The sequence below is a fragment of the Roseateles sp. DB2 genome (assembly GCF_051857535.1).
Taxonomy (GTDB): domain Bacteria; phylum Pseudomonadota; class Gammaproteobacteria; order Burkholderiales; family Burkholderiaceae_C; genus Roseateles_B.
In genome coordinates this window covers 506,978-563,867 of sequence record NZ_JBPZGY010000002.1, presented here as the reverse complement: position 1 = coordinate 563,867, position 56,890 = coordinate 506,978, and the positions used below count along the sequence as shown (strand labels likewise).

General features: G+C 67.7%; 47 protein-coding genes (2 of these 47 cut by a window edge). 30 read left to right on the top strand and 17 right to left on the bottom strand.

Annotated elements, in window-relative coordinates; translation table 11 throughout:
- From gspL to ACS5PK_RS04945, 9 genes are all read left to right on the top strand, one after another.
- Nucleotides 1-412, top strand: partial view of a type II secretion system protein GspL gene (gene gspL, locus ACS5PK_RS04985; protein ID WP_439439148.1) — the 3' portion only. It extends 857 nt beyond the left edge of the window; only the last 412 of its 1,269 coding nucleotides appear in the window; the start codon falls outside the window, past its left edge; the stop codon is at nt 410-412.
- A 22-nt stretch (nt 413-434) separates the two neighbouring features.
- A complete protein-coding gene (gene gspM / locus ACS5PK_RS04980) occupies nt 435-947 on the top strand; it encodes a type II secretion system protein GspM (protein WP_439439147.1) in 513 nt (170 codons plus the stop codon).
- Nucleotides 944-1,774 carry a type II secretion system protein N gene (gene gspN / locus ACS5PK_RS04975; protein WP_439439146.1) on the top strand — a complete coding sequence of 277 codons (831 nt, stop codon included), beginning with the start codon at nt 944-946 and terminating at the stop codon, nt 1,772-1,774. Before gspM ends, gspN begins: the two co-directional genes overlap by 4 nt.
- Nucleotides 1,775-1,776: 2 nt before the next feature.
- A complete protein-coding gene (gene gspD / locus ACS5PK_RS04970) occupies nt 1,777-4,002 on the top strand; it encodes a type II secretion system secretin GspD (RefSeq protein WP_439439145.1) in 2,226 nt (741 codons plus the stop codon).
- A gap of 4 nt (nt 4,003-4,006) precedes the next feature.
- Entirely contained in the window at nt 4,007-5,443 is a 1,437-nt protein-coding gene (gspE, locus tag ACS5PK_RS04965; protein ID WP_439439144.1) for a type II secretion system ATPase GspE, read from the top strand.
- A gap of 6 nt (nt 5,444-5,449) precedes the next feature.
- Entirely contained in the window at nt 5,450-6,664 is a 1,215-nt protein-coding gene (gene gspF, locus ACS5PK_RS04960; protein ID WP_439439143.1) for a type II secretion system inner membrane protein GspF, read from the top strand.
- A gap of 136 nt (nt 6,665-6,800) precedes the next feature.
- A complete protein-coding gene (locus ACS5PK_RS04955) occupies nt 6,801-7,790 on the top strand; it encodes an AAA family ATPase (RefSeq protein WP_439439142.1) in 990 nt (329 codons plus the stop codon).
- 40 nt (nt 7,791-7,830) lie between these two features.
- Nucleotides 7,831-8,727, top strand: a complete 897-nt coding sequence (locus ACS5PK_RS04950) for a 5'-nucleotidase (RefSeq protein WP_439439141.1) — start codon at nt 7,831-7,833, stop codon at nt 8,725-8,727.
- 101 nt (nt 8,728-8,828) lie between these two features.
- Nucleotides 8,829-12,200: a S41 family peptidase gene (locus ACS5PK_RS04945; protein ID WP_439439140.1), complete on the top strand. Its 3,372-nt coding sequence runs from the start codon at nt 8,829-8,831 to the stop codon at nt 12,198-12,200.
- 264 nt (nt 12,201-12,464) lie between these two features.
- Here ACS5PK_RS04945 and tyrS read toward each other — a convergent pair whose 3' ends face one another.
- Entirely contained in the window at nt 12,465-13,712 is a 1,248-nt protein-coding gene (gene tyrS, locus ACS5PK_RS04940) for a tyrosine--tRNA ligase (protein WP_439439139.1), read from the bottom strand.
- A gap of 237 nt (nt 13,713-13,949) precedes the next feature.
- Between tyrS and ACS5PK_RS04935 the strand changes: the two genes are divergently transcribed.
- Nucleotides 13,950-15,332 (top strand): peptidoglycan DD-metalloendopeptidase family protein, encoded by a 1,383-nt coding sequence (locus ACS5PK_RS04935; RefSeq protein ID WP_439439138.1) that lies wholly within the window; start codon nt 13,950-13,952, stop codon nt 15,330-15,332.
- Between the two features lie 25 nt (nt 15,333-15,357).
- Nucleotides 15,358-16,497 carry an anhydro-N-acetylmuramic acid kinase gene (locus tag ACS5PK_RS04930; RefSeq protein ID WP_439439137.1) on the top strand — a complete coding sequence of 380 codons (1,140 nt, stop codon included), beginning with the start codon at nt 15,358-15,360 and terminating at the stop codon, nt 16,495-16,497.
- 141 nt (nt 16,498-16,638) lie between these two features.
- Here ACS5PK_RS04930 and erpA read toward each other — a convergent pair whose 3' ends face one another.
- From erpA to rplM, 3 genes are all read right to left on the bottom strand, one after another.
- A complete protein-coding gene (erpA, locus tag ACS5PK_RS04925) occupies nt 16,639-17,013 on the bottom strand; it encodes an iron-sulfur cluster insertion protein ErpA (protein WP_439439136.1) in 375 nt (124 codons plus the stop codon).
- 252 nt (nt 17,014-17,265) lie between these two features.
- Complete coding sequence (rpsI, locus tag ACS5PK_RS04920; protein ID WP_439439135.1) at nt 17,266-17,658, bottom strand: 30S ribosomal protein S9; 393 nt, start codon at nt 17,656-17,658, stop codon at nt 17,266-17,268.
- A 9-nt stretch (nt 17,659-17,667) separates the two neighbouring features.
- Nucleotides 17,668-18,096, bottom strand: a complete 429-nt coding sequence (gene rplM, locus ACS5PK_RS04915; RefSeq protein WP_183103683.1) for a 50S ribosomal protein L13 — start codon at nt 18,094-18,096, stop codon at nt 17,668-17,670.
- Nucleotides 18,097-18,442: 346 nt separating this feature from the next.
- Between rplM and ACS5PK_RS04910 the strand changes: the two genes are divergently transcribed.
- The 3 genes from ACS5PK_RS04910 to ACS5PK_RS04900 all read left to right on the top strand — a co-directional run bounded on the left by ACS5PK_RS04910 (nt 18,443) and on the right by ACS5PK_RS04900 (nt 21,274).
- Nucleotides 18,443-19,180 (top strand): GNAT family N-acetyltransferase, encoded by a 738-nt coding sequence (locus ACS5PK_RS04910; RefSeq protein ID WP_439439134.1) that lies wholly within the window; start codon nt 18,443-18,445, stop codon nt 19,178-19,180.
- Between the two features lie 116 nt (nt 19,181-19,296).
- Nucleotides 19,297-20,121, top strand: a complete 825-nt coding sequence (locus ACS5PK_RS04905; protein WP_439439133.1) for a DUF2726 domain-containing protein — start codon at nt 19,297-19,299, stop codon at nt 20,119-20,121.
- A 52-nt stretch (nt 20,122-20,173) separates the two neighbouring features.
- A complete protein-coding gene (locus tag ACS5PK_RS04900) occupies nt 20,174-21,274 on the top strand; it encodes a serine/threonine protein kinase (protein ID WP_439439132.1) in 1,101 nt (366 codons plus the stop codon).
- A gap of 40 nt (nt 21,275-21,314) precedes the next feature.
- On the opposite strand, the gene htpG is transcribed toward ACS5PK_RS04900, so the two are convergent.
- Nucleotides 21,315-23,195: a molecular chaperone HtpG gene (htpG, locus tag ACS5PK_RS04895; protein ID WP_439439131.1), complete on the bottom strand. Its 1,881-nt coding sequence runs from the start codon at nt 23,193-23,195 to the stop codon at nt 21,315-21,317.
- Between the two features lie 144 nt (nt 23,196-23,339).
- On the opposite strand from htpG, the gene ACS5PK_RS04890 reads away from it, so the two are divergent.
- Nucleotides 23,340-23,945, top strand: a complete 606-nt coding sequence (locus ACS5PK_RS04890; protein ID WP_439439130.1) for a trimeric intracellular cation channel family protein — start codon at nt 23,340-23,342, stop codon at nt 23,943-23,945.
- A gap of 189 nt (nt 23,946-24,134) precedes the next feature.
- Here the strand turns inward: ACS5PK_RS04890 and ACS5PK_RS04885 are convergent, their stop codons facing one another.
- From ACS5PK_RS04885 to tldD, 3 genes are all read right to left on the bottom strand, one after another.
- The gene (locus ACS5PK_RS04885; RefSeq protein ID WP_439439129.1) at nt 24,135-24,446 is read right to left on the bottom strand and encodes a hypothetical protein; all 312 of its coding nucleotides are present in this window, start codon (nt 24,444-24,446) and stop codon (nt 24,135-24,137) included.
- A 40-nt stretch (nt 24,447-24,486) separates the two neighbouring features.
- Nucleotides 24,487-25,626 carry a 3-deoxy-7-phosphoheptulonate synthase gene (locus ACS5PK_RS04880; protein WP_439439128.1) on the bottom strand — a complete coding sequence of 380 codons (1,140 nt, stop codon included), beginning with the start codon at nt 25,624-25,626 and terminating at the stop codon, nt 24,487-24,489.
- 327 nt (nt 25,627-25,953) lie between these two features.
- Nucleotides 25,954-27,417, bottom strand: a complete 1,464-nt coding sequence (tldD, locus tag ACS5PK_RS04875) for a metalloprotease TldD (RefSeq protein ID WP_439439127.1) — start codon at nt 27,415-27,417, stop codon at nt 25,954-25,956.
- Nucleotides 27,418-27,635: 218 nt separating this feature from the next.
- On the opposite strand from tldD, the gene ACS5PK_RS04870 reads away from it, so the two are divergent.
- Nucleotides 27,636-27,995, top strand: a complete 360-nt coding sequence (locus ACS5PK_RS04870) for a hypothetical protein (protein WP_439439126.1) — start codon at nt 27,636-27,638, stop codon at nt 27,993-27,995.
- Nucleotides 27,996-28,231: 236 nt separating this feature from the next.
- Here the strand turns inward: ACS5PK_RS04870 and rsmI are convergent, their stop codons facing one another.
- Nucleotides 28,232-29,146, bottom strand: a complete 915-nt coding sequence (rsmI, locus tag ACS5PK_RS04865) for a 16S rRNA (cytidine(1402)-2'-O)-methyltransferase (RefSeq protein WP_439439125.1) — start codon at nt 29,144-29,146, stop codon at nt 28,232-28,234.
- On the opposite strand from rsmI, the gene ACS5PK_RS04860 reads away from it, so the two are divergent.
- The 3 genes from ACS5PK_RS04860 to ACS5PK_RS04850 are packed head-to-tail and all read left to right on the top strand — an operon-like array spanning nt 29,139 to nt 30,887.
- Nucleotides 29,139-29,555 (top strand): YraN family protein, encoded by a 417-nt coding sequence (locus ACS5PK_RS04860; RefSeq protein ID WP_439439124.1) that lies wholly within the window; start codon nt 29,139-29,141, stop codon nt 29,553-29,555. The genes rsmI and ACS5PK_RS04860 overlap by 8 nt on opposite strands.
- Before the next feature lie 39 nt (nt 29,556-29,594).
- On the top strand, nt 29,595-30,179 hold the full coding sequence (locus tag ACS5PK_RS04855) for an SIS domain-containing protein (RefSeq protein ID WP_439439123.1): 585 nt from the start codon (nt 29,595-29,597) through the stop codon (nt 30,177-30,179).
- 57 nt (nt 30,180-30,236) lie between these two features.
- Nucleotides 30,237-30,887, top strand: coding sequence for a BON domain-containing protein (locus ACS5PK_RS04850; protein ID WP_439439122.1), 651 nt, complete (start codon nt 30,237-30,239; stop codon nt 30,885-30,887).
- A 20-nt stretch (nt 30,888-30,907) separates the two neighbouring features.
- Here ACS5PK_RS04850 and ACS5PK_RS04845 read toward each other — a convergent pair whose 3' ends face one another.
- The 3 genes from ACS5PK_RS04845 to ACS5PK_RS04835 all read right to left on the bottom strand — a co-directional run bounded on the left by ACS5PK_RS04845 (nt 30,908) and on the right by ACS5PK_RS04835 (nt 34,187).
- The gene (locus ACS5PK_RS04845; protein ID WP_439439121.1) at nt 30,908-31,816 is read right to left on the bottom strand and encodes an NAD(P)-dependent oxidoreductase; all 909 of its coding nucleotides are present in this window, start codon (nt 31,814-31,816) and stop codon (nt 30,908-30,910) included.
- 12 nt (nt 31,817-31,828) lie between these two features.
- Nucleotides 31,829-32,965: a PilT/PilU family type 4a pilus ATPase gene (locus tag ACS5PK_RS04840; RefSeq protein ID WP_439439120.1), complete on the bottom strand. Its 1,137-nt coding sequence runs from the start codon at nt 32,963-32,965 to the stop codon at nt 31,829-31,831.
- A 178-nt stretch (nt 32,966-33,143) separates the two neighbouring features.
- Complete coding sequence (locus tag ACS5PK_RS04835) at nt 33,144-34,187, bottom strand: type IV pilus twitching motility protein PilT (protein ID WP_439439119.1); 1,044 nt, start codon at nt 34,185-34,187, stop codon at nt 33,144-33,146.
- A 26-nt stretch (nt 34,188-34,213) separates the two neighbouring features.
- Here ACS5PK_RS04835 and ACS5PK_RS04830 point away from each other — a divergent pair, with 26 nt between their 5' ends.
- The 5 genes from ACS5PK_RS04830 (at nt 34,214) to ACS5PK_RS04810 (ending at nt 39,163) form a co-directional block, all read left to right on the top strand.
- On the top strand, nt 34,214-34,912 hold the full coding sequence (locus ACS5PK_RS04830; protein WP_439439118.1) for a YggS family pyridoxal phosphate-dependent enzyme: 699 nt from the start codon (nt 34,214-34,216) through the stop codon (nt 34,910-34,912).
- Nucleotides 34,913-34,920: 8 nt separating this feature from the next.
- The gene (locus ACS5PK_RS04825) at nt 34,921-35,643 is read left to right on the top strand and encodes a c-type cytochrome (protein WP_439439117.1); all 723 of its coding nucleotides are present in this window, start codon (nt 34,921-34,923) and stop codon (nt 35,641-35,643) included.
- Nucleotides 35,640-36,935, top strand: a complete 1,296-nt coding sequence (locus ACS5PK_RS04820; RefSeq protein WP_439439116.1) for a c-type cytochrome — start codon at nt 35,640-35,642, stop codon at nt 36,933-36,935. The genes ACS5PK_RS04825 and ACS5PK_RS04820 overlap by 4 nt, the downstream gene beginning before the upstream one ends.
- 305 nt (nt 36,936-37,240) lie before the next feature.
- The gene (locus ACS5PK_RS04815) at nt 37,241-38,785 is read left to right on the top strand and encodes a methyl-accepting chemotaxis protein (protein ID WP_439439115.1); all 1,545 of its coding nucleotides are present in this window, start codon (nt 37,241-37,243) and stop codon (nt 38,783-38,785) included.
- A gap of 42 nt (nt 38,786-38,827) precedes the next feature.
- A complete protein-coding gene (locus ACS5PK_RS04810) occupies nt 38,828-39,163 on the top strand; it encodes a TonB family protein (protein WP_439439114.1) in 336 nt (111 codons plus the stop codon).
- A 160-nt stretch (nt 39,164-39,323) separates the two neighbouring features.
- Here ACS5PK_RS04810 and ACS5PK_RS04805 read toward each other — a convergent pair whose 3' ends face one another.
- Entirely contained in the window at nt 39,324-41,153 is a 1,830-nt protein-coding gene (locus ACS5PK_RS04805) for a M4 family metallopeptidase (protein ID WP_439439113.1), read from the bottom strand.
- Between the two features lie 479 nt (nt 41,154-41,632).
- Between ACS5PK_RS04805 and ACS5PK_RS04800 the strand changes: the two genes are divergently transcribed.
- The 3 genes from ACS5PK_RS04800 to ACS5PK_RS04790 are packed head-to-tail and all read left to right on the top strand — an operon-like array spanning nt 41,633 to nt 46,261.
- Nucleotides 41,633-44,488, top strand: coding sequence for an ATP-binding protein (locus ACS5PK_RS04800; protein ID WP_439439112.1), 2,856 nt, complete (start codon nt 41,633-41,635; stop codon nt 44,486-44,488).
- 43 nt (nt 44,489-44,531) lie between these two features.
- Nucleotides 44,532-45,494: a ribosome biogenesis GTPase YlqF gene (gene ylqF, locus ACS5PK_RS04795; RefSeq protein ID WP_439439111.1), complete on the top strand. Its 963-nt coding sequence runs from the start codon at nt 44,532-44,534 to the stop codon at nt 45,492-45,494.
- A complete protein-coding gene (locus ACS5PK_RS04790; protein ID WP_439439110.1) occupies nt 45,491-46,261 on the top strand; it encodes a substrate-binding periplasmic protein in 771 nt (256 codons plus the stop codon). Before ylqF ends, ACS5PK_RS04790 begins: the two co-directional genes overlap by 4 nt.
- Before the next feature lie 108 nt (nt 46,262-46,369).
- Here ACS5PK_RS04790 and ACS5PK_RS04785 read toward each other — a convergent pair whose 3' ends face one another.
- Entirely contained in the window at nt 46,370-49,705 is a 3,336-nt protein-coding gene (locus ACS5PK_RS04785; protein ID WP_439439109.1) for a TonB-dependent receptor domain-containing protein, read from the bottom strand.
- Nucleotides 49,706-50,267: 562 nt separating this feature from the next.
- Here ACS5PK_RS04785 and ACS5PK_RS04780 point away from each other — a divergent pair.
- Nucleotides 50,268-51,104, top strand: coding sequence for a zinc-dependent peptidase (locus ACS5PK_RS04780; protein ID WP_439439108.1), 837 nt, complete (start codon nt 50,268-50,270; stop codon nt 51,102-51,104).
- A gap of 19 nt (nt 51,105-51,123) precedes the next feature.
- On the opposite strand, the gene ACS5PK_RS04775 is transcribed toward ACS5PK_RS04780, so the two are convergent.
- On the bottom strand, nt 51,124-51,723 hold the full coding sequence (locus ACS5PK_RS04775; protein ID WP_439439107.1) for a protein phosphatase CheZ: 600 nt from the start codon (nt 51,721-51,723) through the stop codon (nt 51,124-51,126).
- A 189-nt stretch (nt 51,724-51,912) separates the two neighbouring features.
- Here ACS5PK_RS04775 and ACS5PK_RS04770 point away from each other — a divergent pair, with 189 nt between their 5' ends.
- On the top strand, nt 51,913-53,625 hold the full coding sequence (locus tag ACS5PK_RS04770) for a putative bifunctional diguanylate cyclase/phosphodiesterase (protein ID WP_439439106.1): 1,713 nt from the start codon (nt 51,913-51,915) through the stop codon (nt 53,623-53,625).
- Nucleotides 53,626-53,679: 54 nt separating this feature from the next.
- Here ACS5PK_RS04770 and ACS5PK_RS04765 read toward each other — a convergent pair whose 3' ends face one another.
- Nucleotides 53,680-54,357, bottom strand: a complete 678-nt coding sequence (locus ACS5PK_RS04765; protein WP_439439105.1) for a CBS domain-containing protein — start codon at nt 54,355-54,357, stop codon at nt 53,680-53,682.
- A 77-nt stretch (nt 54,358-54,434) separates the two neighbouring features.
- Entirely contained in the window at nt 54,435-54,905 is a 471-nt protein-coding gene (locus ACS5PK_RS04760; RefSeq protein ID WP_439439104.1) for an Lrp/AsnC family transcriptional regulator, read from the bottom strand.
- A 130-nt stretch (nt 54,906-55,035) separates the two neighbouring features.
- Here ACS5PK_RS04760 and ACS5PK_RS04755 point away from each other — a divergent pair, with 130 nt between their 5' ends.
- Nucleotides 55,036-56,890 carry the 5' portion of an indolepyruvate ferredoxin oxidoreductase family protein gene (locus ACS5PK_RS04755; RefSeq protein ID WP_439439103.1) on the top strand. Its footprint extends 1,745 nt past the window's final position, so 1,855 of the gene's 3,600 nt are visible here — the first part of the coding sequence; its start codon is at nt 55,036-55,038; its stop codon lies beyond the right edge, outside the window.

Below are 56,890 nucleotides of genomic sequence, written 5' to 3'. Positions count from 1 at the left end.
CCAGGTGCTTGCCCTCAATGTGCAGGCCTGGCAGCAAAAGAGCCGGCTCCGTGAGGCCCAGGCAGTAATGAGCAGCCTGCTGATGAACAGCTTCCCGGCGACCCGCGTGGTCCATGACGCGCCCCAGCAGATGCGTCAAGCCGCCGATGCCCTGCGAGCGCGCGCCGGACTGATCGGCGAACGGGACTTCGAGGCCCTGCTGAGCGCCGCAGCCACCGCCTGGCCAGCGGACATGCCGCCGGCCGAGGCCCTGAAATTCGAGGATGGCCGGCTGGCCTTCCCCGCCACCAGCTGGAACCCGGCCCAGATCGACGCCTTCAAGCGCCAGTTGGCCAGCGAGGGCTGGGCCCTGGACAAGCAGAATGGCCAGTTGCAGATCAGCCGCCAGCGCAGCCAGGCTTCGGGCGGCTGAACCCTTGGCACGGAACAGACCCATGGACGCCCCGACCCGACGCCCCCTTCCTCCCCAACTCCAGCTCCTGCAGCAACGCTGGCAGGCCCTGCAGCCCCGTGAACGCTCGGCGCTGCTGCTGGCCGGCATCGCCCTGGCTGCCCTGCTGCTGTGGCTGATGGCCTTGCAGCCTGCCTTGCGAACCCTGCGCGAGACGCCCCCACGCCTGGCCCAGGCCGAAGAGCAGCTGCAGCAGATGCGCCGCCTGGCCCAGGAGAGCCAGGCCTTGAAGGACCTGCCGCCCGTGCCTCCCGCGCAGGCCGAGCAAGCGCTCAAGGCCTCCACCGAACGCCTGGGCGGTAGCGCACAGCTGCAGGTCAGCGGCGATCGTGCCACCCTGCAGTTGCGCAACATCAGCCCCGAACAGCTGCAGAACTGGCTGGCCGAAGCCCGGAGCGCCGCACGCGCCCGCACCGTGGAGGCGCAGATGCAGCGCAGCCCCAGCGGCTACAACGGTGTGATCGTGCTGGCCCTGGACGGCGGAGCCGCCCCATGACCAGACGCGCTCTGCGCAAGCTCCCCGGCACAGAGGCGCGGCGCCCGCGGCGCTGGGCGCTGGGCGGCTTGCTGCTGGGCTGTCTGGCAGGCCTGGTCTCCTGTGCGCCGGCCCGCTGGCTGGCCCAGGGCCTGGCCCAATCCAGCGGCGAGCACCTGCTGCTGGCCGACGCGCAGGGCAGCGTATGGAAAGGCTCCGGCGTGCTGGTGCTTCAGGGCGGGCCCGGCAGCCGCGATGCCGCCAGCCTGCCCGGCCGACTGGCCTGGTCCATCGGTTTCGATGGTTGGCAGCCTGTGCTGCGCCTGCGCCAGGACTGCTGCATCAACGACACCCTCTCCCTGCGCCTGCAGCCCGGTTGGGGCCGTCTGCGCGTGGACCTTCCCGCTCAGGACCAGTGGCTGGCCCGCGTGCCGGCCGCCTGGCTCGGTGGCCTGGGCACGCCCTGGAACACGCTGCAGCTGTCCGGCTCGCTGCGGCTCAGTGCACGGCAGTTGAGCCTGGAGTACCAACGAGGCCACTGGCAGCAGCAGGGCCAGCTGGATTTCGAACTGGTCAACATCGGCTCACGAGTCTCCACGCTGGCGCCCCTGGGCAGCTACAAGCTCAGCCTGCAAGGCGACGCTGGGCAGCCAGGGCAGACCCGCATCGCGCTGCAGACCCTGGACGGCGCCCTGCTGCTGCAGGGCCAGGGCCGTGCCGGTGGGGGCCAACGCCTGCAGTTCCAGGGCGAGGCCACTGCCGCCCCCGGCCGCGAAACGGCCCTCAACAATCTCCTGAACATCATCGGGCGGCGCCAAGGCGCGCGCTCCGTCATCACGATCGGATGAGCATGAACACGCGTCCCCGCCTCAGCGTCCTGACCCTGGCCCTGGCTGCCCTCGCCTCGCACTCCACGCTGGCCCTGGCGCAGCCTCCGGCCCCGACGCAGCCCGCCGCGGGCGGCCACAAGGCCAAGAAGCCCGGTGCCGCCGTCAAGGCCCAGACCCCCGTCACCCTCAACTTCGTCAATGCCGACATCGAGGCCGTGACCCGCGCCATCGGCGTGATGATGGACAAGCAGTTCGTCATCGACCCCCGCGTCAAGGGCACCATCACGCTCTACAGCGAGCAGCCGCTGTCGGTCCATGAGGCCTATCTGAACTACCTCGCCGGCCTGCGCGGGCTGGGCTTCACGGTGGTGGAAAGCGGCGGCCTGCTGAAGGTGCTGCCAGAGGCCGATGCCAAGCTGCAGAGCAGTGCGGTGATCGTGGACAGCGGCGCGCCACGTGGCGACCAGATCCTGACCCAGGTCTACCGCCTCAACTACGAGCAGGCCAACAACCTCGTGCCGGTGCTGCGTCCCCTGATCAGCCCCAACAACACGGTGCAGGCCAACCCCGGCAACAACACCCTGGTGGTGACGGACTACGCCGACAACCTGCAGCGCATCGCCAAGATCATCGCGGCCATGGACACGCCGGCCTCGACAGACCTGGAGATCATCCCCCTGAAGCACAGCGTGGCCTCGGACATGGCCGCCCTGGTGGCCCGTCTGGCCGATGGCGGTGGGGCCATGGCCGTGCCCAACCAGCCGGCCCTCTCCAGCGGCGGCAGTGCCAGCGTGGTGGCAGACCCGCGCAGCAACTCACTGATCGTGCGAGCCCCGAATGCCGCCAAGCTGGCCGCTGTGCGCAGCATCGTCGCCAAGCTGGACGTGCCGGGCAGCGATAGCACGGGCAACATCCGCGTGGTCTACCTGAAGAACGCCGATGCCACCAAGCTGGCCACCGTGCTGCGCGCCGCCTTCGGCGCGGGCGGCAGCGCCTCTGGCGCCAGCAGCAGCGGCACCGCGCCAGGCGGTACCGGCCTGGGCGGTTTCGGCAATACCAGCAGCAGTGGCAACAGCCCGGCGCAATCCGGCAGCAGCCTGGGCGGCAACAGCAGCAGCAACTCGGGCATGTCGCCTGCATCCACCCAGCCCGTCTCGGCCTCACCCAGCCCCTCCACCGGCGGCTTCGTGCAGGCAGACCCGGCCACCAACGCGCTGATCATCACCGCGCCGGACCCACTCTACCGCCAGATCCGCAATGTCATCGACCAGCTCGATGGCCGTCGGGCCCAGGTCTATGTCGAGACCCTGATCGTCAAGGTCGACGCGTCCAAGACCGGTGCTTTCGGCGTGCAATGGCAGAACCTCTTCGGCAACAAGGGCGACAGCACCCTGCCGGGCCTGGGCACCAACTTCGGCACAGGTGCCGGCAACATCATCCAGGGCTCGGCCGCGCTCTACGGCGGTTCGGCGACGCTCGCTGGCGCCGTCAAGGACGCGCCGGCCGGCCTGAACTTCGGCTTGCTGAAGAAGATCGGTGACAAGTACACCCTGGGCGCCATCGCCAACTTCCTGGAGACCGAGGCCGGCGCCAATGTGCTGTCCACGCCCAATCTGGTTGCGCTGGACAACGAAGAGGCCAAGATCGTCGTCGGCCGCAACGTGCCCTTCGTGACCGGCTCCTTCACCAACACCGGCAGCAGCTCCGGCACGGTCAACCCCTTCCAGACCTTCGACCGCAAGGACGTGGGCATCACGCTGCGCATCCGCAGCCAGATCGGCGAAGGCGGCACGGTGCGCATGACGGTCTACCAGGAGAACTCCTCCATCGACCCGACCACCAAGGCCGACACCAGCGGCCCGGCCACCGAGAAGAGTTCCATCGAGACCACCGTGTCGGTGGACAACGGCGAGATCATCGTGCTGGGCGGCCTGCTGAAGGACGAGTTCGCCGACAGCGAGGGCCGCGTGCCCGGCCTGGGCAGCATCCCCATCATCGGCAACCTGTTCAAGAACACCGGCCGCAGCCGCGTGAAGACCAATCTCATGGTGTTCCTGCGCCCCGTGATCATGCGTGACCAGAAGTCGGCCGACGAGCTGACCCTGGACCGCTACGAATTCATCCGCGGCCTGCAGCAGTCCGGCCAGCCCCAGTCCAAGTTCGCCCTGCCCGACACCGGCGCGCCGGTGCTGCCCGGCGCCGACGAGAAGAAGTCCGGCCGGCCCCTGGGCCCCAGCAAGAACTGACGCCATGGCCAGCCGTCACCCCCTGCCCTATGCCTTCGCCCGCAGCCACACGGTGCTGCTGGAAGACGACGGCCAGCACCTGACCCTCTGGGCTGCGCCCGAGGTGAGTCTCGCCACCCTGTCCGAGGTGCAGCGCCTCTACCAGGTGGACCGCCTGGAGTCCCAGCCCCAGGCCCTGCTGGCCGAGCGCATCAGCAATGCCTATGCGGGCGCGGAAAGCAGTGCGGCCACGGTGGTCGGCGAGGTCGAGAGTGCCGTGGACCTCTCGCGCATGATGCAGGACCTGCCCGCCGTGGAAGACCTGCTGGAGGCGGCCAACGACGCCCCCATCATCCGCATGCTCAACGCCCTGCTGACCCAGGCCGCCAAGGATGGCGCCAGCGACATCCACATCGAGCCCTACGAGCGCGCCAGCTCCGTGCGCTTCCGCGTGGATGGCACGCTGCGTGAGGTGGTGCAGCCCAACCGGGCCCTGCATGCGGCGCTGATCTCGCGCCTGAAGATCATGGCCGAGCTGGACATCGCCGAGAAACGCCTGCCACAGGATGGTCGCATCTCGCTGCGCATCGGCGGCCGTGCGGTGGACGTGCGGGTCTCGACCCTGCCCTCTGCCCATGGCGAACGCGCGGTGTTGCGCCTGCTGGACAAGTCCGAGTCCAAGTTCAGCCTCGAAGGCCTGGGCATGGACGGCGCCCTGCTGACCGAGTTCAAGCGGCTGCTGCAGCAGCCGCACGGCATCGTGCTGGTCACCGGCCCCACGGGCTCGGGCAAGACGACCACGCTGTACGCCGGCCTGCAGACCCTGGACACCAGCACCACCAATGTGCTGACCGTCGAGGACCCGGTGGAATACGAGCTGGCTGGCGTGGGGCAGACCCAGGTCAATGCCAAGATCGACCTCAGCTTCGCCAAGGCCCTGCGGGCCATCCTGCGTCAGGATCCGGACGTCATCATGATCGGCGAAATCCGTGACTTCGAGACCGCACAGATCGCCATCCAGGCCTCGCTGACCGGTCACCTGGTGCTGGCCACCTTGCACACCAATGACGCGCCCAGCGCCGTCACCCGCTTGATCGACATGGGCGTGGAGCCCTTCCTGCTGAGCTCCTCGCTGCTGGGCGTGCTGGCGCAGCGCCTGGTGCGCAAGCTCTGCCCCCATTGCAAGCGGCCGGATCCGGCAGGCGAGGAGGGTGCCGTCCGCTACCGAGCCGTGGGCTGCCCGGAATGCGGCCACAGCGGCTACAAGGGCCGCACGGGCGTCTACGAACTGATGACGGCCACCGACCAGGTCCAGCACCTGATCCACAACCGCGCCGCCGAGAGCGAGTTGCTAGCCGCCGCGCAGGCCGCGGGCCTGCGCACCATGCGCGAGGATGGCGAGCGCCTGGTGGCGCTGGGCATCACCTCGCAAGAGGAAGTGCTGCGCGTCACGCGCGAGTGAGGCCGCATGCCCGCCTACAAGTACGAAGCCCTGGCCGAGGACGGCCGCAGCAGCAAGGGTCTGATCGAGGCCGACAACCCGCGCGCCGCGCGCGCCGCGCTGCGTGCGCAAAAGCTGGTGCCGGTGGCCGTGGAGGCCGTAGCCCAGCAGAGTGCCGAGGCCAAGCCCTCGCTGTTCGCGCGCCGCGTCTTCAACCAGACCTCGCTGACCGTCTGGACGCGGCAACTGGCTGGCCTGGTGGCCGCAGGCCTGCCCATCGAGCGCGCCCTGACCTCCCTGGCCGACGAGTGCGAGGATGAGCGCCAGCGCGAGCTGGTGGCCCAGTTGCGCGCAGAGGTCAACGGCGGCGCCGCCTTCGCCCGAGCCCTGGCCACCGCCCCTCGCGAGTTCGATCCGGTCTATCGTGCCGTCGTCGCGGCGGGCGAGCAGAGCGGCGCCCTGGGCCGTGTGCTCGAGAAGCTGGCCGACGACCTCGAAGACCGTCAGGCCCTGCGCGCCAAGGTCGTGGGCGCCATGGCCTACCCGCTGGTGGTCTGCGTGATCGCCGTGCTGATCGTCACCTTCCTGCTGACCAATGTGGTGCCCAAGGTGGCGGCCGTCTTCGTCAGCAGCAAGCAGGCACTCCCGCCGCTGACGGTCTTCGTGCTGGCCATCTCCGACCTCGTGCGCCACTGGGGCTGGCTGGTGGCTCTGCTGCTGGTCGGCGGCCTGCTGGCCCTGCGCCAGGCCCTGCAGCAAAGCGCATTCCGGATCCGCTTCGATGCCAGCCTGCTGCGCCTGCCCCTGCTGGGTCGACTGGCCCGGGGCTACAACGCCGCCCGCTTCGCCGGCACCCTGGCCATGCTGGCCGGCAGCGGCGTGCCCATCCTGAAGGCCCTGCAGGCCGCGGCCGAGACCCTGTCCAACGCCGCCATGCGGGAGGACGCCATGGATGCACTGGTACTGGTCCGCGAGGGCGCCCCCCTGGGCCCGGCCCTGGCCGGCAAGAAGCGTTTCCCCGGCCTGCTGGCCATGTTCGCCCGCCTGGGCGAGCAGACCGGTCAGTTGCCTGACATGCTGCAGCGCGCCGCCACCCAGCTCAGCGCCGAGGTGCAGCGCCGTGCCATGGCCATGGCCACGCTGCTGGAGCCGCTGCTCATCGTGGCCATGGGTGGCGTGGTGATGCTGATCGTGCTGGCCGTGCTGCAACCCATCATCCAGATGAACGCCATGGTGCATTGACGCCCCGCCTGGCGAACGCAGGCGCGGCGGGGCCGTGAGGTTTTGAACACAGCGCGGCAAATCCGGGCTTTCTCCAGTGCACGGGCCCGGCAGCTTTTTGCTTGAATGAACTCAGCAAGACCGCATGGAGTTCATCATGAGCAGCCACGCCATCACCTGCATGCCTGCGCGCATCCCCATCGCGCAGATGCGCAGCGTCTACCAGGTCCAGGACGTCGAGCGCAAGCTCGCCAAGCTGCCGCCGCAGGAGCACGAGCCCCTGCGCAGCACCTATCAGCGCATGCTGGAAAAGGGCCCGGACCGCTTCCAGGTCAAGCCCTCCGGCCTGCTGAGCCTGGACAAGCTCTACGACGAGCTGCCCAATTTCCACGAGGTGCTGGACGACATCCGCCGCCAGATCGCCCTGTGCGCCGACAGTGGCGACGCACTGGAGATCACCCCCTTGCTGCTGCTGGGCCCGCCGGGCGTCGGCAAGACGCACTTCGCCCGCCAGCTGGCGCAGCTGCTGAACACGGGCATGGGCTTTGTCTCCATGAGTTCGCTGACGGCAGGCTGGGTCCTCTCGGGCGCCTCCAGCCAATGGAAAGGCGCTCGTCCCGGCAAGGTCTTCGAGGCCCTGGTGGACGGTGACTACGCCAACCCGGTGATGGTGATCGACGAGATCGACAAGGCCGGCGGCGAGGCCACCTACGATCCCCTGGGCTCGCTCTACAGCCTGCTGGAGCATGACACCGCCGGCAGCTTCGTCGACGAGTTCGCCGAGGTGGCCGTGGATGCCAGCCAGGTGATCTGGGTGGCTACGGCCAATGAGGCACGCAGCATTCCGGAGCCCATCCTCAACCGCGTGAACGTCTACGAGGTCCAGGCCCCGGACTTCGAAGCCGCGCGGCGCATCGCTCGGCGGCTCTACGAAGGCATACGCAGCCAGCACGATTGGGGCAAGCGCTTCGACGAGGCGCCCAGCGAGCCGGTGCTGGAGCGCATGGCCGAGGTCGCCCCGCGCGAGATGCGCCGAGCCTGGATGACGGCCTTCGGCAATGCCAAGCTGGCCGGGCGCGGCACGGTGCTCTGCGAGGACCTGCCGGCGAGTTCTGCAAAACGGCAGCCCATCGGCTTCATGCATTGAGGCGTCGCAGGGCGGGCCCGGGCTGGCTATCATCGCCGCCATGCCCGCCACCCTGGACGACAAGCTCGTCATCGCCATCTCCTCGCGCGCCCTCTTCGACTTCGAGGAGGAAAACGAAGTCTTCGAGGCCGGTGACGACCGCGCCTACATGGCGCTGCAGCAGCAGCGCCTGGACCTCCCGGCCACGCCCGGGGTGGCCTACTCCCTGGTGCGCAAGCTGCTGGGCTTCAACACGGCCGAGCTGCAGCGCGTCGAGGTGGTCGTGCTCTCGCGCAACGACCCCATCTCCGGCATGCGCGTATTCCGCTCGGCACACCATCTGGGCCTGCCCATCCTGCGCGGCGTCTTCACCCGCGGGCAGTCGCCCTGGCGCTATCTGCGGCCCCTGAACGCCCAGCTCTTTCTCTCAACCAACGAGGAGGACGTGCGCCAGGCCCTTGCAGCCGGCGTGGCCGCGGCCCGCGTGTTCCCGCAGTCCGCCCGCGCCTCGGTAGACCACCCGCAGGAACTGCGCATCGCCTTCGACGGCGACGCTGTGCTCTTCTCCGACGAAGCCGAGCTGATCTACCAGCACCAGGGCCTGGATGCCTTCCAGGCGCACGAGCAGCAGCACGTCATGCGCCCACTGCCCGACGGCCCCTTCAAGCCCGTACTGCGCGCCCTGCACGAGCTGCAGCGCCATCCGCAGACCGGGATGCGAATCCGTACCGCCCTGGTAACGGCCCGCAGCGCCCCTGCCCATGAGCGCGCCATCCGCACCCTCATGGACTGGGAGATCGAGGTCGACGAGGCCATGTTCCTCGGCGGCCTGCCCAAGGGCGCTTTCCTGCGGGAGTTCGAGCCGGACTTCTTCTTCGACGACCAGGTCGGCCATGTGCACAGCGCCGTGCCCCATGTCCCCTCCGGGCATGTCAGCGCCGGTGTGACGAACTGCTGAAGCGCCGAGCTGCGACACAATCCTGCGCGCTGCGGGCGTCGCCGAGTTGGAAGCTGCGCCCCGGCATCCTGGCCGCACCCTGGCCCCACCGAGGAGACCCAATGACAACAACATCCCGCTTCCGCCCCGCGCCCCTGTCCCTGGCATGCACACTGCTGGCACTCGGCCTTGCAGGCGGCGCCCAGGCCGGCCAGAACGGCTTCTACCGCCAGCCCACCCTGCAGGGCAGCATCGTCTATTTCGTCGGCGAGGGGGACCTCTGGCGCGTATCCGCACAAGGCGGCGAGGCCCAGCGCATCACCTCCCATCACGGCCAGGAGACCCAGCCCGCCGTCTCGCCTGACGGCCAGTGGCTGGCCTTCACCGCCCAGTACGACAGCGGCACCGAGATCTACCTGATGCCCTCCAGCGGCGGCGTGCCCAAGCGCCTGACCTGGGAAGGCGGCGGCATGCGCGTCTGGGGCTTCAGCGCCAGCGGCGAAGTGATCTACACAGGACTGGACAGCCGCCCGGGCACCCAGCTCTTCGCCGTCGATCCCAAGACCCTGCAGCGCCGCACCCTGCCCGTGGGCCAGGCCGGCGACGGCGCCCTGAGCGCCGACGGCAAGACCCTCTACTTCACCCGCGGCGGCCTGCGCGGCGACAACGCCCGCCAGTACCGCGGAGGCGGCCTCGCGCGGCTGTGGGCCCTGGATCTGTCCAGCGAGGCCGAGGCCCGCCCCTTCATCGCCGAGGGCAGCAACGACCGCCGCCCCATGCCCTATCGCGTCGGCAGCGAAGAGCGCGTGGCCTTCCTCTCGGACCGCGACGGGACCTACAACCTCTGGTCCGTCAACACCCGCGGCGGAGACCTGCGCCAGCACACCCAGCACAAAGGCTGGGACATCCGCCATGCCTCCATCGACGGCAGCCGCGTGGTCTACGCGCTAGGCGCGGACCTCTACCTGGCTGACCTCGCCCAGGGCGGCGCACCGCGCAAGCTGGACATCAGCCTGGGCGGCGATTTCGACCAGCAGCGCACCCGCTGGATCAAGCGCCCGCAGGACTTCCTGACCGAGACCGCCTTCGCACCCAATGGCGAGCGCGTGCTGCTGGCCTCGCGCGGCCACCTGGCCACCCAGGGCGTGGGCCCGCTGCGCCGCGCCGAGCTGGCCACGCCGGCCGATGGCGCCTGCAAGAAGGGCGAGTTCGGCAGCGACAGCAAGACCGTCTTCGCCATCTGCGACTTCAGCGACGAGCAGGAGATCTGGCGCTTCCCCGCCAATGGCCTGGGCAAGCCGCAGCAGATCACCCATGACGCCAGCACCCAGCGCTCGGCCCTGGCGCCCTCGCCGGACGGCCGCTACCTCGCGCACACCGACAAGGAAGGCCGGATCTACCTCACCGACCTCAAGGCCCAGCCCCAGCCCAGCACCCAGCTGATCGGCCAGGACAAGCTCGAGGGCAACCCCAGCGACCTCACCTGGAGCAGCGACAGCAAGGCCCTGGCCTTCGTGATGCCCCTGCGCAATCCGGACCGTGCGCAGCTGATGCTCTACACCCTGGCTGACGGCAAGACCCACCGCCTCACCAGCGACCGCTACGACAGCAGCTCGCCCGCCTTCAGCCCGGACGGCAAATGGCTCTACTTCGCCTCGGACCGCAACTTCCAGGCCACCGGCAACGGCAGCCCCTGGGGCGACCGCAATATGGGCCCCTTCTTCGACAAGCGCACCAAGCTCTACGCCCTGGCCCTGCAGCCGGGGTTGCGCTCGCCCTTCGCCCCCAAGGACGAGCTGGAGGCCGAGGCCAAGCCTGACGCCAAGCCGGAGACAAAACCTGACCCCAAGGTCGATGCAAAGACGGATGCAAAGGCCGACACCAAGACCGAGGCCAAGCCCGATGCCAAGGCCGACAGCAAGGCCAAGCCCGCCATCGTCACCGAAGGCCTGGCCCAGCGCCTGCACGAGCTGCCCGTGCCGGCCGGCAACTACCGCGCGCTGCGCACCGACGGCAAACGCCTGTGGTTCCTGGACCAGGACCTGGAGCGCAAGACCAGCCTCAAGAGCATCGCCATCGACAACCAGGGCGCGCCCGCCGAAGTGCTGTCTGGCGATGTTCGCGGCTACGAGCTCAGCGCCGACGGCAAGAAGCTGATGCTGGTGCGCGGCACCGGGCCGGCCGCACCCGAAGTGCTGATCGTCGATGCCGCCCCCAAGCTGCCGCCCGAGACGGGGAAGTTCCAGGTGCGCTGGAGCGACTGGCAGATCGCCACCCAGCCCCGCGCCGAGTGGAAGCAGATGTTCAGCGACGCCTGGCGCATGCACCGCGACCACTTCTACGACAAGGCCATGCACGGCGTGGACTGGAAGGCCGTGCGCGCCAAGTACGAGCCCCTGCTGGAGCGCCTGACCGACCGCTACGAGCTGGCCGAGTTGATGGCGCAGATGGTGAGCGAGGTCAGCGCCCTGCACAGCCAGGTCAACCCGGGCGAGACCCGCCAGGGCCCCGAGGAGCCCGGACTGGCCGGTCTGGGCGCACGCCTGGCCAAGGTGGCCGAGGGCTGGCGCATCGAGCACCTCTACGCCGCCGATCCCGAGCTGCCGGGCGAAGCCGGCCCCCTGGCCGCGCCGGGCGTGGGCCTGAAGGCCGGCGACGTGATCACCGCCATCAACGGCCGCAAGGCCGCCGAGGCGCCGCATGTCTTCGAGCTGCTGCGCGGCCAGGCCGGCAAGCAGGTGCTGCTGGACGTGAAGACCGCCGAAGGCAAGGCCATCCAAAAAATCGTCGTTCCCGTGGCTGCACGACGCGACAACGAGCTGCGCTACAACGACTGGCGCGTGAGCCGCGCCAAGGCCGTTGAGAAGGCCGGTGAGGGCCGCATCGGCTATGTGCACCTGCGCGCCATGGGGCCCAATGACATCGCCGACTTCGCCCGCGAGTTCTACGCGGCCAGCGACCGCGAGGGCCTGATCATCGACGTCCGCTACAACAACGGCGGCAACATCGACAGCTGGGTCCTCGAGAAGCTGCTGCGCCGCGCCTGGGCCTTCTGGCAGCGCCGTTCGCCGGAGGGCGCCAAGCCCTACCCGAACATGCAGCACGTCTTCCGCGGCCACGCCGTGGTGTTGATGAACGAGGACACCTACTCAGACGGCGAGACCTTCTCCGAGGGCTTCAAGCGTCTGGGCATCGGTCCCGTGATCGGCAAGACCAGCTCGGGCGCGGGCGTCTGGCTCTCGGACCGCAACCGCCTGCTGGACAACGGCATCATGCGCGCCGCCGAGACCGGCCAGATGGACATCAACGGCCAGTTCCTCATCGAAGGCAAGGGCGTGACGCCCGACATCGAGGTGGACAACCCGCCGCGCGCGACGGCCAAGGGCCAGGACGCGCAGCTGGAGCGCGCCATCGCCGAGCTGAAGAAGCGCATGACGGAGCAGCCGGTGGTGCAACCCAAGCCGGGCCCCTACCCGCGCCCCGTGAAGCCTTGACCACCCCGTACCGGCCTCGCCGGCCTTGCAGGCCGCGCCAGGCCTGAGGCCTGTCCCCTCGTCAGGCACAAACGGGTCCGTTTGTGCCCCGTCTCGCCCCCCCTCAATGGGGCGAGGCCGCAGGCCAGGCAAAGCCGGATCCCCGGCCTCCGCGCGATGGGCGGCAGTCTGCAAGGGCTGTGCGGAAGCCACCTCGGTGACGAGGGGACCGCACAACAAAACGGGAGGCTCGATGGCCTCCCGTTTCTCATGGTGCGGTCGATCTCAGGCGATGGTGACCTTGGCGAACTTGCGCTTGCCCACCTGCACGACCACGGTGCCGGCCTCGAGCTTCAGGCCCTTGTCGCTGATGACGGTGCCGTCGATGCGCACGCCGTTCTGCTCGATCATGCGCATGCCTTCGCTGTTGGAGGCCACGAGACCGGCGGACTTCAGCACCGCGGCGATTCCCAGCGGCGCGCCGCTGAGGCTCACCTCGGGGATGTCATCGGGAATGCCCCCCTTGGCGCGGTTGTTGAAGTCGGCCTCGGCGGCCTCGGCGGCGGCGGCGTCGTGGAAGCGCGCCGTGATCTCCTTGGCCAGCATGACCTTGGCGTCCTTCGGATTGCGCCCGCCCTCGATCTCCTTCTTCAGCGCGGCGATTTCGTCCAGGCTCTTGAAGGACAGCAGGTTGAACCACTTCCACATCAGCTCGTCACTGATGGACAGAATCTTGGCGAACATGGAGTTCGCTGGTTCCGTGATGCCCACGTAGTTGTTCTTGGACTTGGACATCTTGTCCACACCGTCCAGGCCCTCCAGCAGGGGCATGGTCAGGATGCACTGCGGCTCCTGGCCGTACTCGGCCTGCAGGTGCCGGCCCATCAGCAGGTTGAACTTCTGGTCGGTGCCGCCCAGCTCAAGGTCGGACTTCAGCGCGACGGAGTCATAGCCCTGCATCAGCGGGTAGAGGAACTCGTGCACCGAGATGGGCGTCTGGCTGGCAAAGCGCTTGGCGAAGTCGTCGCGCTCCATCATGCGGGCCACGGTGTACTTGGCGGCCAGCTGGATCATGCCGCTGGCACCCAGGGGCTCGCTCCATTCGCTGTTGTAGCGGATCTCGGTGCGGGCCGGGTCCAGCACCAGGCTGGCCTGCTTGTAGTAGGTCTCGGCATTGGCCTGGATCTGCTCCTTGGTCAGCGGCGGGCGGGTGCTGTTGCGGCCGGAGGGGTCGCCGATCATGGAGGTGAAGTCGCCGATCAGGAAGATCACCTGATGACCCAGGTCCTGCAGCTGGCGCATCTTGTTGAGCACCACGGTGTGGCCGATGTGGATGTCCGGCGCCGTCGGGTCCAGACCCAGCTTGATGCGCAGCGGCGTGCCGGTAGCCTCCGAGCGGGCGAGCTTCTGCACCCAGTCGGACTGCGGCAGCAGCTCCTCGCAGCCGCGCAGGCTGACGCGCAAGGCCTCCTGCACGCGGTCAGTGACGGGGTAGGCCGGCTTGGCGGGGGTGTCGGTTCGCGATTCGGACATGAAAGGCTCTCGTGAGGGCGATGCGCAGCGGGAATCGGGCTGGAAGCGGGTTTCCCAGACCTTGAATTAGGGGGGCTCTGGGTATACTCGGCGCCAGTTTTGGCCATAGCGGCCATCTTTGGACGGCCGCAAAAGTGCTGGATTCTAGTGGACGGTCCCCCGCGGACCGCGTCGCTTCCAGGCTACCGGCGCCGGCGCGGTCCAGAACAAGATCAAAGAAGACCGGAATCCGCAAGCGTGACTGACTGGACCAAGGAACTGAACAAGGTGTTGGGGCGTGCCGAAGCCTTCGCGGCTCGGCATCCTCGTGCCTTGACGGGCAGCCTGGTAGGCCTGCTCAGTGGCTTTGCCGTCACGGCCTTCGGCGTGGCCCCCTTGGCACCCGATGCCCAGGACCTGCCCCAGACCACCATCGCCGAGGCCGTTCAGACGCACGACCTCGCCGCGCAGCTGGCGGACCTGGCCGAGCACGAGGTGGCCCTGAGCCGCAACGACCTCACCCGCGCCAGCGACACCGCAGACAGCCTGCTCAAGCGCATGGGCGCCTTCGACCCCGAGTTCGCCGCCTTCCTGCGCAGCGACGCCACCGCCCGCCGCGTGCTGCAGGGCCGGGCCGGCAAGCTGGTGCAGGTCCATGCCCTGCCCTCGGGCCGCGTCGAGTCCCTGATCGCCCGCTTCCCGGCCGAGAAGCCCGAACAGCAGGCCACGCACTTCACACGCCTGCGCATCGAGCGCAGCAGCGCGGGCATCAAGAGCGTGCTGGAGACCGCGCCGCTGCAGTCCCAGGTGCGCCTGGCCAGCGGCACCATCCGCAGCTCCCTGTGGGCCGCCACAGATGACGCCCGCATCCCCGACGCCATCGCGTCCCAGATCGCCGAGATGTTCTCGGGCGACATCGACTTCCACCGTGAGCTGCGCAAGGGCGACCGCTTCTCGGTGGTCTACGAAGGCCTGACTGCCGACGGCGAGCCCATCACCTGGGACGGCGGCGCCGGCAAGGTGCTGGCGGGCGAGTTCGTCAACAACGGCCGCAGCTACAGCGCCGTCTGGTTCCGTGACAGCGTCACCGGCAAAGGCAGCTTCTACACCATGGACGGGCAGAGCAAGCGCCGCGCCTTCCTGGCCAGCCCCCTGCCCTTCTCGCGCGTGACCTCGGGTTTCTCGATGCGCATGCACCCCATCCTGCAGACCTGGCGCGCCCACCTGGGCGTGGACTACGGCGCCCCCACGGGCACGGCCGTCCAGGCGGTGGGCGATGGCGTGGTGGATTCCGCCGGCTGGCAAAACGGTTTCGGCAACGTGATTCATGTGCGCCATGCCAATGACCGCGTGACCGTCTACGCCCACCTGAGCCGCATCGACGTCAAGAAGGGTCAGCGCGTGGAGCAGGGCCAGAAGATCGGCGCCGTGGGCGCCACCGGCTGGGCCACCGGCCCGCACCTGCACTTCGAGTTTCGCGTGAAGGGCCAGCACCAGGATCCGCGCGCCATCGCTCGCGCTTCCGAGTCCCTGCCCCTGCCCGGCTACGCAAAGAGCCAGTTCCAGCAGACGGCCTTGGCCGCCCGCACCCAGATCGACGTGGCTCGCTCCCTGGGCCAGGGCGTCAGCGACGCCGACTGACCGCCCGTCACCCCAAGGCCGCGCCGTGAGCGCCCCGCTGCCGTCCCAGCACTGCCCTTCTCAGCACTTCATCGGGCTGATGTCCGGCACCTCGCTGGACGGCGTGGACGCCGTGCTGGCCGCCTTCAGCCCGGCAGGCACGATGCAGGTCCTGGACCACGCCTTCGCGCCCTTCGAGCCGGCACTGAGGGACGAACTGCTGGCCCTGAACACCCCCGGCGGTAACGAACTGCACCGCACAGCCCTGGCTGCCAATGGGGTCGCGCGCGCCTATGCCGGCTTGGTCGAGATCCTGAGGACCCGGCATCCCGGGCTGTCCGTGCGCGCCATCGGAGCCCATGGCCAGACTGTGCGTCACCGGCCCGGCGAATTCGACGGCTGCGGCTACACGGTTCAGCTGCTCAATGCCTCGCTGCTGGCAGAGCTCTGCGGCATCGGCGTGGTGGCAGACTTGCGCAGCCGGGACGTGGCCGCCGGCGGCCACGGCGCTCCGCTGGTGCCCGCTTTTCACCAGGCGGTGTTTACCGGCCGCTGCGAGGCCGTGCTCAATATCGGCGGCATCGGCAACGTCAGCCTGCTGAGCCCCGCGCCCGACGCCACGCCTCGAGGCTTCGACTGCGGCCCAGGCAACTGCCTGATGGATTTCTGGGTCCAGCAGCACCTCGGCCTGCCCTATGACGCCGACGGCGCCTGGGCCGCGCAGGGTCAGGTCTTGCCTGCGCTTGTGGCCGCAATGCTGTCCGAACCCTTCTTCCAACTGCCACCGCCGCGCAGCACCGGACGGGACCTCTTCAATCCGTCCTGGCTTCAGGCACGGCTGGACACCCTGCCAGCCCGGCCAGCGCCCGAGGACGTCCAGGCCAGCCTGCTGGAATTGACTGCCCTCTCCATCGCCCAGGCGCTGCTGGCCCACGGCGGCCCGGGCGGCCGGCTGGCCGTCTGCGGGGGCGGCGCCCTCAACGGACGGCTCATGCAACGCCTCGCGCAGACCCTGCCCGGCTGGACTCTGCAGCCCAGCGATGCCCTGGGCCTGCCAGCCATGCAGGTCGAGGCCGCGGCCTTCGCCTGGTTGGCCCAGCGACATTGCGAGGGTCTGGCGGGCAATCTGCCCGCGGTCACCGGCGCCCGCGGGCCGCGCATCCTGGGCGCCTGGCATCCCGCCTGAGGCGCTGCAGCGCAGAGCGCTGAACCGGCCAGGCGAAGCAGCACAGGACTGAAACGCAAAAACGCCGCAGCGGCTGGGCCGTGCGGCGTCTTGGGGTGCGTCAGCGAGGACCGTCAAACGGCCTTGCCGCCGGCAGGCAGCTCAGACCGAGAAGCTGGAACCGCAGCCACAGGTGGTCGTGGCATTGGGATTCTTGATCACGAACTGGGCGCCTTGCAGGTCTTCCTTGTAGTCGATCTCGGCGCCCATGAGGTACTGCAGGCTCATGGCGTCGATCAGCAGGGTGACACCGTTCTTCATCATCTGGGTGTCATCCTCGTTGGCCACCTCGTCGAAGGTGAAGCCATACTGGAAGCCCGAGCAGCCACCGCCCTGCACGAACACGCGCAGCTTCAACTCCGGATTGCCTTCCTCGGCGACGAGGTCACGCACCTTCTCGGCGGCGCTGTCGGTGAAGATGATGGGCGCCGGGATGTCGCTGGGGCCGGCGGTGGTGGATTCGAGAACTGCGCTCATCGCTTGTGTCCTGCTTGAGAGGGGTCAGATGCCGGGATTATCCCCCAGCGTGGGACTCAGGTATTCACCAAGGGACCGCATGACCCGTCCTCACGAAGGGCTTTGAGTCCTGGATGACACAGCGCGGCCGCGGTCGTGAAATCCGCACGCGGCCGCAGCAATAAGAAAAGGCCGCAAAAGCGGCCTTTCGATGCGACTGGAACGCCCACAAGAAGCGGCCAGGCAGGGCCGGCGCAAGGCCGGCCAGGAAGATCAGCGCTTGCTGAACTGCTTCCGACGACGGGCGCCGTGCAGACCGACCTTCTTACGCTCGACTTCACGCGCATCACGCGTGACGAAGCCGGCGCGGCTCAGTTCGGGCTTCAGGGTTGCGTCGTAGTCGATCAGCGCGCGGGTGATGCCCAGACGGACAGCACCAGCTTGGCCGGATTCGCCACCACCGTGGACGTTCACCTTGATGTCGAAGGCTTCGCCATTGTTGGTCAGCACCAGAGGCTGGCGGGTGACCATGATGGACGTCTGACGGCCGAAGTACTGATCCAGCGGCTTGCCATTGACGATGATCTGGCCCGTGCCCTTCTTGATGAAGACGCGAGCGACCGACGACTTGCGGCGGCCGGTACCGTAATTCCAGTTTCCGATCATTGCCGTTCCTTAGATTTCCAGAGCCTTGGGCTGCTGGGCGGTGTGCGGGTGGGTGCCACCAGCATAAACCTTCAGCTTCTTCACCATGGCGTAGCCCAGGGGACCCTTGGGCAGCATGCCCTTGACAGCCTTCTCCAGGGCGCGGCCCGGATGCTTGGCTTGCATGTCCTTGAACTTGGTGGCGTAGATGCCGCCGGGGAAGCCACTGTGGCGGTAGTACACCTTGTCGGTGGCCTTGTTGCCGGTCACGCGCAGCTTGTCTGCGTTGATCACGACGATGAAGTCACCGGTATCCACGTGAGGCGTGTAAATGGCCTTGTGCTTGCCGCGCAAACGGAGTGCCACTTCGCTGGCAACACGTCCGAGCACCTTGTCGGTGGCGTCAATCACAAACCACTCGTGCGTCACCTCGGCCGGCTTGGCGCTGAAGGTCTTCATGAGTTGCTTTCGTTGGCTGCGACCGGAATCAAACCCCGCTCGCAGCAGTCGCTGGCTGAAATCTCTACGACTGGGCCCCCGTTCGGTGCCGCTTCTTTGCGTGCAGGACCCCTTCTCTCGAAGACTTCCCACCTGCTCGCGACCTCTCACGTCGTGGCGCCAAGGCGCATCTTTCCTGCAGCCAGATACAGGAAAGCCCGCGAGTGTACCCAAATCCAGCCAGATCGGCAAGTTGCGCGCGCGCCGGAATGCCGATCAGATCAAGGCACAGCCGGGCACAGGTCGCTACCATGCCATCCATGCCCCAGCCTTCCTGGCTGTGCTCCTGGCTGTGCGGAGGCCGCCCATGACTGCCCACGAACCCTCGTCCCTGGCCGACCCTGGCCATACCGAACCTGAGCCGAGCGCCCTGGGCTGGCTGCCCCAGAAGCTGGGCCTGCAGCGCTTCGCCAACTGGGTGCCCATCCGCTCCCTGGCGCGCCGCCATCGCAAGCGCATCCTCGCGCACCTGCTGAATCTCAACGAGCGAGACCGCTACCTTCGTTTCGGCTATCCCGCCAGTGATGAGCAGATCACCAAATACGCGATGAACCTCGATTTCGCCCGTGACGAGGTTCTGGGCATCTTCAACCGGCGCCTGCAACTGGTGGCCATGGCGCACCTGGCCTATGAACCGGCTCCGCAGCGTCAGGGCAAGCCGGCCATGGCGGAATTCGGCGTCTCGGTGCTGGCCAGTGCCCGCGGCCGCGGCTTCGGGGCTCGGCTGTTCGAGCATGCGGCCCTGCATGCACGCAACCGCGGCATTGAGACACTCTTCATCCATGCGCTGAGCGAGAACGCCCCCATGCTCAAGATTGCCCGCAGCGCCGGCGCCACGGTGGAGCGCGACGGCAGCGAGTCCGAGGCCTGGCTGCGCCTGCCGCCGGATTCGGTCTCGTCCCATGTGGGCGAAGCCATCGAGCGGCACATGGCCGAGCTGGACTTCCAGTTCAAGCGCCATGTGCGTGCCTTTGGCGACTTCATCGATGGCGTGGCCGAGGTCAAGTCGCAATACCGCGACGCCGGCAAGGCCGCCAAGCAATAGCCGGGAGCGCGCCTGCGCGTCGGCGGTTCCACCCTGGGTACACTTTGGCGGCAGCCCGACCAGCCAGGAAACATTCCCGGCCGGTCGACACGTCCCTCAGCAGTCACCAGCGCCTCATGCCGACCCTCATCCCGTGGATCTTTGCCCTGGCCTCCTGCCTGGGGCTCGCGGCCCTGGGCGCAGCCTGGCTCTGGAAGCGCCCGCGCGGCGCCCAGCGACGCCTGCCCAGCGAATGGCCCCTGGCACCCCGCCCCGTCTTCAGCACCGACGAGCGCCGCGTCTACCGCCTGCTGCGCGAGGCGCTGCCCCACCATGTGATCCTGTGCAAGCTGCCCCTGGTGCGCTTCTGCCAGCCCAGCGAGGCCAGTGAGACGCGCTACTGGTTCGAGCTGCTCGGCGCCCTGAACGTAGGCTTCGCCATCTGCAGCAGCAATGGCCGCGTGCTGGCCGCCATCGACCTGGATACCGAGCGCCAGCAGCAGGGCCGAGGCCTGCAGATCAAGCAGTCAGTGCTCAATGCCTGCCGCGTGCGCTACCTGCGCTGCCCCTTGGACAAGTTGCCGACCGCTGCTGAGCTCCAGCTCCTCGTGCCGTACAACAACAACAATGTGCGCGGCCCCCAGGCCGGCACCAAGCCGCCCCGCACCGCCCCTGTGGCACCAACGCCGCAGGGCCCCGGCGCAGCACCCGGCATCGGCCGCCCTCTCAACACCGTTGGCGCCAGCCTCTGGCAGGACTCCTCGGTCTTCCAGGATTCCTTCTTCGCACCAGACCCGCGCTTTGACAGCGCGACCGGCGAGCGCCCCAGCGTGATGGGGCTGGAAGGCATGGACGACGGCGGCCTGGACATCAGCCTTGACCAGACCCCGGCCGGCCCCGACGCCGCCCAGGACATCGTGGGCGTGGTGGTGGACAGCCCGCGCTTCCCGGGCGGCCGCTGAGCCCCGCTCGCCGCACTCCCCCTTTTCGCAGCCGGCCCGGCTGTCGCCCCGCATGAGCCCTGACACCGACCGCGCCTTTGGCGAGCTGACGCCCGAATTCATGCTGGACGCACTGGAGGCCGCCGGCCTGCGCGCTGATGGCCGCCTGTTGCAGCTCAACTCCTACGAGAACCGCGTGCTGCAGGTGCACCTGGAGGACGGGCGCGTGGCCGTGGCCAAGTTCTACCGCCCAGGCCGATGGACCGAGGCCCAGATCCTGGAGGAGCATGCCTTCGCCGCCGAGCTGGCCGAGGCCGAGGTGCCGGTCGCCCGCCCCTGGGCCCTGGAACGCGGTGAGCACTTCGAACACCCGCAGGGCGCCTTGGAACTGCTGGGGAGGCCGCCCACCCTGGGCCGCATCGGAACGCAACGCTTCGCCGTGACGAGCCGCCATGGCGGTCGCGCACCGGAACTGGAAGTCGTGGAGGTGCTGCGCTGGATAGGCCGCCTTCTGGCGCGCCTGCATGAAGTGGGCGCACGCCGCCCCTTCGAGCACCGCGTGCGCTGGTGGGGCGCGGAGCCGGGCGAGACGGCCCGCACCTGGCTGATGAGCCATGGCGTGCTGCCGCCCGAGATCGCACCGCGCTGGGATCGCGTCACGCAACAATGCCTGGCCCTCATCGCGCGCACCTTCGAGGAGCTGGGCGATGTGTCGCAGCTGCGCCTGCATGGGGACTGCCACCCCGGCAACATCCTCTGGACGCCTGATCACGGCCCGCATTTCGTTGATCTGGACGACGCCGTCACCGGCCCTGCCGTGCAGGACCTGTGGATGCTGCTCAGCGGCGACGAGACCACAGCTCGCTGGCAGTGGGACGCGCTGATGGACGGTTACGAAACCATCCGCCCCTTCGACTGGCGCGAGCGCCGCCTGATCGAGCCGCTGCGCACCCTGCGCATGATCCACCACAGCGCCTGGCTGGCCCGCCGCTGGGGTGACCCGGCCTTCCCGCTGGCCTTCCCCTGGTTCGGCACGCCCAACTACTGGAACGACCAGGTGGCCAAGCTGGCCGAGCAGCTGGAGAGCCTGCAGTCGGCCTGCGAGACGCCATCGCCGCCCTCCTTCAAGGATGACGATGACGATTTCCATCTCGATGGAGACAGCTTCTCCTGAGCGGGCAAGACCGGACCCCGCAGGGTCAGGTCTTGCGTGATCAGCCCATCAGCAGCGCATTCACGCGCTTCACATAGGCCGAAGGATCCTCCAGCTGCCCGCCCTCGGCCAGCACGGCCTGGTCGAACAAGATCTGGGCGAGATCGTCAAAGCGCTCGCTGCCGTCGAGCTTTTTCACCAGGGCGTGCTCGGCATTGATCTCCAGCGTGGGCAAAGACACGGGCGCTGCCTGGCCGGCCTGCTTCAGCAGCCGGGCAAGGTGGCCGGACATATCGCCCGCCTCCGCCACGATGCAGGCCGGCGAATCGACCAGTCGGGTGCTCACGCGCACATCCTTGGCGCGGCCTTGCAGCGCGGTCTTGAGCTTCTCCAGCAGGGGCTTGAAGGCTTCGGCGGCCTCCTCGGCCTTCTTCTTCTCCTCCTCGTCCTGCAGCTTGCCGAGGTCGATGGCGCCCTTGGCCACGGACTGCAGGGACTTGCCCTCGAACTCGTAGAGGTGGGAGAGCATCCACTCGTCCACGCGGTCCACCAGCAGCAGCACCTCGATGCCCTTCTTGCGGAAGACTTCCAGCTGCGGGCTGTTCTTGGCGGCGGCCAGGCTGTCGGCGGTGATGTAGTAGATCTCCTCCTGGCCGTCCTTCATGCGCGAGACATAGTCGGCCAGACTCACGCCTTCATCGGCATGTGTCGAGGCAAAGCGCAGCAGCTTGGCCAGGCGCTCCTGGTTCTGGTGGTCCTCGCCCAGCCCTTCCTTGAGCACCTGGCCGAAGTCCTTCCAGAAGGCGGCGTACTTCTCGCGCTCGGCAGCGTCCTCGCTGTTGGCCAGGGACTCCAGCATGGAGAGCACACGCTTGGTCGAACCCTCGCGGATTGCCTTCACATCACGGCTTTCCTGCAGCAGCTCGCGGCTGACATTGAGCGGCAGGTCAGCCGAGTCGATCACACCCTTCACGAAGCGCAGGTAGACGGGCATCAGCGCCTCGGCGTCGTCCATGATGAAAACGCGCTTGACGTAGAGCTTCACGCCACCGCGCTTGTCGCGGTTCCAGAGATCAAAGGGCGCCTTCTTGGGGATGTAGAGCAACTGGGTGTACTCGCTGCGGCCTTCCACTCGGTTGTGGGTGTAAGCCAGCGGAGCCTCGGTGTCATAGGAGATCTGCTTGTAGAAGTCCTCGTACTGCTCCTGCGTGACTTCGCTCTTGCTGCGGGTCCACAGGGCTGAGGCCTTGTTGACGCTTTCCCATGCATCAGTGAGCTGTTGTTCGCCCTTCTCGGCGTCCCACTCTTCCTTGCGCATCAGGATGGGCAGGGAGATGTGGTCAGAGTACTTGCTGATGATGGACTTGAGGCGCCAGGTCTTGAGAAACTCCTCCTCGCCCTCCCGCAGGTGCAGGATGACGTCGGTGCCGCGGCCGGCCTTGGTGATGGTCTCGACCTCGAATTCGCCCGTGCCCTCGGAACTCCAGCGCACGCCCTCCTCGGCCTTGAGACCGGCGCGGCGGCTTTCCACGGTGATGCGATCGGCCACGATGAAGCCGGAGTAGAAGCCCACGCCGAACTGGCCGATGAGGTTGGCGTCCTTCTTCTGGTCGCCTTCAAGGCGGGCCATGAACTCGCGCGTGCCGCTCTTGGCGATGGTCCCCAGGTGGGCCACGGCTTCCTCTGCGCTCATGCCGATACCGTTGTCGCTGATGGTGAGGGTGCGGGCCTCGGCGTCGAAACTGACACGCACCTCAAGGTTCGGCGCATCTTCGTAGAGCGCGGCATTGTCCAGGGCTTCGAAGCGCAGCTTGTCGCAGGCATCGGAGGCGTTGGAGACCAGCTCGCGCAGGAAGATCTCCTTGTTGGAGTACAGCGAGTGGGTGACCAGGTGCAGGATCTGCTTGACTTCGGCCTGGAAGGAATGAGTGTGCTTGTCCATGGCGTGAAAGCGTGAAAGTTGGAAGGTGTGGGATTGGCGGCACCCTCACCGTGTGCCGCCGTGCGACAAGCCATATGGGGATGTCGGCGCCGGCTTCAAGAGCCCAGATCGCAAAATCCCGGAGCGGCTCATTACACTGCGCCCATGCTCTACTGGTTCGACCTGGCCGGCGTGGCCGTCTTTGCCATCTCGGGCGCCCTGGCCGCCATGCGCGCAGGCCTGGATCTCTTCGGCCTGCTGGTGCTGGCCTCCATCACCGCCGTGGGCGGTGGCACCCTGCGCGACCTGCTGCTGAACCGCCATCCGGTCTTCTGGATGAAGGACAGCCGCTACCTCACCGTGATCATCCTGGCCGCCCTGGCCACGCTCTTCACCGGCCCGCTGCCGCCCAGCGCGCTGCAGGCCCTGAAGATCGCCGATGCCGTGGGCTTGGCGGTGTTCGCGCTGTGCGGAGCCGAAATTGCCGAGGACTGCCACCTGCCGCCCGTGCCCGTGCTGCTGATGGGCGTGCTGACCGCCACCGGCGGCGGCGTGGTGCGCGACCTGCTCAGCGGCCAGGTGCCCCTGCTGCTGCGCCAGGACATCTACGCAACCGCCGCCCTGACCGGCATCGCGCTGTACCAGCTATTGCATCGCATCGGGATAAAGCGCGACCTGGCTTTCATGCTGGGCATGGCCAGCGTGGCCGGCCTGCGCCTGGCCTCGCTGCACTACGGCTGGCAACTGCCCGTGCCGCAGCTGGGCGGCTGAGCGCCAGCGCTGTCCCACGGCAGGGGTGCCGGGACGGAGTCGGCAGGAAGGGCGGTCAGGCCGCCGGCACCCGACGAAGCGCCGCAGAACCTGAACAGCAAGACGGAGCCGAGACATCGGATCCGGGCCCAGGCGCCGGCCATCGGGGGCAGGTCTTGCGGGCCCCGGCCGGGGTGCCGTCACAGCGGCTCAGAACGAGACGGCGAGCCGCGCCACGTCCACCTTGACCAGGGCCTTGCTGAGGGCGCCGGAAGCCGCACGGGCGAAATCCAGGCCGAAGGCCGGATCGCGCAAGGCCGCTGCACCGACGGCGGCCGCCACGCCCAGGATCTTGTCGGCGATCAGCACCTTGCCGGAGCCGCGCATGGGCTCGCAGCCATGCTTGACAAACTGCTCGTCCAGCCACTGGCGGGCTGCGTCGAAACTCAGCACCTCGGCCGCATCGACCGCCAGATGGACCTCCTCGCCGGGGCCGTACACGACCTGGACTTCACTGCGCATGGCTTGAGCCTCCTGTGAGCATCATCCTAGCCCAGGGGCCTCAGCCGCGGGACGCCTTGACGGCTTCGGACAACACCTCCAGCACCGCCAGCGAGTCGTCCCAACCCAGGCAGGCGTCGGTGATGCTCTTGCCGTATTCCAGCTTGGCGGGATCGTCCTTGCCCGGCGTGAACTTCTGGGCGCCGTCGTGCAGATGGCTTTCGACCATGACACCGAAGATCTGCTTGCTGCCCTCGGCCACCTGGACGCCGATGTCACGCGCCACCTCCAGCTGGCGCAGGTGCTGTTTGGAGCTGTTGGCATGCGAGCAGTCCACCATCAGCGTGGTGTCCAGCTTGGCGGCGGCCAGGTCCTTGCAGGCGGCGGCCACGCTCTCGGCGTCGTAGTTGGGCGCCTTGCCGCCGCGAAGGATCACGTGGCAGTCCTTGTTGCCCTTGGTCTCGACGATGGCCACCTGGCCGTTCTTGTGGACCGAGAGGAAGTGGTGCGGGCGGGCTGCCGCCTGGATGGCGTCGGTGGCGATCTTGATGTTGCCGTCGGTGCCGTTCTTGAAGCCGATGGGCGCCGAGAGGCCGGAGGCCAGCTCGCGGTGCACCTGGCTCTCGGTGGTGCGGGCCCCGATGGCGCCCCAGGAGATGAGGTCACCGATGTACTGCGGCGAGATCACGTCCAGGAACTCCACCGCGGCGGGAAGCCCCAAGCGGTTGATCTCCAGCAGCAGCTGGCGAGCGATGCGCAGGCCCTCGTCGATGCGGTAGCTCTCGTCCAGATAGGGATCGTTGATGAGCCCCTTCCAGCCCACCGTGGTGCGAGGCTTCTCGAAGTAGACCCGCATCACGATCTCCAGCGTATCGGCGTACTTCTGGCGCTCCACCATCAGGCGGCGGGCGTACTCCAGCGCCGCGGCAGGGTCGTGAATGGAGCAAGGGCCGATGATGACCAGCAGGCGATCATCCTTGCGCTGCATGATGCGCCGGATGGCCTGGCGCGTGCCCACCACCAGCTTCTCCATGGGCGTGCCGCCGATGGGGAAGAAGCGGATCAGGTGCTCGGGCGGCGGCAGCGGGGTGATGTCGCGGATGCGTTCGTCGTCGGTCTGGCTGGTCTTGTCCTGAGGCGAGTACCAGCGCTCGGCCTGGTGTGCGGCAGACGACGAGGAGCTGAGGGTCTTGGCATTCATGGTCAGGCTTTCTGATTGTTCTGCGGAGATGGGGCCGACGACGCAGTGGCAAAAAAAAACCGCCGGGGGAGGCCCGGCGGTCTTTAGAGATTCGTTGCGTGTCTGGGGTTACGCGTTCGCCTCTCCTCCGCCGGTGCGGTGCGAGAACCAAAAAAAGGCAAAGTAAAACTTCGGCGAGTGCATGGTGGCGAATACTGCCTGCGAGGGCGCGAGGGCGTCAAGCCTGCCTGCCTGCGGGCCTGCCGCGGATGTGTTGTCTTGGCGCCGCATCTTGCGTCGGATCAAGGCAGGTTGACGGCCCGTGATCCGGCAGCGTCCAGGCCCTGATCAGGCCGTGCCGCCCACGGTCAGGCCATCGATGCGCAGGGTCGGCTGGCCCACGCCCACCGGCACGCTCTGGCCTTCCTTGCCGCAGACGCCCACGCCGGTGTCCAGGGCCATGTCGTTGCCGATCATGCTGACGCGGGTCAGGGCGTCGGGGCCATTGCCGATGATGGTCGCGCCCTTGACCGGGTACTGGATCTGGCCCTTCTCGACCCAGAAAGCCTCGCTTGCCGAGAAAACGAACTTGCCGCTGGTGATGTCGACCTGCCCGCCGCCGAAGTTGGTGGCGTAGAGGCCCTTGTCGATGCTGGCGATGATCTCGGCCGGATCCTTGTCCCCGCCCAGCATGTAGGTGTTGGTCATGCGGGGCATGGGGAGGTGGGCGTAGCTCTCGCGACGGCCATTGCCGGTGGGCGCCACCTTCATCAGGCGGGCGTTCATGGCGTCCTGGATGTAGCCCTTGAGGATGCCGTCCTCGATCAGCACATTGGCTTGCGAAGGGTGGCCTTCATCGTCCACATTGAGGGAGCCGCGGCGATCGGCCAGGGTGCCGTCGTCCAGCACGGTGACGCCCTTGGCGGCCACGCGCTGGCCGATACGGCCGGCGAAGGCGCTGGACCCCTTGCGATTGAAGTCGCCCTCCAGGCCATGGCCCACGGCCTCGTGCAGCAGTACGCCGGGCCAGCCCGGGCCCAGGACCACGGTCATCTCGCCGGCCGGGGCCGGGCGGGATTCCAGATTGGTCAGTGCAGCCTTGACGGCATCCTCGGCGTAGGAAGCGATCATCTCATCGGTGAAATAGGCGAGGCCGAAACGGCCGCCGCCGCCGCCCGTGCCCACTTCGCGGCGATCGCCCTGCTCGGCGATCACGGTGACCGACAGACGCACCAGGGGGCGGACGTCCGCGGCCAGGGTGCCATCGGCGCGGGCGATCAGCACCACATCGTGCTCAGCGGCCAGGCCGGCCATGACCTGCACGATGCGCGGGTCCTTGGCGCGGGCCATGCGCTCGGCGCGCTCCAGCAGGGCGACCTTCTCAGCGCTGTCCAGGCTGGCGATGGGATCGGCGTCACCGTACAGCGAACGGCTGGCGGCAATCACCGGCTCACCGGGCACCCTGACCCGGCGGCTCTGGCCTGCGGCGGCAATGCTGCGCACGGTGCGGGCGGCGTCCATCAGTGCGTTCTCGGAGATGTCGTCCGAGTAGGCGAAAGCCGTCTTCTCGCCGGCCACGGCACGAACACCCACGCCCTGGTCAATGGAGAAGCTGCCACTCTTGACGATGCCCTCCTCGAGGCTCCAGCCCTCGGCGCGGGTGGTCTGGAAGTACAGGTCCGCGTCATCGACACGATGCTCGGTGATCAGCCGCAAGGCCTTGGCGAGCGTCGCCTCGGTGAGGCCGAAGGGTTCCAGCAGTTGGCTGCGGGCGGTCGCCAGACGGGCGATGGTGGGTTCGCGCGAAATCATGCGAGCCATTGTAGGAGCGCTGCCCCTGCCCAGCCCCATGCGGGCTTTCACCCCTTCTGCCGATGCATCTTTGGCGGCTCAGCGGCATGCTGTGCTTTCACCGTTCTTTACAGGAGCGTTGTCTCCGCCAGCGCAAGGGCTGGCGTTATCACCTCACAGCCGGCGCAGTGCCGGCGTGCCCCTCAGAAACCACAAGCAACCCAACAAGGAGTGCCACGATGAGCTTCTCAACCTCGATGACCCGCCTGATTACCGTTCTCGCCCTCGGCAGCGCCGCCGCCCTCGGCGTCCAGGCCCAGGAACCCACGCCGCCGTCCACCCCGCGAGCCGACCAGCGTGAAGCCAAGCAGCAGGCCCGCATCGCCCAAGGTGCTGCCTCCGGCAGCCTGACCGCCCGCGAGACCCGGCGCCTGGAGCGCGAGCAGGGCCGCATCAACCAGGCCGAAGCCCAGGCCAAGTCTGACGGCACCGTCACCAAGCACGAGCGCCGCCGCCTGCACCGCATGCAGGACGCCGCCAGCAAGGACATTCACCACGCCAAGCACAATGCCAAGGGCGCAAGCGCCGCTGGAAACTGAGCGGCGCACTGAGCTGGGCATTGAGTTGCGCACTGAGCGGCGTACTGAGCGGCGCACTGAGCGGCGCATCAATCCGGACCTCAGCCGGCAATTGAGCTGGCGCGCGGCGGCGCCCCACGGCGCAGCTCGCTGATCCAGCCTCGCTGATCCGGCTGGCGATTCACAGCCGCATGCCCCAGCTCATCCCGTGAGCGAGTGAGCACCGCCGCCCCTGAGGCCGCTCCGGCCCGGCGGTGTCAAGCCCCGGCAGCCTTCTTCATCTGCAAGCCGGCTTCGTACAGACTGTTGCGCGGCAAGCCGCTGAGGTCGGTAGCAATTTGCACGGCCTGCTTGAGCGGCAGCTCCTGCAGCAAACGCTCCAGCATGCGTGCCACCTCTGCCGGCAAGTCCTCACTGGCGACTTGCGGTGGCTCGGCATGCAGCACCAACACGAACTCGCCGCGCTCCCGTTGAGGATCCGCCGCCAGCCAGCCCGGCATGCCGGCGGCCGGGCCGGTATGCACAGTCTCGAACTGCTTGGTCAGCTCACGGCAGATGCTGAGCGTCTGCGTCGGCGCCAGCTCTGCCAGCAAGGCCAACAGCTGGGCGATGCGATGCGGCGCTTCGAAGAGCACCTGGCTTTGGGCCGACCCCAGCAGGGCCTGCAGCCGCGTGCGGCGCTCCTGTCCCTTGGGTGGGAGGAAGCCGGCAAAGGCAAAGCCCTGCGCCCGCACATCGCCCGCAGCACTCAGAGCCGTGACTACCGCCGAAGGCCCGGGCAGGGGCATCACGCGCAGACCGGCCTTGGCAACGGCCGCCACCAGCACCGCGCCCGGGTCCGACACCGCCGGCGTGCCGGCATCGGACACATAGGCGATACGCTCGCCCGCCTGCAGCCGCCCCACCAGGGCCGCCGAGGCCGATTGCTCGTTGTGCTGGTGCAGGCTGATCAGAGGCTTGTGCAGGCCCAGGTGATGCAGCAACTGGCCGCTGACGCGGGTGTCCTCGCAGGCCACGGCGTCCACCAGTGCCAGCACGTGCAGGCAGCGCAGGCTGACGTCCGCCATATTGCCGATGGGCGTAGGCACCAGATAGAGCGTGCTGGCCGGATACTGCTGGCCACCGGCCGCCGCGCGGGCGGCCTGCATCAGCAAAGAGGCATCGATGTTCAAGTGGAGCGCCTTCAGGTCAGGGCCGCCCCCCTGCGGGGACGGCAAAAGCCGCCAGGCCCGCGGGGCAGAGGCCGAGCAGCAAGCGCTGCGGCATCTGCAGGCGCAGGGCATGCGGCTGCTGGAGCGCAATTATCGGGTGGCGCGGGGGCCTCATGCCCCTGGCGGCGAGATCGACCTCATCCTGCTGGACGCCGCCGGCAGCCTGGTCTTCGTCGAGGTGCGTGCCCGGCGTTCGGCCGCACATGGCGGCGCGGCGGCCTCCATCGGGGCCGGCAAGCGGCGGCGCATCCTCTTTGCGGCCCAGCACTTCCTGCTGCGCTACCGCCAGCCTCCCCCTTGCCGCTTCGATGTCGTCGCCATTGACGGCCCACAGCTGCTCTGGCTGCAAGCCGCATTCGATGCGGGGTAAACCCGTGCCGGTGCAGCCCCTGGCTTATCATGCGCGCCAATGCTTGAACAACGCATCCAACAACAGTTCTTCGAGAGCGCCGACCTGCTCTACCAGGTCGCCGAGCCTCTCTCCCGCCCCATGGCCCTGGCCGCGCAGATGCTGGTCGACGGCATCACCGGCGGTGGCCGCCTGCTGTGCGTCGGCGGCGGCCTGGCCGCGCAGGATGCCGGCTATCTGGCGGCGCTGCTGATGGGCCGCTTCGAGCAGGAGCGCCCAGGCCTGGCGGCCATCGCCATCAATGCCCTGCTGCACCAGGGGCCCGGCCCGCTGGACGAAGCCGCCGCCCTGGCCCGCCAGATCCAGACCCTGGGCCACCCCGGCGACCTGCTGCTGCTGATCGACAACCCCAGCGGCAGTGCGGCCAGCCTGGTGCCCCTGCTGGACGCTGCCCATGCCCAGGACATGAGCGTGGTGTTGCTCAGCGGCAGCCAGGATGAAGCCCTGCGTGCCGGCCTTCTGGACACCGACGTACAGCTGCGGCTGCCCCACAGCCGCTTCGCCCGCGTGGCCGAGGGTTACCGGCTGCTGTGCCATTGCCTGTGCGACGCCATCGACGCCCAGTTGCTGGGCATCGAGGAATGACTTTTTGCTGATCCGGTCAAGACTGATCGAATCAAGACCTGACCCCAAGGCTGAATCATGCAAGCGAACCCCTCGCGCCGCGCGCGCGCCCTCTCCGCCCTTCCCCTCATCGCCGCGCTGGGCTGCGGCCTGCTGACGGCCTGCGCGCCGCTGGTGGTGGGCAGCATGGTCGGCACGGCCATGGTGGCCACCGACCGTCGAACCTCGGGGACCCAGTTGGAAGACCAGGGCATCGAGCTCAAGGCGGGCAAGCGCCTAGCAGACAAGCTGGGGGACCGCGTCCACATCAACATCAACAGCTACAACCGCGTGGTGCTGCTGACCGGAGAGACCCGCAACGAGCAAGACAGGGCCGAGGCCGAACGCATCGTTGCGGAAGTGGAGAACGTCGGGCGTGTGGCCAATGAACTGCAGGTGGGATTCATCAGTTCACTGAGCGCTCGCTCGAACGACATGCTCATCGCGGGCAAGATCAAAGCCAGCCTGGTCGACGCCCGGGACCTGATCTCCAACGCCTTCTACGTGGTCGTGGAACGCGGCGAGGTCTTCATGCTGGGCCGCGTCACCGAGCGGGAGGCGCACCGCGCCAGCGAGATCGCCCGAGGCGTTGCCGGCGTCAAGAAGGTGGTGCGCATGTTCGAGATCATTTCCGAAGAGGAACTGGCCCGCACGGCGCCCAAGCCGCCCAAGCCTAGCGAATCCAGATAAGCGCCCTGGGCCGGCCAGCTTCAGCGCAAGCGTTTGATCAGGCTTGAGGTGTCCCAGCGGCCGCCATCCATGCCCTGCACATCAGCATAAAACTGGTCCACGAGGGCCGTGACGGGCAGCTGGGCGCCATTGCGGCGGGCTTCGTCCAGGACCAGGCCCAGGTCCTTGCGCATCCAGTCCACGGCGAAGCCGAAGTTGAACTGGTCGTCGACCATGGTCTTGCCGCGGTTGTCCATCTGCCAGCTCTGGGCTGCCCCCTTGCCGATGACGTCCAGCACCTGCTTCATGTCCAGGCCCGCACGGGCACCGAAGGCAATGGCCTCCGCCAGGCCCTGGACCAGGCCCGCAATGCAGATCTGATTGACCATCTTGGCCAGCTGACCAGCCCCCGGCTCGCCCACGCGCGTCACCGCGCGGGCAAAGGCCAGGGCCACGGGCTTCATGGCCTCGAAGGGCTCGGCATCACCGCCACACATGACCGTCAGCTGACCATTGACCGCACCTGCCTGGCCACCGGACACCGGCGCATCGACGAAATGCAGGCCTCGCGAACGTGCCGCTGCGTGCATCTCGCGGGCCACCTCGGCCGAGGCCGTGGTGTGGTCCACCAGGATGGCGCCCGCCTTCATGCCGGCGAAGGCACCGGTCTCGCCCAGCAGCACGGAGCGCAGGTCGTCGTCATTGCCTACGCAGACGAAGACCGCATCAGCCTCGCGAGCAGCCTCGGCCGGCGTCGGGGCCGAGGCCCCGCCGAACTCAGCCACCCAGGACTGGACCTTGGCCGGGCTGCGGTTGTAGACCGTCACCGCATGGCCCGCACGCGCCAGATGCCCGGCCATGGGCAGGCCCATCACCCCCAGGCCGATGAAGGCGACACGCCGGGGCGTGGTGGATTCGTAGCTGCGCGTGGTGTTGATGCTGTCGGCCATGGGATGCGGTGATCAGAGGATGGTGAGGTGTTCGGTACCCTGGCTCAGCTCGCCGCTGCGGGCGCGCTCGCTGTTGAGCTTGATCTGCAGGCGCAGGTCGTTGACGGAGTCCGCATTGCGCAGGGCGTCTTCGTAATTGATGCGGCCAAACTCGAAGAGATCGAACAGGGCCTGGTCGAAGGTCTGCATGCCCTGCTCGCGCGAGCGCTTCATGATCTCCTTGATCTCGCCGACTTCGCCCTTGAAGATCATGTCGGAGATCAGCGGCGTGTTGAGCAGGATCTCCACCGCGGCAATGCGCCCCTTGCCCTCGCGACGCGGCAGCAGGCGCTGCGAGACGATGGAGCGCAAGTTCAGCGAAAGATCCATCAGCAGCTGGGCCCGGCGCTCCTCGGGGAAGAAGTTGATGATGCGATCCAGGGCCTGGTTGGCGCTGTTGGCGTGCAGGGTGGCCATGCACAGGTGGCCGGTCTCGGCAAAGGCCACGGCATGCTCCATGGTCTCGCGGTCGCGGATTTCGCCCATGAGGATCACGTCCGGCGCCTGGCGAAGCGTATTCTTCAGCGCGATGTCCCAGTTGTCGGTATCCAGGCCCAGCTCGCGCTGGCTGACGATGCAGTTCTTGTGCGGATGCACGAATTCCACCGGGTCCTCGATGGTAATGATGTGGCCATAGGTCGTCTCGTTGCGGTGGTCAATCATCGCGGCGAGTGTCGTGCTCTTGCCCGAGCCGGTGGCCCCCACCACGATCACCAGGCCTCGCTTGGTAAGCACCACGTCCTTGAGGATGGGCGGCAAGTCCAGGGACTCGATGCTGGGCAGGTTCTGCGGAATGGTCCGCAGCACCAGGGCCACATGGCCCTGCTGCAGGTAGGCATTGACCCGGAAGCGGCCGATGCCCTGCGGCGAGATCGCGAAATTGCACTCCTTGTGCTTCTCGAAATCGGCCGCCTGCTTGTCGTTCATGATGGAGCGCGCCAGCTGCAGGGTGTGCTGGCCGCTGAGCGGCTGGGGCGAGACCTTGGTCACTTTGCCGTCCACCTTGATGGCGGGCGGGAAATCAGCCGTCAGGAACAGGTCAGACCCCTTGCGGGAGACCATCAGCCGCAGCAGGTCATTGATGAATTTCGAGGCCTGATCGCGTTCCATGCTGGGATGTCCTTCCATGCCCTCCAGGGGCCAAAGCGGCGCGCATCTTGCATCAGGACGCGCGGTTCAGGGGTGACGGAATGTCTCGCCTTGCGGCCTCAGGCACGGGGGCAGGGACCAACTCGGCAGGACGCCGCTTGCCGTGCCTTGCTGACTGTGCGGTCGAGCCCCCGGGCCCTCATCCGGGGAAGTTCTCCGGGAACTTGGCCTTGGCCCGAGCCTCGGCCGGCGATATCACATTGCGGCGCACCAGTTCGGCGAGGTTCTGGTCCAGGGTCTGCATGCCTTGGGAGTTGCCGGTCTGAATGGCCGAGTACATCTGGGCGACCTTGTTCTCGCGGATCAGGTTGCGCACGGCCGAGGTGCCCAACATGATCTCGTGCGCCGCCACGCGGCCGCTGCCGTCCTTGAGCTTGCACAGAGTCTGCGAGATCACGGCCACCAGAGATTCCGACACCATGGCGCGCACCATCTCCTTTTCGGCCGCGGGGAAGACGTCCACGATACGGTCGATGGTCTTGGCGGCAGAACTGGTGTGCAGGGTGCCGAAGACCAGGTGACCCGTCTCGGCGGCGGTCAGGGCCAGGCGAATGGTCTCGAGGTCCCGCATTTCACCCACCAGCACGGCATCCGGATCCTCGCGCAGGGCGGAGCGCAAGGCATTGGCAAAGCTCAGCGTGTGCGGGCCGACTTCACGCTGGTTGATCAGGCATTTCTTGGACTCGTGTACGAACTCGATCGGGTCCTCGATGGTCAGGATGTGCCCGTACTCGTTCTCGTTGAGATGGTTGACCATGCCCGCCAGCGTGGTCGACTTGCCGGAACCCGTAGGGCCTGTCACCAGCACCAGGCCGCGAGGCTTCAGGGCCAGGTCGGCAAAGACCTTGGGCGCGTTGAGCTGCTCCAGCGTCAGGATCTTGGACGGAATGGTCCGGAACACGGCGCCGGCACCGCGGTTCTGGTTGAAGGCATTGACGCGGAAGCGGGCCAGGCCCTGGATCTCGAAGGAGAAGTCGCACTCCAGCGTCTCCTCGTAGGCCTTGCGCTGGGCGTCGTTCATGATGTCGTACACCATGTCGTGCACCTGGCGATGCTCCAACGCCTCGACGTTGATGCGCCGCACGTCGCCGTGCACCCGGATCATGGGCGGCAGCCCGGCAGAGAGGTGAAGATCGGAGGCCTTGTTCTTGACCGAGAATGCCAGCAGTTGTGTGATGTCCATGGTGTGGGCGAATAGCGTGGGCCATTATGGCGACGATCAAAGAGAACATTCAAGAAGTGCACCGGCGGCTTGCCAAAGCCTGCACGGATGCGGGCCGTCCCGCGGCGACCGTCGGGCTGCTGGTGGTCAGCAAGACCTTTGATGCCGCCGCGGTGCGCGAAGCTCATGCGGCCGGCGAGCGGGCCTTCGGCGAGAACTACGTGCAGGAGGCCCTGGACAAGATCGCCGCCCTGGCAGACCTGCGGGCAGGCATCGAGTGGCATCTGATAGGTCCGCTGCAGAGCAACAAGACCCGCGTGGTCGCCGAGACCTTTGACTGGGTTCACACGGTGGACCGCCTGAAGATCGCGCAGCGGCTGTCCGAGCAGCGCCCCGAGGGCTTGCCGCCGCTGCAGATCTGCCTGCAGGTCAACATCAGCGGAGAGGCCAGCAAGAGCGGCCTGCCCCCTCAGGAGGTGCCGGCACTGGCTGCACAGATCACCCGGCTGCCACGACTGCGGCTGCGCGGCCTGATGGCCATCCCCGAGCCTGCCGACACCATCGATGACCAGCGCCTGCCCCATCGCCAGTTGGCTCAGCTCTTGAGGAGCCTGCAGACCCAAGGGCTGGCCGTGGACACCCTCAGCATGGGCATGAGCGCCGACCTGGAAGCCGCCGTCCTGGAAGGTGCCACCTTGGTGAGAGTCGGCTCGGCCATCTTCGGCTCACGGCCGGCCAAGCCCTGATGCAGGCCATGGCGGGCCTGCATCAGGCGCTGCTGCGGCGGGCGCTGCCTGTGCTGGGTCTGCTGGCCTGCGCGACCCAGGCCCTGGGCCAGGCACCGACGCCTGCCCCCTTCGAGGACAGCATGGCCCAGCGCCTGCTGGCCTGCACTGGCTGCCACGGCCCCCACGGCCGTGCCGGGCGCGACGGCTACTACCCTAGGCTGGCGGGCAAGCCGGCCGGCTACCTGTACCAGCAGTTGCTGAGCTTCCGCGATGGCCGCCGCCAGTACGGGCCCATGAACACCCTGCTGACACCGCTCAGCGACGACTATCTGCAGGAGATCGCCCGCCACTTCGCGAGCCTGGACCTGCCCTACCCGCCGCCCCAGTCGCGGCCACTCGCGGCGGCAGACCGGCAGCGGGCGCAGGCCCTCGTCCGGCAAGGCCATGCACAACGTCAGTTGCCGGCCTGCCAGCAATGCCATGGCGAGGCGCTGCTGGGCCGCCAGCCGGGCGTTCCCGGCCTGCTGGGCCTGCCGCGCGACTACCTCATGGCCCAACTGGCCGCCTGGCGCCAGGGCGAACGCCGCTCGCAGTCGCCCGACTGCATGGCTGCAATCGCCCGCCGACTCGAGCCCGAGGACATCCGCGCCCTGGCCGACTGGCTGTCCGCGCAGCCCGTTCCCGCAGGGGCCAAGCCCGCGCCCGCATCGGAGCAGCGGCTGCCCCTTCGCTGCGGAGATCTGCCTTGAAGCGGCGCATCCGCCTGGCCGCAAGACTGCTCGGCGGCATGCTGCTCGCGGGGTCAGGTCTTGCCCTGTGGGTATGGCTGGCCAACCGGCCGGCGCCCCTGCCGCCGTCGCCACCGGCGGTTGCGCCCGCTGAGATGCTGGCGCGCGGCGCCTACCTCGCCCGTGTGGGCAACTGCGCCGGCTGCCACACGGCCCCCGGGGGTGCGCCGCTTGCCGGCGGGCGCGCGGTCCCCACGCCCTTCGGTACCGTCTACAGCAGCAACCTCACGCCGGACGCCGAGACCGGCCTGGGCCGCTGGTCGCCCGAGGACTTCTGGCGTGCCCTGCATGAAGGCCGCGGCCGCGACGGCCGCCTGCTGAGCCCGGCCTTTCCCTACACCAGCTACACCCTGCTCAGCCGGGCCGACAGCGACGCCCTGCTGAGCCACCTGCAGTCCCTGGCTCCCGTGCGCGCGGAACCGCGCCCACAGGCCCTGCGCTGGCCCTACGGCACGCAGCCGGCGCTGGCCGTGTGGCGAGCCATCTACTTCCGGCCGGCCTCCTTCGAGCCCGACCCCCGCCGGGACGCAGCCTGGAATCGTGGCGCCTACCTGAGCCAGGGCCTGGCCCACTGCAATGCCTGCCATGGCAGCCGCAACGCGCTGGGCGCACCGCAGTCCCTGGATCGCTTCGATGGCGGGCTTTTGCGCGGCCTGGGCTGGTACGCGCCCTCCCTGCATCGCGCTGACGAAGGCGGCCTGCAGGACTGGCCCCAGGACGAGATCCAAGCCTGGTTGCACGACGGCATCGCGCCGCGGGGCATCGCGCAAGGGCCCATGGCCGAGGTGGTGGTGGGCAGTACCCGGCACCTGCACGCCGAGGACCTGGCCGCCGTGGCGGGCTACCTGAAGTCGCTGCCCGCGGAGACGGCGCAGCACCTGCGCACCGAGCCGGCGCCGCAGGCGTCCACCCAGGGGCTGCTCGGAGCCGAGCTGTACAAGACACACTGCCAGTCCTGCCACGGCGAGCAGGGCCAGGGGCGCCCGGGCGTCTATCCGCCGCTGAAGGGCAGCCGCGTGGTGAACCAGGCCTCGCCCCTCAATCTGCTGCGCATCGTGCAGCAGGGCGGATTCGCGCCGGCCACACCCAGCCATCCGCGCCCCTTCGGCATGCCGCCCTTCGGGGGCAGCTTCGATGCCGAGCAATTGGCCGCCCTGCTCAGCCATGTGCGCAACAGCTGGGGACAGCAGGCAGGCGCGCTCAGCGCAAGACAGGTCCAGGCCCTGACCAACGACATGGGCACAAACCCCTAGACCTCAACGCCAGCCGTCCACTGGGCAGGCGCGCGAAGTGGTATTGCGGCGGTTTGGCGCGGATTCGTTCACGCCGATGCCCGCTTGTGCTGAGCAAAAAACTGACCGAGCGCTGACACTTCGCGCTGCCGTTTTCCGGCCTGCTCCACGGAGCCGGGACCGGAAGCGGCGACCGAGTTCGCTGCCTCGTCAGGCGGCCTTCCCCATCGAAGGCATGCCCGACGCAGGACGCGCGCCCCGCGCCAGCACGCCTGGCGCCCTGGCAGGCGCAAGCCGGTCTGGATCGACGTTTCTGAGGTCACTTGATGCAATTCCTGTCCCACTTGCGCATCGGCCAGCGTCTGGCCGTGAGCTACGCGCTGCTGATCCTGCTGCTCATGGCCATTGGCGCCTACGGAGCGGCCAATGCCAACCATCTGGCCAAGGACCTGGACCGCACGGCCAACTCCAGCCTGGTCAAGATCGCCGCAGCCAATGCGCTGGAGAGCGACGTCAACGTCATCGCCCGCGCCTCGCGTGACCTGTTGCTGCTGGACGAAGCCCGCCAGATCAAGAAGCAGAAGGCCGCCATTGACGGCGCAATGCAGGCCCTGGAGACGCACCTCGCCGAGCTGCAGGCCCAGGTTGACGACGACAAGGAGCGTGACATCGTGGCCCAGGTCAAGGACCGCCAGGGCCGCTTCCTGGCCTCGGTGAGCAAGTTCCTCAAGGTGCAGGCCGACGGCAGCCCTGACGAGGCCCGCGAGAGCCTGATCACGGACGTGCGCCCGGCCCAGCAGGCCTATCAGGAAGGTCTCAAAAGCCTGGTCGAGGCCAAGTTCGAGAGCGCCCGCTCGCTGGCCGAATCCGGCTCGGCGCTGGCCAGCCGCTCAGTGGCCATCACCGCGGTGCTGGTGCTGGTGGCCGTGCTGATCGGCGGCGGTGGCGGCGTGGCCATCTCGCGCTCCATCATCGTGCCGGCCCGTCAGGCCAAGGACGCCGCCCAGGCCATCAGCTCGGGTGATCTGTCGTACCGCATCCAGGCCAGCGGCAAGGACGAACTGGGCCAGATGCTCCAGGCCATGCAGGACATGCAGGAAGCGCTGTCCGGCGTGGTGAGCAGCGTCTCTGAAGCCGCGGGCGAGGTGGCGCAGAACTCCAGCGCCATCGCCAACAGCAACGGCAACCTCTCGGACCGCACCGCGCGTTCGGCGGCCAGCCTGCAGAACACGGCGGCCTCGGTCGAACAGATCGCCGCCAACCTCACTGGCGCCAGCGAGCTGACCCGCAAGGCCGCCGGCATTGCCGGCAAGGCCCGTCAGTCAGCCTCGGCCGGCGGCCAGGTGGTGGCCCAGGTGGTATCCACCATGGAAGAGATCAGCACCAGCTCGCGCAAGATCGGCGACATCATCGGCGTGATCGACGGCATTGCCTTCCAGACCAACATCCTGGCCCTCAACGCCGCCGTGGAAGCGGCACGTGCAGGTGACCATGGCAAGGGCTTCGCAGTGGTGGCCTCTGAGGTCCGCGCCCTGGCCTCGCGCAGTGCGCAGGCCGCCAAGGAGATCAAGGTGCTGATCCAGGAATCCTCCGTCAAGGTGGAGAACGGCACGGCCCTGGTGAACAACGCTGGCGCCACGATCCGCAGCGTGGTCGATGAAGTCAACAACATGGGCCAGTTGATCGAGGAGATCTCGCACTCGGCCCAGGAGCAGGCCAGCGGCGTGGGCGTCGTGAACGGCGCCATGAACGAGCTGGACCGTGCAACGCAGCAGAACTCCACCCTGGTCGACGAGCTCAGCCGCTCCACCGAAGCCCTGCGCGACAGCTCCAGCCGCCTGCTCAGCGCGGTTGGATTCTTCCGCGCCTGAGTCCCTCCCCCCTTTTCCCGCAGTCGCTCTCCAGAAAATCACATGACGAAGAACCCCCTGTCCCTCAGCGCCAAGTTCCTCCCGGCCATCGCCGCCCTGCTGCTGGCCTTCGGCGCCCAGGCATCCCCCAAGCTGATCAAGAAGGTCGCTCCGGAGTTCCCCCGTGAGGCGGCCCAGAAGGGCATCAGCGCCGGCACCGTCAAGGCCAAGCTGAGCATCGAGGCTGACGGCAAGGTGTCCGGCGTGGACATCATCGAAGCCGAGCCGCGCCGCGTCTTTGATCGCGCCGTAACTACGGCACTGATGGACTGGCGCTTCGAAGCCGGTGGCGAGAAGCAGACCCACGAGGTGAAGCTGGTCTTCAAGAACGACGACTGAGCCTGCCCTCGCATCCCGCAAGTGAAAAGGCCCTCGAGCAATCGAGGGCCTTTTTCTTGGGCCTTGCAGCGAGGCCGCGGCATGCAGCCACCTACCCTGAAAGTAAAAAGACGCCGGGCTCTCGCCCGGCGTCCTCACTCCGCGTAGAGATCTTGACCGATCAGTACGTGGCCTTCAGGCTGGTGCTGCTCACGGTGGAGTAAGCGTTGACCAGGATGTAGTAGGTACCAGCAGCCGGCGAGGTGAAGGTGATCGTCTCGGTGTTGGTGCTGCCGTCAGACTTCTTGGTGTAGGAAGTCGTGGTGGGAGCAGTGGTCATGCGGGCGTAGATGTCGCCATCACCCGTGCCGCCAGACAGCTTGATGGTCAGGCTGGCCTTGCCGGACGGAACCACGATGCTGTAGAGCTTGGAAGCGCCGGTAGCCAGGCTGATGCCGGTCACGGCGACGCCGTTGGTCAGCGGGGTGGCGGTGGTGCCGGTGCCCGAGCAGCTCACGCCGACAGCGCTGAAGGCAGCGGTGACGTCAGCCGTGGTGTAGCCGCGGCTGGTGGCAGCCTTTTCCACGCCGCAGGCGCCGGCGTTGAAGGTGCTGTTGGCCGTCCAGTACAGGCGGTTGGCATCAGCGAAGACTTCGAAGGCCTTGCGGGTGTTCCAGCCAGCCTTGGTGGCGAGCAGGTAGAAGGCCTTGTTGTAGACGCCCGAGCTGTAGTGCACGTCCAGGCCGCTGGTGTACTTGCTGGCGTGGTCGATGGAGCGGCCGTCCTTGGTGGGATCGTCCATGTAGCGCAGCGCGCCGGTGCCCTTGAAGATCTCGTAGCCGACCTTCCAGTCGTTCGAGCCCTTCATGTAGTACTCGGCAGCTTCACCGGCCATGTCGGAGAAGGCTTCGTTCATGCCGCCGGACATGCCGGAGTACACCAGGCCGGAGTTCTGCTCGGTGAAGCCGTGGCTGACTTCGTGCGAGGCGACGTCCAGGGAGACCAGCGGGTAGAAGGTCGTGGCGCCATCACCGAAGTGCATGGCCGAGCCGTCCCAGAAGGCGTTCTCGTAGCTGGAGCTGTAGTGCACCTTCATCAGCAGCTTCTGGCTGATGGGGCGGACGCCCAGCCAGCCGGTGTACATGTTGAAGATGACGTTGCCGAAGTAGTGGGCGTCGTTCATCGGCGAGTAGGCGCCGTTGATGGCCTTCACCGTGTTGCGGGGGCAGGTGAAGCTGTGCGGGGTGGAGCCCGAGGTGCCGCCGTTCAGGTTGACGGTGGCGACGTTGGTGCTGTTCAGCGAGCAGGTAGAGCCGCTCTGCGTGACGTCCAGGTAGCCCTTGCCAGCGGTGGTGCCGTACTCGTACTGGCCGGTCTTCTGGTTGCCGCCAGGGCCCGTGCCGTTGGCGTGGTGGATGCCTTCCCAACGCTGCAGGATTTCACCCGTGTTGGCGTCGACCAGGAAGTTGGGACGCTCGGGCTTGCCGATGGCGTGGCCGGTCAGGAAGCTGACGTGGTAGACCAGGCGGGCCTTGCCGCTGTCGTCCAGCTTGACGTACAGCTTGGCCTGCTCGTTGTCAGCCTGGCCGGCTGCACGGGCCTGGGCCTTCATCTGGGCCAGCACGGCGGTCGGGTTCAGGGTGGGGCGGCCATGGGCCAGGTCGTCGGTGATGTTGCGGATGCGGGCACCGGAGAAGCTGCTGGTGGCACCATCGTTATGCTCAACAATGGCCTCGCCCCAGACAGGCACGCCCTGGAACATCTGCTGGTGACGGGTCACCACGCGGCCGCTGCCATAGGTCTTGCTGGTAACGGACTTCAGCTCGTCGACTGCCAGGCCCAGGGCAGCAGCGGCGTTGGACTGACCATTGCCGGACGCGCGCAGGGCGTTCTGCCCATTGCTGACCTGCAGATTCAGCTCTTCACGGCTGGCGGCCATGGCTTGCACAGCCACGGTGACGGCAGCCAGGGCGAAAGCGCCCTTCAGCGCGGTCTTCATTTGCTTGCTCATCTTGCTCTCTCTTTGCTTGTTGTCAGGGGTTTTCCCCTGGTTCATCCAGTCAGACCTGGTGGGGCCTTGGACCGGTCCTCGTCGACATGAACGCCTGGGTGACGGCGCCCAGCCTTGCCGACAAGTCCGGAGTACGCGCCATCGACCAGGGATGGCCCGCATCCAGGCGCCTGTCGGCGCCCTTGCTCCACTCGACCGCCTTACCTCCAACAGCCGTGCCTAGCAGGTGGGAGCGGATGCTAGCCACCGCTATTAGCGCGGCTACCTGTTAGATCTGACATCCATATTTCCCCCGCTTGTCCGCAGGACATTGAAACGCGAATCGCACAAGCGGGCGAAGAACGGCCGTCGTCGGCGCCCATCGCCAAAGATCACCACCAGGTGCAGCGCAACTGCACAAGGCACCCTCAGCCCCCGCTTGCCAGAGGGACGGACTGAGGCAAGATGCAGGTCTTCTCAGCCTTGCGGTGCCGCGTGTCATGCCCGGTGAACTCGACGCCCTGTACGACACAGACGATGCCTTGCAGCCCTGGTATGGGCAGGGCGACTTGCATCTGCTGCCGACTGAAACCTCTTCTTGCATCCGTCTGGCCTGGCAGTTGCGGGAGCGAGACAGCTGCCGTGCCGCAGACTGTCTTGCCATCGCCACGAGGGAAAGCGAGAGGAGCGGGAAAGCCCTGAGCATCCAGGAGCAGTGGCTGTTCAGCTTGACGCAGGCCGAGCTGCTGCGACTACAAGCCCGCCTGACGGAGGCCACCGAGCTCGTGGCAGGCCTGCGGGCTCAGGAGGCGCCCAGCCTCGTCCTCGCCGCAGATCTGCTGGGCGTCCAGGCCGCCATTGCCACGGGCACGGGCAATTTCGCCGAACGCGACCAATGCCTTCGCCAGGCTGCCGAGCGTTCGGCCCAGGCGTCCGAGCGCGCCCGCGAAATCTACTACCGCGCCTCGCTGGCGCGACTGCAGGTCCTGCGCAGGCAGGAGCCCGAGCACGCTCTGGAGGCAGACATGCAGGAGCCGTCCGCCTGGCCGCCCTATGTGCAGGCGGCCCTCCAGCAGCTCCGTGCCACGCGGGCCTACCGCCGCAGCGACTACGCCCAGGCCATCGAAGCCTATGTGCGCTGCCATCAGTTGGCCCTGTACAGCGGACAGCTCCACCTGGCCATCCTCGCGGCGAGCAATATCGGCAATGCCTTTACCAGCCTCAACGACCACGACGCTGCCCTCGAGTGGGTGCAACGCGGGCTTGACCTGGCCCTGCCCACTGCCTGGCCCAGCGCCATCGGCAGCTGCCAGAGCCAGGTGGGCGAAGCCCTGAGGCACCTGGGGCGGCTGGACCTCGCCCAGCAGCGCCTGGACGAGGCCGAGCAGACCCTCCGCCCCCTGCAGGCCTCGCGCTACTACGCCATCGCCCTGCGCTACCGGGCCGAGTTGGCCCTGGATCAGCAGCAGTACGCCGAAGCGCTGGATCGCCTCGACGCGCTGGAAGCCCGGGCCGAGGCCCGCGACCTGGCCATGGACCTTCGGCGCAGCCGTGCCTTGGCACTGATGCGTCTGCGCCGGCTGGATGAAGCCCAGCAGGTCGCCCAGTCCTGCCTGGACGATGCCTGCCAGGATCAGGTGGGCGACCTGCAGGTCATGGCCCATCAGGCGCTGGCACAGATCGCCCGGGAGCGCCAGCGGCAGCAGCCAGACTCCGGGCACCTGGCCCAGGCCGCCTGGCACCTGGACCAGGCACTGGCGGCAGCCTCGGCCATCCAGCACTATTCCCCGCCCATCGAGCTGCTTGAGCTGCAGGCCCAGACCAATGCCGACCTGGGCCGCTTCGAAGCGGCCTACCGGGCCGCCGTCCGCGCCAGCGCGCTGCGCGAGCGCATGCACGGCCAGGACGTCACCGGCCGCATGCTGGCCATGCAACTGCGCTACATGACGGAAAGCGAGCGCGCAGAGTCCGCCCATCACCGCGCGCTGGCCCATGCGCAGGCGCAGCGAGCCGAGCTGGCCCAGCAGACCAGCGGCACGCTTGCGCGCCTGGGAACCATAGGCCAGGAGATCACCACCAAGCTGGACGCGCCCTCGGTGTTCGCCGTGCTGGAGCGCCATGTTCATGCCCTGCTGGATGCACGCAGCTTTGCCGTCTACCTCATCGATGCCGACGGGCTCACCATGAGCTCCGTCTTTGACGTGGAGCAGGGCCAGCGCCTGCCGCCCCACCGCATCCGCCTCGATGCCGAAGAAAGCAATGCCGCGCGCGCCCTGCGCGAGCGCCGCGAGCTGCTGGTGGCACTCGCCCCCGACGGTTCCGACCCCAGCCAGGTGCCCGGCACCATGCGCACCCTGAGCGCCCTGTTCGCGCCTCTGACCATCGGCGACCGCGTGCTGGGGGTGATGACCATCCAGTCGCCGCTGCAGGATGCCTACGGCGAGATGGAGCGCCTGGTGTTCCGCACCCTCAGTGCCTATACCGCCATTGCCTTGGACAACGCCCGCGCTTACTCCGATCTCGGCGACGCCCAGAAGCAGCTGGCGGCGCAGGAAAAGCTGGCGGCACTGGGCGCGCTGGTGGCCGGCGTGGCGCACGAGCTCAACACCCCCATCGGCAACTCCTTGCTGATGGCCGGCACCCTGCAGAGCAAGACCGATGAGATCGAGGCGGCCATGAGCACCAACACACTGCGGCGCAGCAGCCTGGCCCGCTACGTGGATGAGGCACGGCAGGCCGCGCAGCTGATCCATCGGGGTCTGCAGACAGCAGCCGGGCTGGTCGCGAGCTTCAAGCAGGTGGCGGTGGATCGCACCAGTGAACAGCGCCGCGTCTTCGACCTGGCCCTCACTGTCACCGACATCGTCGCCACCATGATGGGCGTGGTGCGCAAGGCCGGGCACCGCGTGGAGATCGACATCCCGCCCGGACTGGAGCTCGACGCCTACCCCGGCCCCCTGGGCCAGGTACTGAGCAACTTCATCAATAACGCCCTGCTCCACGCCTTCGAGAACAGCTCGCGCGAGGGCTTGATGAGCATCCGTGCACGCAGCACCGCCCCTGGCTGGCTGGCGCTGGAATTCGCCGACGACGGTCAGGGCATCGCACCCGAGCTGCTGCACCGCGTCTTCGAGCCCTTCTTCACCACCAAGCTGGGACGCGGCGGCACCGGGCTGGGTCTGTCCATCAGCTACAACATCATCGAGCAGCTCTTTGGCGGCCACTTGCGCGTGCAGAGCAGCCCGGGCCAGGGCACACGATTCATCCTGGACCTGCCGCGCCAGGCACCGCTGCGGGTGACCGAGGGCGAGGCGCCTCTGCACTTCACGACCGAGGGCCCGCCTACAGGACAATAGCGGCCCAGCCCACCGTACCGCGACACAGGAAAGAAATCCCAGCATGGCCATCCAATGGTTCCCGGGTCATATGCATGCGACCCGCAAGGCAATCAAGGAGCGCATGAAGCAAGGCATTGACGTGGTCATCGAGCTCGTCGATGCCCGCCTGCCCGGCTCCAGTGCCAATCCCTTGCTGGCCTCGCTGACCGACGGCAAGCCCAGCCTCAAGCTGCTCAATAAGCAGGACCTGGCCGACCCGGCCCGCACCCAGCTCTGGCTGGACCACTACAACGCCCAGCCCGGCACGCGGGCCATGCCCCTGGACGCAGGCAACAAGGCCCCTGCCAAGGCCCTGGTGGCCGCCTGCCGCGAGCTGGCGCCCCTGCGCGGCGGCATGAGCAAGCCGTTGCGCATCCTGATCTGCGGCATTCCCAATGTGGGCAAGTCCACGCTGATCAACACGCTGGTGGGCAAGAAGTCCGCCAAGACGGGGGACGAACCCGGCATCACCAAGGTCGAGCAGCGCATCGTGCTCGACCAGGACGCCTATCTTTTCGACACCCCCGGCATGCTGTGGCCCCGCATCAACATCCCCGAGAGCGGCTACAAGCTGGCCGCCAGCGGTGCCGTCGGCCGCAATGCGCTGGACGAGGAAGAGGTCGCCCTGGAGTTGCTCGACTATCTGCGCGTGCATTACGCGCCGCTGCTGCAGGCCCGCTACAAGCTGGAAGGCGCCGTCGAGACGCTCAAGGACGATGCGCTGCTGGAGGCCATCGGCCGCAAGCGCGGGGCAGTGCTGGGTGGCGGCCGGGTGAACATGCAGAAGGCTGCGGAGATCCTGATGTACGACTTCCGCCAGGGTGTGCTGGGCCGCATCAGCCTGGAGACGCCGGAGGAGTTCAAGGCCTGGGCCGCCGCCGCTGCCATCGCCGACGCCGAACGCGAGCGGCTGGCACAGGAAAAGAAGGCTCAGCGCAAGGGCCGGTCCAGCCGAGACAGCTGGGACGCCCCCGAAGCAGAATGAAGCACACCCATCGCCCCCTCGCCCTGGCTGCACTGGCGCTGGCGCTGGCGCTGGTCCGGCCCTCGGCAGCGCAGCCGGATGAGCGCACGCTGACGCTGCTCTACCGTGACAAGCCGCCCTACTCCTACACCGAGGACCGCCAACCCAAGGGCCTGCTGATCGAGCAGTCCCGGGCGGTCCTGGCAGCGGCCGGCATCACGGCGCAGATGGAGGAGGCGCCGCTCAAGCGCATCCAGCTGGAGCTGCAGGCCAACGAACGCCCCCTGTGCTCTCCCGGCTGGTACAAGCTCCCCGAGCGCGAGCTGTATGCGCGCTTCAGCCTGCCCATGTCGCAGGACCTGCCGCACGTAGTGCTCGCCGGCCCGCGCGCCGCAGCTGCAGTGCACGCCCACCGCAGCCTTGCCAGCCTGCTGGCGGACAGCACGCTGCGCATGGCGGTGGTCGACGGCATCTCCTATGGCAGCGAACTCGACGCCCTCATCCGGCAACAGACGCCCGCGCCCCTGCGCGCCACGGTGACGCCGGTGCAGCTCACCCGCATGCTGGGGGCCGGCCGTGCAGACTACATGTTCATGGACCGCGAGGACTACCTCTGGCTAAGCCGCCAAGGCGAAGTGAGCAAGAAGCTCGGCGCGATCAACTTCCCGGACCTGCCGGCGGGCCTGCAGCGCCACATGATGTGCAGCAAGAAGACGCCGGAAGCCATGATGCAGGCCATTGACGCTGCGATCCGCGCGCTGGGCATGCCCAAGGTTCCTCAGCCCTGAGTGACTGCGAGGGTCGGGCCCGGGCGTCCATGAAAAAGGCCGCAGCCCTTTCGAGCTGCGGCCTTGCCAAGGTCCTGAAAGCGGGCCGGCAGGCGCCGGCCTGCAGGATCAGAACTCGTAGCGGGCGGTCAGGTTCATGCCCCACTGCGCCAGGCGGGTACGACCCGATGCGTCCGTCGGGGTGACCAGCGGATCAGGCGTTGCCACGGCATACACCATCTTGCCGTCAGGCGTGATGCCGGCGAAGTTCACGAAGCTGCGGGTGGACGGGAAGCCCGCCTCGGAGACCTGGCCCCAGCGACGGTTCAGCAGATTGCCCACGTTCATGATGTCCAGGGTGATCACGCCCTTGCCACCGGCCGTGATGCCGCGCACTTCCTGCGACAGGCGCAGGTCGAAGTTGTTGACCCAGGGAGCGAAGGCCGAGTTGCGACCCACGACACCGCCCTTGGCGTTGCGCAGTGCCTTGTCGCCGTTGACCACGTCCCAGAAGGCGGCTTCGGCAGCGGCACCGGAGGCAGCCACGGTCTGGCCCGGCAGGCGGAACACGACTTCACCCGAGCCGGGGGCCTTGGGGATGTACATCAGGTCATTGCGGGCGCGGCCGTCGCCGTTCATGTCGTTGCGGTAGACCCAGCTGTAGGGCTTGCCGGCACGACCTTCATAGAACACGCCCAGCGTGGTCTTGTAGTTGTCGACAAAGGCCTTGCTGAAGTTCACGGCAGCACTGATGCGGTCGCGGATCAGGTACTGCGAGTTGGCCGCCACGTTCTCGTTCGGGTTGAAGTTGGCGCGGTTGTTCCAGCTCGAGCTCGACACCGAGGAGGCCAGCGGGCTGACTTCCGTTGCAGCAGTGCGGGTGTAGGCCACGGACCAGCGCAGGTTGCTGTTCACGCGCTGCGAGAGCTGGAAGGTCAGCGTGTCGCCGTCGCCCTTGTTGGTGGAGGCGGCGAGCAGCACGTTGTTGTAGGCGGCATTGGACAGCGCCTTGGAACGCAGACCGCAGTTCGAGTTGAACGAGTCGGTGCCCGCGGCCCAGCAGGCTTCGCTGCGACCGGCGGCGTTGTAGTACATCTCACGGCCGTCCGGTGCGTAGGCCGTCACGGTGCCCAGGTTCAGGTGCTGGTAGTACAGGCCTTGCTTGACCTTGGTGTGCAGCCATTCCACGCCGGCCTCCAGGCCGTACCAGGGCAGCTGGCCATCCCAGGCCAGGTTGAGCTTCCACACGGACGGCTGCGACAGGCCCTTCTCGACGAAGTCGACGTTGGCCTGGGGCGTGCCGGTCAGTGCCGGCTGGTGATCACCGTCCGGGTTGAAGCGCAAGCCGGCAGGGCAGGGGTTGGTCGAGCCGCCGCAGTTGTAGACGGCGGTGGAGCCGACGTTCTGGTAGGGATTGGTCAGCCACACATTGGCCGCGGCGCCCTGGAACAGACCCACGCCGCCGCGGATCTGCGACTTGCGCTGAGCCACCGTGTCCAGCTGGTAGTTGAAGCCCAGGCGCGGCTGCACCAGCTTCTGGCCGTCGACATTGGCCGTGTTGTCCATGCCGAAGCCGCCGGTCTGGCGGGTGTTGGTGGCGGCATTGCCAGGCACCACCGGCAGGGCTGCGGCAGCGTTGGCCACCGGGCGGTCGTCCGTCTTCACCTCGTCAACGCGGATGCCGGCCGTGATGTTCAGCTTCTTGTTGATCTTCCAGGTGTCCTGAAGGAAGAAGCCGATGTTGGTCAGCGTCCAGTTCGCGATCGAGTCTTCCAGCTTCTTGCCCGGGAAGGGCAGTTGCACCGAGTAGGACGTCGGGATGCCGTTGCGCAGCATCGTCAGCGGGTCGTTGGCGGTGCCGGGAGCGCCGCTGCCCGAGAAGGTGTAGTTGCCGCGGGCATCCTGCAGGAAGACGTTGTAGATCTCGTTGCGGGACAGGTCCGCACCGCCCTTGATTTCATGGTCGCCCACGAACAGGTTGCCGGCGAAGTAGCCGTCCAGCGTCTTGGTCTTGAGGTTGTTGAGGTGGCGGCTGCGCTCCGTGCCGAGGTTCAGCGTGCGGCTGCTGCCATTGGTCCACGTCACGTTGATCTGCGGCAGGTTGGTGTCGCTCAGCGTGGCCTTCTCGTAGTCGCGGTTCGAGATCTTCAGCTCAGTCGAGAAGTCTTCCGTCCAGTCGCTGAACAGCTGGGCCACCACGGTCTCGATGGTCTTGCGCTCACGGTACCAGTAGGAGCTCAGGGCCAGCTGATTGGTGCCGAAGCCCGGCAGGGTGGGCTCGTTCTGCTCGGTCTTGGTGTAGCGGACGTTGGCACGGTGCTTGTCGCTGATGTTCCAGTCCAGCTTGACCAGGGCGTCCTTGACGCTCAGTTCCTGGCCACTGACGTTGGTCAGGCTGCCGGCGTCCACCTTGTAGACGTCCTGCATGATCTTCTGGACTTCGGCGGTCTGCGCCTGGGTGATGTTCACCGCAGTCGCGTTCGTCGAGCCGGCCGGGCCGTAGGCAGGCGAGGAGATGCTGTTGTGCTGCTCTTCGTAGGCCGTGAAGAAGAAGAGCTTGTCCTTGATGATCGGGCCGCCCAAGGTGAAGCCGTACAGCTTTTCCTTGAAGGGGGTCAGGCGGGTGAAGGTGTCCGTGGGCGGACGGTTCCATCGGCGGCCGGCCATATCCTGGTCACGATAGGTATAGGTGACCGTGCCCTTGAACTTGTTGGTGCCCGACTTGGTCACCGCATTGACGTTCGCACCGGTATAGCCCTTTTGCGTCACGTCATAGTTGGACAGGTTGATCTGCACCGAGTCGATGGCATCCATCGACACCGGCTGCTTCATCGTCGGCAGGTTGTTGGCTTCCAGGCCGAAGGTGTCGCTGATGGACACGCCGTCGACGGTGATGGAGTTGAAGCGGTTGTTCTGGCCGGCTGCCGAGATCTCGCCGTTTTCCTTGTTGGTCTGGGCGATGCGGGGATCCAGGCGGGCATAGTCCTGCAGATTGCGCTGCATGGAGAACTGGGCGGCCAGCTCGGCGCCGGTCAGGTTGGTGCCCGAGCCCATGGTGGCCGAGTTGATCTTGGTGCTGCTGCCCGAGATCGTCACCTGAGCCAGCTGGTTCTGGGCCTGGCCGACGGTCAGGTCAATGGCGGTGGTTTCGGCCAGGGCCAGGAACACGCCCTGGCGCTGGTTGCTGTCGCTGCCCTTGGTCACCGTGATGACGTAGGGACCGCCGGCGCGCAGACCGCGTGCCGAGTAGCGGCCCTCGCTGTCCGTCGTCAGGCTGTTCGCCGAGCCCGACTCAGTGTGCACGATGAGCACCGTCGCGCCCGCGACCGGCTTGCCATCGGGCGACGTCACGCGCCCACCCACGGCAGCCGTGGTGTTCTGCGCCAGCGCCGGAGCAGCAGCCACGATGGCCACCGCGACGCTCAGCGCCGTGCGGGAAAAGCGAGACCAATGCAAGTCGTTCATGCCGACAACTCCTCAAGAAAGAATAAAAAACCGACAACCCACCAAAACCATGGAGCTCGGCGAGTCAAGTGCACACAACAGAAACAAAATCAAGCGCAAACGTTTCACTTCTCACTTTTGCGGGAAGCCAAACGTTTTCGCTCATAGGACTCAGCACATAAAACCGCATGCAGGAGCCACTCCGACCACAAAGACTGCCTCGGCCGAACACCACCCAGGCGCAGGGCAGAACCCGAGCTGCCATCACTGGGGCAGACGCGGTACCGCCTGACGACATCGCGCGCCGGGTTCCAGTGTGCCGCTCGCATATGCAAGGCAGATGACAGCCGGAAGCAGCGCCGGGCGACGCAGATGCGCCTGGCCCGAATTCTGGCAGCAGGGCCACGTCCCCCCGCTAGTGGAAGCCCCCAAAAGCCCGCACCTGTCACAAAGTGTGGCGACGACGCCGCAAATCGCCGCCCTCCCCCGCCAGGGGAATCCATGAGGCATCCGGGCGGACCCGGTCTTGCAGAGCGGCCCGCTGTCCCCATCTGCAGCCATCCACGGCACTCCTGAGGCCCATATGCCACTGCTTCTCCTCGGTCTCCTGGGCCTTGTGGCCCTGGGTCTGCTGCTGTTGCCGCCCTGGTGGCGGCGACGCCAGCGCCAGCGCCGGATGCAGGCGCCGTTTCCTGCCGCCTGGCGCAGCCTGCTGCGCCGCGAATGGCCTCTGTACCGCCGCCTGACGCCGCCGCAGCAACGCCGGCTGCAGCAGTTGGTCCAGGTCTTCGTCGCAGAAAAGCCCGTCATCGGCTGTGCGGGGCTCAAGGTGAGCACGGCCATGAAGGTGCTGATTGCCGCCCAGGCCTGCCTGCCTTTGCTGAGCCATGCCCGGGGTGTCTACCCCCAGCTGAGCCAGGTCCTGCTGTATCCGGCGGCCTTTGCGGTGCAGCGCGTGCACGAACTGGGTGCCGGCGTCCAGATGGAGCGGCGCGACTGGCTCAGCGGCGAGTCCTGGCAGCAGGGGCAGGTGATCCTGTCCTGGCAGGACGTGCTGGCCGGTGCCCGCGTGCCGGATGACGGCCGCAACGTGGTGATTCATGAGTTCGCCCACCAGCTGGACCAGGCCAATGGCCGCGCCAACGGAGCGCCTCCACTGGGCAGCCGGGAGGCCCATGCCCACTGGGCGGCGGTCATGCAGACCGAGTACCTGGCCCTGAAGACCGCCATCGCCCAAGGCCAGCCCAGTCTGCTGGATGCTTATGCCGCGACCGATGAGGCCGAGTTCTTCGCGGTAGCCAGCGAGAGCTTCTTCGAGCAAGGCGAGCTGATGGCCCGGCAACATCCCCGGCTCTATGCGCTCCTGGCGGACTATTACGGACTGCAGACCCGCGACTGGCAGGGGGACGCCCTCGCCTGAGACGCCGGCCAGGGCTCGATCAGAAGCCCAGCGAGGCGAGCAGATCGTCCACGTCGTCCTGCTTCAGGGCCTTGTCAGGCGTCTGCACGCCTTCCAGCGTCGCACCGGCACCGGGTGCGGCCTCCTCCGCCAGGACGGGAGGCTCCGAGCTGGCCAGCAGCTGCTGCAGCGGGCTCTCCACCCGGTCCAGCATGCCGATGACCTTGTTGATCACTTGTCCGGAGAGATCCTGGAAGCCCTGGGCCAGCATGAGTTCGGTGTGCAGAGCCTGCTCGCGCTCGGCAAAGCCACCGGCCTGGCGGGCATAGGCCGCGCAAAGGCGCATCATGGCGCGGGCGCGGTCCACGCTCATGTCGTCGGACGACGCGAGGCGCTCCAGGGCCTCGGCCAGGTCCTGGCCCTTCTTGCCCACTTCAGACGCGTCGTCCTGGGCCTTCTCGACCAGGTTCAGGACCTTGTTGGCCGCCTGTTCGGTCATCTGCTGAACGTAGCGCAGGCGCTCGCAGGCATCGGGCAGTTCCTCGACAACCTTGTGCAGCACGCGCAGGGCCTCGGCGCTCAGCTCGCTGTGCAGGGCCTGGTCGGCGGCGGGCGCGGGGCGGGTCTGGACTTCTGACATGGCCGTGTTGTTGCTGGTCCCTGAGACGGCGCACAGGCCCAAGCGCCTGACGCACCCGGCCATGGTAGTCGCGCTGCTTGTGTCGGCCATGCCTACGAAAGCGGGCAATTGCACGACAAATCACACACATCGCCTTTGCGTCGCGGGCGATACTGCGGCCACATTGGCCTGCATGGGCGTCAAGCTGTAATGAGTCCCTCCCCCATAGCTTCCGAGCGCCTCCCGCGCGATGCCGGGCCACTGGATCACGCCCTGAGCGAGTTGCTGGGCCTGGCCCTGGCGCTGGTGGACGAGCAGGGCAGGATCAGCCATGCCAACGCCGGCTTCGGCATGCTCACCGGCCTGCGCCCCAGCCAGTTGCGGGGCTGCGCGCTCAGCAGCCTGCGCTCGCTGCCAGCGGCGCTGCTGGATCAGGTCGCCAAGGCCGCCAGCCAGCCAGACCCCCTGTGGCAGGAGGAACTGCGCTGTCCCACGCCTGACGGCGACCATCTCTACCTATGGCAGGTCCAGCGCCTTCACAGTGCCGGTCCGGCCCGGCGCCAGCTGGTGCTGTGCGGCACCGACCTGGGCCCTGACAACGGCGCCGAGACCGGCAGCGGCGGCCAGGACCTGCAGAACGAAGTACTGCACACCCTGGTCTACGAGGATGAGCTCACCGGGCTCATGAGCCGCTACGCGGTGCGCGAGCGACTGCTGAGCCTGATCGAGCGCAGCGAAGAATTCGGCCTGCTGGCCATCAAGCCACGCGACTTCAGCCTGCTGCGCGACAACTTCGGCCCCGACGGCGCGGACGAGGTGCTGGTGGCCGTGGCGAGCGCGCTCAAGACGCTGCTGCCGGCGCCCGCCGTGGTGGCCCGCTCGCTGGGCGTCGAGTTCATGGTGTTGATGCCCGGCCCCGGTGGCATCGAGGAGATGCAGCGCCTGGGTCGCATGGTGCTTCAGCGCTTCACCCAGCCCCTGAGCCTCAAGCGCACGGAACTGGTGGTGCCGGTCAGCATCGGCATTGCCTGCCATCCCATGCATGGCGCTGAGCTGGAGGAGCTGCTGCGCAATGCCGACACCGCCCTGCACAGCGCCCAGGAAGAGGGCGGCCGCACGCAGCGTGTCTACGACCCCCGCATGCAGCAGCGCGCCCGCGAGCGCCTGTGGCTGGACCATCATCTGCGCAAGGCGCTGGAGCTGCAGCAGCTGGAGCTGCACTACCAGCCCAAGCTGGACCTGCGCACCGGGCACTGCCTGGGCGTGGAGGCCCTGTTGCGCTGGCGCCATCCCAAGCGCGGACTGATCCGCCCGGACCTCTTCATCGCTCGCGCCGAGGACAACGGCCAGATCTCCGCCATCGGCCGCTGGGTCATCGTCAGCGCAGCCTCGCAGGCGGCGCAATGGCGCGCCCAGGGCCTGCCCACCCGCATCGCGGTGAACATCAGCGCGCGGCAATTCCAGGACGCCGACCTGCTGCGCTGGCTCTCGGAGTGCCAGCGCGCTGCCCACGGCCTGCTGGACGTGGAGCTCACCGAAAGCAGCGTGATCGGCGACCAGCAGCGCACGGCAGCCTTTATGCAGGAGTGCCGGGGCCTGGGCTACAAGGTCTACCTGGACGACTTCGGCACCGGCTTCTCGTCCCTGGCCATGCTGGCCCGACTGCCCATTGACGTCATCAAGCTGGACCGGTCCTTCCTCAAATCAGGACCCGAGCAGGAACGCAGCGAGGCGCTGATGAAATCGGTGGTCAGCGTGGCCAGGGAGCTGAACCTCAGCATCGTGGCCGAGGGCGTGGAGACCATCTCGCAGGAGGCCTTCCTGCGGGACATCGGCGTGCAGTCCGCGCAGGGCTGGCTCTATGCCGTGGCCATGCCGGCTGCCGAGTATCCCGGCTGGCTGCAGAGCCGGCAACGGCGCTGAGGGCCCTTGCCCTCGCTGGCATCGCAGGCCCATGCCACGTCGGGATGGCGACAGCTAGCCCCAGAGATCCAGCGGCGGATCGTGCGCGACAGCCTTGAGCAGGTCGCTGCGCGAGACAAAGCCCACCAGGACGCCCGCCTCGTCCAGCACTGGCAGGCCGGGCAGGTGCAGGTCCAGCAGGAGGCGCGCCAGCTGGCGCAAGGGGGTCTGGGGGCTGGCACAGGGCACCGGGGAGAGCATGTGCTGCTGGACCGTCTCGGCCAGCAGGTGCTGCCAATGCCAGGGGTTGGGCAGGTCGGGTGAGCCCATGAGCGAGGGCGGCAGCAGCTCGCCGCGCAGCAGCAGGCCCACGGGGTGCCCGTCCGCCCCCAGCACCGGCGCCTGGCTCAGGCCGCGCTGTTGCAGGGCCTGCCAGGCTTCGTCGATGCTCATCTGTGCTGGCAGGCAGAAGGCGGGGCTGCTCATGACCGCACGGACCAGGGAGAGCGGCTGTTCGCGACTGGGCGCTTCCTCGTACTGCGCAAGCGCCTGACGGACGCCCGCTGCGAGGCCGCCCAAGGGTGGGGAGCCGCCAGACTGCACACGCTGCAGCGCGGTGCCCACCACCTCCGAGCCACGGCCCACGGCCGCTGCCGCGCGCACCCGCGCGAGGGACTGCACCGCCTCGGAGCGGGCCAACTGCTCGAGATCCCCGCTGATGACCCGCCCTGCAAGACCATAGACCGTGAACATGCGATGCCTCCGGAATCTGCCGCGCTGCCTGCGGCTTCGATGGGCCATTCTCCTGGTCAGGCTGACCGGCGCCGTACTCAGCCCACGGGCAGCGCCGTCTCGTACTTCACCTCGCGCAGCACCACATTGCTGCGCACGCTGGCCACGCCCGGCACCTTGAAGACCTTGCTCTGCAGGAACTGGTCATAGGCCTTCATGTCGGGCACGACGACCTTGATGACGTAGTCCGCCTCGCCCGTGATGCCGTGGCACTCGATGATCTCGCGGCTGGTCAGCACGAGCTGCTCGAACTGCTCCACCGCACCCTCGCTGTGCCGCACCAGGCTGACATTGGCCAGCACACAGATCGAAAGGCCCAGCTTCTCGCGGTCCACGAGCACGACATGGCGCCGGATCACGCCGCTGTCCTCCAGCTCCTTGACCCGGCGCCAGACCGGCGTGGCCGACAGCCCCACCCGCTCCGCCAGGGCCTGGGTGGAGAGCCGCGCATCGGCCTGGAGGGCCTCCAGGATCTGGCGCGTGGCGCGATCGAAACGTTCTGACTCCATATCAAGCCTCCTCGAGAGGAATTCTCTCACTGGACACCTTGACAGGGGGAATTGAAGAAACAAACACTGCCCGTGCTCGCCAAAAATCTCGCGCAGTTTTCCCTACAAGAACCCGCGCCAGGAGACCGCCATGTCCGATGCCCTCACGCTCGCCCCGAGCCCCGACACCCCGGCGCTGCGCCCCTACAAGCTCTCGGACAACCTCAGCGCCGGCAGCGGCCAGGTCTTCCTCACCGGCACGCAGGCCCTGGTGCGCCTGCTGCTGGCCCAGAAGGCCCTGGATGAGCGCAACGGCCTGAAGACCGCGGGCTTCGTCTCCGGCTACCGCGGCTCACCGCTGGGCATGGTCGACCAGCAGCTGTGGAAGGCCAAGAAGTTTCTCGATGCCGCGCAGGTCAACTTCCTGCCCGCCATCAACGAGGATCTGGCCGCCACGGCCTGCCTGGGCGTGCAGCGCGTGGCGCTGGACCCCAAGCGCACGGTCGATGGCGTCTTCGCCATGTGGTACGGCAAGGGCCCCGGCGTGGACCGCTCGGGCGATGCGCTGAAGCACGGCAACGTCTACGGCAGCTCCACCCAGGGCGGCGTGCTCGTGGTCTGCGGGGACGACCACGGCTGCGTCTCCTCCTCCACCCCGCACCAGAGCGACCTGGCCCTGCAGGCCTGGAGCATGCCCATCGTGCATCCGGCCAATGTGGCCGAGTATCTGGAGTTCGGCCTCTACGGCTGGGCGCTGTCACGCTTCTCGGGCGCCTGGGTGGGCTTCAAGGCCATCTCGGAAGTCGTCGAGTCCGGCATGACGGTGGACCTGGACCGCGTGCCCCTGGACTTCGGGCATCCGGTCGATTACGTCGCCCCGACGAACCTGCACATCCGCCAGGTCGACCTGCCCTCCCTGGACCTCGAATCGCGCCTGGCCCACAAGCTGGACGCCGTGCTGGCCTTTGCCAAGCTCAACAGCATCGACAAGCACATCGTCACCAGCCCGCGCGCCACGCTGGGCATCGTGACCGTGGGCAAGGCGCACTACGACTTCATGGAGGTGCTGCGCCGCCTGGACCTGGACCCCAACGCCCTGGCCGCAGCCGGCGTGCGTGTCTACAAGGTCGGCCTCGTGTTCCCGCTGGAGCCCACGCGCATGCGCGAGTTCGCGCAGGGCCTCACCGACATGCTGGTGATCGAAGAGAAGGCCCCGGTGGTCGAGCGCCAGATCAAGGAGCTGCTCTACCACCTGCCAGACGCCCAGCGCCCCCGCGTGGTCGGCAAAACCGATGAACACGGCGCCGCCGTGCTGTCGGCGCTTGGCGAGCTGCGCCCCTCGCGCATCATGGCCACCGTGGCCGACTGGCTGGCCCGCCTCAACCCGGCCCTGGACCGCCGCCATCTGGTGGTGGATTTCCTCACGCCCTGCCTGCTCTCCAACGAGGCCGACGGCGTGCGCCGCCAGCCCTACTTCTGCTCGGGCTGCCCGCACAACACCAGCACCAAGCTGCCCGAGGGTTCGCGCGCGCTGGCCGGCATCGGCTGCCACTTCATGGCCAGCTGGATGGAGCGTGGCACCTCCGGGCTCATCCAGATGGGCGCCGAGGGCGTGGACTGGGCCGCGCACAGCCGCTTCACCACCGAGAAGCACGTCTTCCAGAACCTGGGCGACGGCACCTACTACCACTCCGGCTATCTGGCCATCCGCCAGGCCATCGCGGCCCGGGCAAACATCACCTACAAGATCCTCTACAACGACGCCGTCGCCATGACGGGCGGCCAGCCGGTGGACGGCACGACCAGCGTGCCGCAGATCGCGCGCCAGGTGGAGGCCGAGGGCGTGAAGCGTCTGGCCGTGGTGTCCGACGAGCCCGAGAAGTACCTCGGCCACGAGAGCCTCTTCCCGCCCAAGACCACCTTCCATCACCGTGCTGAACTCGACGCCGTGCAGCGCGAGCTGCGCGAGATCGAGGGCGTGACGGTGCTGATCTACGACCAGACCT

Excerpts from the sequence above, each read along its gene's own strand:
- gspM (WP_439439147.1), top strand. The coding sequence starts at position 435 with ATGGACGCCCCGACCCGACGCCCCCTTCCTCCCCAACTCCAGCTCCTG.
- gspN (WP_439439146.1), top strand. The coding sequence starts at position 944 with ATGACCAGACGCGCTCTGCGCAAGCTCCCCGGCACAGAGGCGCGGCGC.
- gspD (WP_439439145.1), top strand. The coding sequence starts at position 1,777 with ATGAACACGCGTCCCCGCCTCAGCGTCCTGACCCTGGCCCTGGCTGCC.
- gspE (WP_439439144.1), top strand. The coding sequence starts at position 4,007 with ATGGCCAGCCGTCACCCCCTGCCCTATGCCTTCGCCCGCAGCCACACG.
- gspF (WP_439439143.1), top strand. The coding sequence starts at position 5,450 with ATGCCCGCCTACAAGTACGAAGCCCTGGCCGAGGACGGCCGCAGCAGC.
- ACS5PK_RS04955 (WP_439439142.1), top strand. The coding sequence starts at position 6,801 with ATGAGCAGCCACGCCATCACCTGCATGCCTGCGCGCATCCCCATCGCG.
- ACS5PK_RS04950 (WP_439439141.1), top strand. The coding sequence starts at position 7,831 with ATGCCCGCCACCCTGGACGACAAGCTCGTCATCGCCATCTCCTCGCGC.
- ACS5PK_RS04945 (WP_439439140.1), top strand. The coding sequence starts at position 8,829 with ATGACAACAACATCCCGCTTCCGCCCCGCGCCCCTGTCCCTGGCATGC.
- tyrS (WP_439439139.1), bottom strand. The coding sequence starts at position 13,712 with ATGTCCGAATCGCGAACCGACACCCCCGCCAAGCCGGCCTACCCCGTC.
- erpA (WP_439439136.1), bottom strand. The coding sequence starts at position 17,013 with ATGAGCGCAGTTCTCGAATCCACCACCGCCGGCCCCAGCGACATCCCG.
- rpsI (WP_439439135.1), bottom strand. The coding sequence starts at position 17,658 with ATGATCGGAAACTGGAATTACGGTACCGGCCGCCGCAAGTCGTCGGTC.
- rplM (WP_183103683.1), bottom strand. The coding sequence starts at position 18,096 with ATGAAGACCTTCAGCGCCAAGCCGGCCGAGGTGACGCACGAGTGGTTT.
- ACS5PK_RS04910 (WP_439439134.1), top strand. The coding sequence starts at position 18,443 with ATGACTGCCCACGAACCCTCGTCCCTGGCCGACCCTGGCCATACCGAA.
- ACS5PK_RS04905 (WP_439439133.1), top strand. The coding sequence starts at position 19,297 with ATGCCGACCCTCATCCCGTGGATCTTTGCCCTGGCCTCCTGCCTGGGG.
- ACS5PK_RS04900 (WP_439439132.1), top strand. The coding sequence starts at position 20,174 with ATGAGCCCTGACACCGACCGCGCCTTTGGCGAGCTGACGCCCGAATTC.
- htpG (WP_439439131.1), bottom strand. The coding sequence starts at position 23,195 with ATGGACAAGCACACTCATTCCTTCCAGGCCGAAGTCAAGCAGATCCTG.
- ACS5PK_RS04890 (WP_439439130.1), top strand. The coding sequence starts at position 23,340 with ATGCTCTACTGGTTCGACCTGGCCGGCGTGGCCGTCTTTGCCATCTCG.
- ACS5PK_RS04885 (WP_439439129.1), bottom strand. The coding sequence starts at position 24,446 with ATGCGCAGTGAAGTCCAGGTCGTGTACGGCCCCGGCGAGGAGGTCCAT.
- ACS5PK_RS04880 (WP_439439128.1), bottom strand. The coding sequence starts at position 25,626 with ATGAATGCCAAGACCCTCAGCTCCTCGTCGTCTGCCGCACACCAGGCC.
- tldD (WP_439439127.1), bottom strand. The coding sequence starts at position 27,417 with ATGATTTCGCGCGAACCCACCATCGCCCGTCTGGCGACCGCCCGCAGC.
- ACS5PK_RS04870 (WP_439439126.1), top strand. The coding sequence starts at position 27,636 with ATGAGCTTCTCAACCTCGATGACCCGCCTGATTACCGTTCTCGCCCTC.
- ACS5PK_RS04860 (WP_439439124.1), top strand. The coding sequence starts at position 29,139 with ATGTTCAAGTGGAGCGCCTTCAGGTCAGGGCCGCCCCCCTGCGGGGAC.
- ACS5PK_RS04855 (WP_439439123.1), top strand. The coding sequence starts at position 29,595 with ATGCTTGAACAACGCATCCAACAACAGTTCTTCGAGAGCGCCGACCTG.
- ACS5PK_RS04850 (WP_439439122.1), top strand. The coding sequence starts at position 30,237 with ATGCAAGCGAACCCCTCGCGCCGCGCGCGCGCCCTCTCCGCCCTTCCC.
- ACS5PK_RS04845 (WP_439439121.1), bottom strand. The coding sequence starts at position 31,816 with ATGGCCGACAGCATCAACACCACGCGCAGCTACGAATCCACCACGCCC.
- ACS5PK_RS04840 (WP_439439120.1), bottom strand. The coding sequence starts at position 32,965 with ATGGAACGCGATCAGGCCTCGAAATTCATCAATGACCTGCTGCGGCTG.
- ACS5PK_RS04835 (WP_439439119.1), bottom strand. The coding sequence starts at position 34,187 with ATGGACATCACACAACTGCTGGCATTCTCGGTCAAGAACAAGGCCTCC.
- ACS5PK_RS04830 (WP_439439118.1), top strand. The coding sequence starts at position 34,214 with ATGGCGACGATCAAAGAGAACATTCAAGAAGTGCACCGGCGGCTTGCC.
- ACS5PK_RS04825 (WP_439439117.1), top strand. The coding sequence starts at position 34,921 with ATGGCGGGCCTGCATCAGGCGCTGCTGCGGCGGGCGCTGCCTGTGCTG.
- ACS5PK_RS04815 (WP_439439115.1), top strand. The coding sequence starts at position 37,241 with ATGCAATTCCTGTCCCACTTGCGCATCGGCCAGCGTCTGGCCGTGAGC.
- ACS5PK_RS04810 (WP_439439114.1), top strand. The coding sequence starts at position 38,828 with ATGACGAAGAACCCCCTGTCCCTCAGCGCCAAGTTCCTCCCGGCCATC.
- ACS5PK_RS04805 (WP_439439113.1), bottom strand. The coding sequence starts at position 41,153 with ATGAGCAAGCAAATGAAGACCGCGCTGAAGGGCGCTTTCGCCCTGGCT.
- ACS5PK_RS04800 (WP_439439112.1), top strand. The coding sequence starts at position 41,633 with ATGCCCGGTGAACTCGACGCCCTGTACGACACAGACGATGCCTTGCAG.
- ylqF (WP_439439111.1), top strand. The coding sequence starts at position 44,532 with ATGGCCATCCAATGGTTCCCGGGTCATATGCATGCGACCCGCAAGGCA.
- ACS5PK_RS04790 (WP_439439110.1), top strand. The coding sequence starts at position 45,491 with ATGAAGCACACCCATCGCCCCCTCGCCCTGGCTGCACTGGCGCTGGCG.
- ACS5PK_RS04785 (WP_439439109.1), bottom strand. The coding sequence starts at position 49,705 with ATGAACGACTTGCATTGGTCTCGCTTTTCCCGCACGGCGCTGAGCGTC.
- ACS5PK_RS04780 (WP_439439108.1), top strand. The coding sequence starts at position 50,268 with ATGCCACTGCTTCTCCTCGGTCTCCTGGGCCTTGTGGCCCTGGGTCTG.
- ACS5PK_RS04775 (WP_439439107.1), bottom strand. The coding sequence starts at position 51,723 with ATGTCAGAAGTCCAGACCCGCCCCGCGCCCGCCGCCGACCAGGCCCTG.
- ACS5PK_RS04770 (WP_439439106.1), top strand. The coding sequence starts at position 51,913 with ATGAGTCCCTCCCCCATAGCTTCCGAGCGCCTCCCGCGCGATGCCGGG.
- ACS5PK_RS04765 (WP_439439105.1), bottom strand. The coding sequence starts at position 54,357 with ATGTTCACGGTCTATGGTCTTGCAGGGCGGGTCATCAGCGGGGATCTC.
- ACS5PK_RS04760 (WP_439439104.1), bottom strand. The coding sequence starts at position 54,905 with ATGGAGTCAGAACGTTTCGATCGCGCCACGCGCCAGATCCTGGAGGCC.